Genomic DNA, 56045 nt, shown 5'->3' on the forward strand with positions numbered 1-56045 from the left:
GCAGGCTGCCGTCGGCGGCCTTGATCGAGGAGAGCGGAAAGTTCTCCCGCACCTCGTCCCGCGCCGTGAGGTGGTAGACGGTTTGCGCGGCGTGCGGGTTCAGATCGAGTATCACCGGCCCCGGAAAGCCGATGCGCGAGAGGATGTTGTTGTTGCGGTTGTTGCCGGGCCGGCCGACCGAGCCGACGGTGTCGAACAGGCCCACGAAGCGGATCACCACCGTCAGCCCGCCCCAATAATCGGGCTGGGTGCGGTTGATGCGATGGACGACGTTGACCAAAGCCCGGATCAAGGCCGCCCCGCGGCTGAAACCAAAGAGGTCCAGGTAGCCGTATTTTGCAAGCGGGAATTCTTTATAGAAAGTTTGCATGCGCTGCAAGATCGTGGCAATACGCCGGCCGAGACTGTGGGCAATACCGAGATCGAGCATATCGAAAAAGGTTCTGTCCTCGCTCTCTCGTGTTCCAACACCCGGCACGTAGAAGCGGGAAATCGCACCTGAATCGACTTGAGGATAAAGCTCATACAGCTTCGCCACATTCGTTGGCCGTTTCGTCTCGTGCTCGCGGTCGCGAAAGCGGTTGTTATCGGTGCCGTCGGAGAACACGCCGAACTGCGGCGCCTCCAGGCTCGCGCGCAGGATCGGGCGGTCACCACGCTTATGGTGGTCGAGGAGATGCAGCAGCGCGTCGTCATCCAGCGTATCCAGGTGTTCGTGCAGCTTGCCCGGCTCGGCCAGCACGGCGAAGGGAACGTGTTCGAACACCGCGCGCCGCTCGGCCCGGTGGACGGCCGTTAAGGTATAGCTATTGCCGGCTTCCAACTTGCCGAAACGCACCGACTCGTGCGCGCCTGCCGCCGGACCCTGGGTGTCGCGCTGGATGCGGTAGCCGGGGCCGTCGAGCACCAGGCGGCGTGCGTCGGTGTTCACGCCCGGCACGAGTTCGATATCGAGGCTGTGCTTGGCCACCTCGCCGGTGTCACGGCCGACGGGCAGCGTCACCACGTTGTCGTCCGGCGTGGCGGCCGAGGGGGAGCGGCGCCCGGCGGCTAAGGCCGCGACACCGACGGCGGCGGCCGCCTGCGCCACGCGCGCTAAGCGGTAGCGGCGCAGCGCGTACGCCCGCTCGCCGGGCAGGCGGCCGGTGGTGGCGCTGTCGGTTTCCTGCCATTGGCCGTGGCGTTGGATGAAAAAGCGGGTATCGCGGTCGCGGTGACGGTAGCGAGCGCTGTCGGGGCGGAGCACATACCACTGGCTCCAGTGGCCGGGGAGTTGGGCCAACACCGCCCGGGGCACGGTCTCGATGCGCTGCTCGGCGGCGGGCGGGTTGAGTCGTCGTAATCGCCGGCGGTGCACGGTCAGTGCGCGGTGGCGGGCTTCAAGCGTGGGGTAGTGCGGGTCCGTATCGGCGCTCGTCGCCAGCGCGGACTCCAGGGCGGCGATCTCGGCATCCAGTCGCCGAAGCTCCCTCTCCGGATGGGCCATTGTTGTTATTCCTGTGATTATGGATGCCGGTTATTGTTAGCGAAGATCGGCGCCTTTTCCAGGTTTTTTATCCGGTTTTTCGTGAGACTTACTCACGTTTTCAAAGCGATGCACCGTCTCGGCCGTGTAGCTTCCGCTTGCTGGAAAAGGAAAAGTATTGGCCGTGACGAGGTCGGCAGTTTCTCCATCCCTCTTGCGGCGTCATTCGGTTTCGTGAGTCCCGTCACGGTACTTTCCGCCTCGCCGCCTAGAATCCCGCCGCATACGCACAAGGAACGGCGGTCGCTTCATGGATACTCTTACCCATATCGCTTTTGGCGCCACGCTTGGCGGTCTCATGTTGAGGCGGCAGGCCGGGTGGAAGGCTTTTGCTTACGGCGCCGCGCTGGCGAATCTCCCCGACATCGATGCCGTTATGCACGGCGAAACGGTAGGCTACCTACTGATTCATCGGGGAATCACCCACTCGTTGTTTTTTCAGGCCCTCGCGGTTCCGATTATTGTGGCCTTGATTCTGGCGCTACATCGGGACCAGCGGCCTCATTGGCTGCGGTGGAGCCTTTTCGCCTGGCTTGCGATGGCCACGCATAGCTTGATGGATGCGATGAATCCGTACGGAGCGCAGTTGCTTGCACCGTTCAGCGATCAGGCCATCAGCTTTAACCTCTTATACGTGGTCGATCCGATCTTCACGATTCCTTTATTGCTCGGGCTATGGGCTGCGTGGCGCTGGCGGCCGAAACGGGCACAGACCATGTTGGCGGCGGGGTTGCTGGTCTCAATGACGTATCTGACCTTTGCCGCGACGGCAAAATGGCATGTGCAAGGCGTAGTGGAAGCGGAGCTGGCGCGGCAAAATAAGCCGGTCGATGCCGTACTTGTCATGCCCATGCCGTTTACGACGCTGTTATGGCGGGCTTTAGCCGTCGACGAGCAAGCCTATTACGAAGGTTACTACTCGTTAGTCGACGGCAGCGCCGAGGTTAGCTTTAGTCGGAACGACAATCAGCCGGATTTGCTAGAGCCGTTAATGGATCATTTGCCGGTTCAGCAGCTGAAACGGTTTGCGCAAGGCTTTTACCATGTCGAGGTCGCGGGCGAGAAGATTGTTATCCGCGACTTGCGTTTAGGGCAAGGCTCTTACTACCCGGTCAGCTTCGTGGTGGGGCAAGTGCAGGCGGATATGATCGAGCCGGTTCCGGACCGGCGCTTCCACGAGCCTTTGCCGAGCGGCGAACTGAGCTGGCTCTGGCAACGGATATGGCGGGAGCAACCTCCCGCCTAATCCGGCAGCAAGAGCTTAATCGAAAACGATCACACCGCGTGCGTTACTACCCGCCTTCAGGTCTTCGAAGGCCTGCGGCGCTTCGTCGATGCTGTAAGTGCGGGTAATCAACTCGTCAAGCTTGAGTTTACCGCCGCGATACAGCGCGAGCAGGCGCGGGAAATCGTGCTGCGGCCGCGCCGAACCAAACCAGCTCCCCTTCAGCTCGCGCTCGTCGGAGGGCAAGGTCAGGGTGCGAATGGTGGTCTCGTCTTTTGGCTTCGACACCCCTAGCACGACGGCGACCCCGGCTTTGCCTAACGAGTTATAAGCCTGGGCAACCACGTCGCCGACGCCAATGCATTCGAAGGCGTAATCCACGCCGCCTCCGGTAAGCTTTTTGATTGTCTTGGCGACGTTCTCTTCTTCCGCCGCATTGATCGTGTGGGTGGCGCCGAACTCACGCGCCATCTCCAGCTTCGCCGGATTCATGTCGACCGCGATGATTTTTCCGCTCCGGCAATCGCGCAACCTTGCACGGTGTTCAGACCGACGCCGCCGACGCCGAACACCGCGGCGGTCGAACCCGGCTCGACTTCCGCCGTGTTGAACACGGCACCGACACCGGTCATCACCCCGCAACTGACTAATGCCGCTTTATCGAGCGGCACATCCTTGTCGATCTTCACGACGTTATCGACGTGCAAGGTCGCGTACTCGGCCATCACTCCGCAGGCCATAAACACGTTGAGCGGGTTATCCGCCGCGTCATGCGTACGCACGCTACCGTCGGGCAGTTGATAGAAAGCCTTGTTGGCGTTGTCGCAGAGAACAGGACGGCCGCGGCTGCAATAGCGACACTTACCGCACATCGAAATAAACGAGGTGACAACGTGATCGCCCTCTGCGAAGGCCGTTACCCCCTCGCCCACCTCGACAACAACGCCGCCCCTTCGTGGCCGACGATTAGCGGAGGCGGTAACTGAATCGTGCCGTTAGTGGCCGATAAGTCGCTGTGGCAGACGCCGCAAGCGGCCAGTTTAATCGTGATTTCATTGCGTTTCGGCGGGTCGACGCGCACTTGCTCGACCTGAATGGTGCTATTCCACTCCCGGCAAACCGCGGCTTTAGCTGTTCTGCTCATCATCGCCTCCCGTCAGGGCTGGAACTCAGTTGGCCCGCCGCCGAGATCCAGCGGATACCGGCGGCGGCAGGGCTGTTTAAAGCTGCAAGGAGCGAACTTCGAGGAATTCTTCAAGCCCCCATTTACCCATTTCACGACCAAGACCGGAGTGGCCGAAGCCACCGAACGGGGCGAACGGGTTGAACTGACCGCCGTTGACGGCCACCTGGCCGGTGCGCATTTGGCTGGCGACGCGCTTGGCACGCTCCTGATCGCCCGACCAAACGCCGCCCGACAAGCCGTACTTGGTGCTGTTTGCGATCGCGACGGCTTCCTGCTCGTCGCGGTAAGGAATAATCGAGAGCACCGGGCCGAAGATTTCTTCCTGGGCGATACGCGCTTGCGGATCGACGTTGCCAAAGACCGTCGCCCGAACGAAATAACCGCCATCGAGCCCTTCCGGCGCTTCCGGCCCACCGGCAATAAGCTTGGCATCTTCTTGCATACCGGCGCGGATAAACTCTTGCACGATGTCGCGCTGCGAGGCCGAAGCCAGCGGCCCAAGCCGCGTCTTCTCATCGAGCGGGTTACCCGGGGTAAAGCGCTCGGCCACCGCGGCGGCGATCTCGCAGGCCTGGTCATGCAACTGTGCCGGAACCAGCATCCGGGTGTGGGCGGTGCAGGTCTGGCCGGAGTTGAGATAACAGTTGTTCACCGTGCCCTTAACCGCGGCCTCCAGGTCCGCATCCGGCAGGATAATGGAGGCTGACTTACCGCCCAGCTCCAAAGCCAGGCGCTTGAAATCTTCCGCCGCGGCATGGAAGAACTGACGGCCGGTGTTGGTGGAGCCGGTGAAGGAGAGCATGTCTACATCCGGGTGCTGAATCAGCGCATTGCCGACGACTCGGCCCGGCCCCGAAACCAGATTGAACACGCCCGGCGGCAAGTCGATGGCCTCGAAGATCTCCGCCAGGATAAACGCCGTGCAGGGGGCGACCTCGGCGGGTTTGAGCACGACGGTGCAACCTGCGCCGAGCGCCGGCACGACCTTCAGGATAATCTGGTGCAGTGGGTAGTTCCATGGTGTGACGGCACCGACTACGCCGACCGGCACTTGTTGGATTTCGGAGTTGCCCACCGTTTCGACGAAGGGAAACTCGGGCAGGATCTTCAGATAGCTGCCGGTGATGCCGATCGGTAAGCCGGCCTGGATGCTGCGCGCCAGCTTGATCGGGGTGCCCACTTCCTTGGCGACCGTGGTGGCGATCTCGTCGGAACGCGCCTTGAGCTGCTCGTAGAGCTTGTGGATGTACTTCATCCGCTCGTCAAGCGGGGTTTGCGACCACGTGGGGAAGGCTCGGCGGGCCGCTTCGACGGCTTGGTTCAGCTCTGCTTCGCCAGCGCGCGGAATCGTTGCCATGACCTCGCCGGTGGCCGCTTCGAATACCTCGGCGCGCTCATCCCCGCAAGCCTGCCAGCGGCCGTCGATGAAAACCTTATCGTATGTCTGCATGGGAACTCCTATTCTCCTGTCGATACCAAGTCAAAATCGGAAAGGGGTTTGGGCTTACGCTACGCTACCTTTATGATTAACTTGCCTTGGTTCCGGCCCTGCAACAGGCCTTGGAAGGCAGTCACGGTGTTTTCCAACCCCTGCACGATGTCTTCGCGGTACTTAATACGACCGTCGCGAATCCACTCGCTCATGTCATGCAGAAAATCGGCCTGACGGTCCAAATGATCGAATTGAATAAACCCGCGCACGGTCAGCCGGCGCGTCAAGATGGCTCGCATCAACGCAGGCATCTTGTCCGGCCCGGCCGGTAATTCCGTGAGGTTGTAATAGGCGATGGTGCCGCACACCGGCATTCTGGCGAAATCGTTAAACAGCGGCAGCACGGCCTCCAGCACCGGGCCGGCAACGTTCTCGAAGTAGACGTCGATGCCGTTGGGGCAAGCTTCGGCAAGCTGCTTGGTAAAATCGTCCGACTTGTAGTTGACGGCAGCGTCGAAGCCTAACTCGTCGACCACGTAACGACATTTATCGTCGGAACCGGCAATGCCGACCGCACGCGCGCCTTTTAACTTGGCGATCTGGCCGACAACTTGCCCAACCGCACCGCTAGCGGCGGACACGGCAACCGTGTCGCCCGGCTTCGGTCGACCGTGCTCCAGCAGGCCGACATAAGCGGTAAAGCCGGGCATTCCCAATACGCCCAGCGCAGTCGTTACCGGTGCGACAGCAGGATCGAGCTTGCGCACCGCCGTCCCGTCGGACAAGGCGTACTCCTGCCAACCGTTGGAACTCAAAACGATTTCGCCTGGGGCGAAGCCATCCACATTCGACTCGACCACCTCGCTAACGGTTCCGCCTACCATCGGCTCTCCCAATTCGACGGACGCGGCATAGGAGCGCGCTGCGCTCATCCGCCCCCGCATGTAGGGGTCGAGCGAGAGATAAAGGGTTTTTAACAGCATCTGGCCGTCGCCCGGAGTCGGACGCACTACCTCTTCCATGACCAGATGTTCGTCGGTGGGCATCCCGGCCGGCCGCTTAGCCAAAACAATGCGGCGATTTCGTGCCTTGGTCATCATTCCCCTCCTATGAGCGGTTATCCGCTTTCAATTCTTATAAACAGTGCGCTCGACTAACGCCATCGAGCCAACGCGCGCCTTACCACAGTTCAGCAGAAGTGGCCGATCAGCTTTCGTTTGCCGTCGCCTGCGGTTTACGCTGAAAACCAAAAAGGGCCGGCACGTCCGCGCTCTGCACGGCCGCCAAGGTCAGACGCTGCCCGCCATAATTCAAAAACACAGCGTCTGCATCGGCATTCGGCAGGCTGTCCAACGCGGCAAGCAACGCCGCTTCCGCCATCGGCTCGCCGCGGGCATCGGTCAGACGCTCGAAAGCCCAAGACAAGTCGCTATCGTCAAGCAAGCCGACGCCGCGCTTCCACTCCAACAAAAGACTACCGTTGTCATCGAGCCAGCACGCATTAATCGCTGTCACCGGCTCCCGCGTATGCGTCTCCAAATCGCCTTGACCGTTCGCTCGCAGCACCCACGGCGTGTAAGCCAGCTCGATGTAGGCTCGTTGCGGACCGTTTTGAAAGAACCACCTTCCAAGCTCATCGTGTTCGTAATTGCGCCCGATAAAATCGATCAGCGGCTCGCGCTCGACGACTTTACCCTGCAACAGCCAGCGGCCACGCCGGTCCAGCCCCAACCAGCCGTACAAGGCCGGTACTTGCGGCCACTTGGCCATCGCCTTGCGAACGATCTCATCCATCTCGCCTCCTCCAACGAGACCGAAAGAACAAGACTCCTAGCCTGCTCTGTAAAACAGAGTTTCGCAAGTACAAACCGATTATAAATGAGACATAAATCATTATAGCCTCACCGAAGCAGCGCCCGAAGGGCTGCCGGCCACCCCCTCCGGGCGACGGGCCCTAAGCTGCCTTAAGTACGCTTAGGACCCACCGTGCGGCGCTTTAGAACCACGCCTCCTCGGCTTCAAGGCAGGTGGTATCCAAGCTCGTCAGCAAGTCCGCATGCTGATACACCTTCGGCAACTCGTAGTGGAAGAAGTATTGGCAGGCTGCTAACTTGCCACGGTAGAACGCTTCATCCTGAGTTTCTCCGCTCCGCAGCCCGCGCTCTGCGGCCAACGCCTGCTGCAACCACAACCAGGCGACAACGAGTTGCCCCATCAGATCGAGGTAGATCGTCGCATTCGCCAGCGCCTTTGCTGCTTGCCCACCGTGCAAGGTTTGGCGCAGCACCTGTGTGGTATCGATAGCTTTCGCCAGCGCAGCGGCGAGCTGGGCCGCATAAGGTTGGACGGTGCTGTTGGCCTGCCCTTCCTCGATGCTCGCCTTAATACGCGCAACCAGAAGATCGAAACCGGCGCCGTTCTGCATCATCACCTTACGGCCGAGCAGATCGAGGCCTTGAATACCGTTGGTACCTTCGTGGATAGGGTTCAAGCGGTTGTCTCGGTACAACTGCTCAACCTGGTATTCTCGGGTATAGCCGTAGCCGCCGTGGACCTGAATCGCCAGATTATTCGCTTCCAAGCAGTACTGCGAAGGCCACGCCTTGACCATCGGCGTCATGACATCAAGCAGCAAATCGGCCTCGCTAGCGGCGGCCTCGTCGCTCGTCGTACGCTTTTCGTCGACCAGGCTGGCCGCAAACATGCATAGACTCAGGCCCCCTTCGACATAAGCCTTTTGCGCTAGAAGCATGCGCTTGATATCGGCATGTTCGATCAACGGCACGGGTTTCTGCGCCGGGTCTTTGCTATCGACCGGGCGGCCTTGGCGGCGGCCTTTGGCATACTCCAACGCTTGCAGGTAGCCGGCATAACCGAGCACCACCGCCCCCATGCCGACACCGATACGTGCCTCGTTCATCATGTGGAACATGTATTTGAGGCCCTTGCCCGGCTCGCCGATCAAGTAGGCCTTGGCACCGTCTTTCTCGCCGAAATTGAGCATAGTGGAAGTCGTGCCGCGCCAGCCCATTTTATGAATCAAGCCGGCCAAAGCGACATCGTTACGCTCGCCCAGGGAGCCGTCGTCGTTGACCAGATACTTCGGCACGATGAACAGCGAAATCCCCTTAACGCCGGCCGCGCGCCTTTCACACGCCCAAGCACCAGGTGCACGATGTTCTCCGACAGCTCGTGGTCGCCGCCGGAGATGAAGATCTTGTTGCCGGTAAGACGATAAGTACCATCGTCTTCCGGCACCGCCGTCGTCTTGATATCGGACAAAGAGGAGCCAGCTTGCGGCTCGGTTAAAGCCATGGTGCCGAAAAAACGCCCTTCCAGCATCGGGTAAGCGTAACGTTCCTTTTGCGCTTCCGTACCGTACGCCAGCAATAAATTGCTCGCCGCGACCGTTAAGCCGGCATAGGAGAACGTCGAGGTATTAGCGCCTTTGACTACCGCCGTGCAGCTTTGAGCTACCGTCGCGGGCAGTTGCATGCCGCCTAGCTCGTAGTCCTTACCGGCAACCATCAAACCGGTATCGATATACTGCCGCAATGCCTCTTTAACTTCGGGAATGATATGAACGCGTTCGCCGTCGAACTGCGGTTCTTCGAGATCGTTCTTACGGCAGTGGGGCAGGAAGTGGTCGTAAGCCACTTTATAGGCGGTTTCCAGCGCGGCATCGAAGGTTTCGCGCGAATGGTCGGCGTAGCGGGGATGGCTGGTAAAACGCTCGACATTCAGTAGCTCGTACAGCAGGAAGCTCAGATCCCGCCGATTGATGATCGTTTCCGTCATAGTAGACTCCTGCGAAGCCCCCATTACGGGGGGACCCGGTGGTCCACTGCACGGAACGGACGCAGAGCGTACTCTGCCGCTCCGTTATAGGGTTCCCACGAGTAATGCTCCGCCAAATATCCGGATGATAAAGGGGCCGGGTAGAAACCCGGCCCCAAACGGAAGAGGCAACCGCTTACGCGGCGGGCGTTTCCATTAGCTCGGAGAAACGCTCCAGATGATAGTCCGTGTCGCCCAGCACATGGTCGATCATGACCAGGCGCTTCGCGAAATGGGGCAGCGGCAGCTCCCACGTCATACCGATACCGCCGTGCAGCTGGATGGCGCTTTCGGCCACCTTGCGGCCGGCTTGGCCGATAATGACCTTAGCGGCATGAACGATGCGCTCTGCCTCCTCCGGCGACTCGGCCTGGTCGGCATTCGCTGCCATGATGGCCATGGAACGCGCTTCTTCCAGCGCGATCCGCATATCCACCATCTGGTGCTGCAAGGCCTGGAAGATACCGATCGGCACCCCGAACTGCTTACGCTGCTTGAGGTACTCGAGCGTCTGCTCGACCGCTTGCTCCATCGCACCCACCGCCTCGGCGCACAGCGCTGCGATGCCGCGACGGGCAACCTTAGCAATCGCCGGGAAGGCATTACCTTCCTCGCCAAGCAGTGCATCGGCACCGACGTCGACGTTATCCAGATAAACCTCGGCGGCATGGGTGCCGTCGATGTTCGGATAAGCCCGTACGGTAACACCCGGCGCGGTGCGATCCACGAGGAAGACGCTGATGCCTTCGGCATCGCGCGCTGCCCCGGAGGTACGGGCCGAGACCAACAACTTGTCGGCGCTGTCGCCGTTGAAGACGACGGCTTTACGGCCGTTCAGGCGATAGCCGCCGCCGTTTTTCTCGGCACGCGTTTCGACCTGCTGCAGGTTGTAACGAGAGTCCGGTTCGCCGTGAGCAAAGGCCAGCAGCAGGCTGCCTTCGATCACCTGCCCCAGGTATTCCTCGCGCTGGCCGTTGTTCCCGAGAGCCTCGATCAGGCCGCCGCCGAGCACCACGGTGGACAGGAAGGGCTCGACCACCAGCCCGCGGCCGAATTCCTGCATCACCACCATCAGCTCGACGCCACCGCCGCCGAAGCCGCCGGCTTCTTCGCTAAACGGCACGCCGAACAGGCCTAGGTCTGCCAGCTGGCTCCATACATCGCGCGAGAAACCTTCCTCGCTGGCGGCGTACCGATGCCGGGTCTCGATATCGTATTCGGAGCTCACGAGCCGGGAGACGGTCTCCTGGAGCATCCGCTGTTCGTCAGTCAGATTAAAATCCATGGCACGCCTCCTCTTACAGGCCCAGAATCATCTTGGAGATGATGTTCTTCTGAATCTCGTTGGAACCGCCGTAGATAGACAGCTTGCGACGGTTGAAATACTGCGAAGCCAACGGAGCGGCGTACTCCGGACCCACCGGCTCGACATCGCTGCCGGCCTCGAAAACATCGCTGATAAACGGCATGGCATACGGGCCTACCGCGCGGCGCAGCAGGTCGGTAATTGCCTGGCGTACCTGGGTGCCGCGAATCTTGAGGATGGAGCTTTCCGCGCCCGGCACACCGCCGCCGGCAACCGAAGCGACCACCCGCAGGTTGGTCATCTCAAGCGACATGACCTCGATCTCGACCTGTGCCACCTGAGCGCGGAAGCGCGGATCGTCAAGCAACGGTTTGCCGTCCTTCAATTGACGGCTGGCAACGTTTTTCAGATGCCGCAGCGCCGCTTTCGCATAGCCGACCCCGGCGATACCGGTCCGCTCATAGGTGAGCAGGTACTTGGCGCAGGTCCAGCCTTTGTTCTCTTCGCCGACCAGATTCTCCACCGGAACCTTCACGTCTTCGAAGAAGACTTCGTTGACCTCGTGCTCGCCGTCCAGGGTAATGATCGGCCGCACGGTGACACCCGGCGTGTCCATGTCGATCAACAGGAAGGAGATACCCTCCTGCTTCTTCACGTCCGGGTTGGTGCGCACCAGGCAGAAAATCATGTTGGCGTACTGACCGAGGGTGGTCCAGGTCTTCTGGCCATTGACGATGTAGTGGTCGCCCTCGCGCACCGCCCGGGTTTTGACCGCCGCCAGGTCGGAACCGGCGCCCGGCTCGGAATAACCTTGGCACCACCAGTCGTCCTGGTTAAGGATGCGCGGCAGGTAGTACTGCTTCTGCGCTTCGGTGCCGAACTTGATGATAACCGGGGCCACCATGCTCAGACCGAAGGGTACGATGCTCGGGGCGCCGGCGGCGGTCATTTCTTCTTCGAAGATATGCCGCTGAATCGGGCCCCAGCCAGTGCCGCCGTATTCTTTCGGCCAATGCACCGCTAACCAGCCCTTCTCGTTCAGCGCCTTGTGCCAACGGACGAAATCGTCCTTCTGCAGGCGTTTGCCGCCCCGGACCTTGGCTTGAATATCGGCCGGCAGTTTTTCCCGCATAAACGCGCGGACTTCTTCGCGAAACGCCTGCTCTTCAGGGGTATAGCTAAGATTCATGGTCGTTACCTCGCCTTAAGCGATTTCGAACAGGCCGGCAGCACCCTGGCCGCCGCCAATGCACATGGTCACCACTACGTACTTGGCACCGCGCCGCTTACCTTCGATCAGCGCGTGACCGGTCAGGCGCGAGCCGGTGACGCCGTAGGGGTGGCCCACACTAATGGAGCCGCCATTGACGTTCAGGCGATCCATCGGGATGCCCAACTTGTCGCGGCAGTAGAGCACCTGGGAAGCGAACGCTTCGTTTAGTTCCCACAGGTCGATGTCTTCCATCTTTAGGCCGGTGCGCTCCAGCAGACGCGGAATCGCATACACCGGGCCGATACCCATTTCGTCCGGCTCGCAACCGGCAATGGCAAATCCGCGGAAGATACCCAGCGGCTCAAGCCCGCGTTGTTCGGCCAGCTTGGAATCCATCACCAGGCAGACCGACGCGCCGTCGGAGAGCTGACTGGCGTTACCGGCAGTAACGAACTGGTCCGGACCCCGCACCGGCTCCAGCCCGGAAAGACCTTCCAGGGTGGTGTTGGGACGATTGCACTCGTCTTTGGTGAGGGTTACTGCTTCCTCGGAAACCTCGCCGGTTTCTTTGTTCTTCACCAGCTTGACGGTGGAGAACGGCACAATCTCGTCGTCGAACAAGCCCGCTTCCTGCGCCGCGGCGGTACGCTGCTGGCTAATCAGCGCATACTCGTCCTGCGCTTCGCGGCTAATGCCGTAGCGCTTAGCGACGATGTCGGCCGTTTCGATCATGGATAGATACAGTTCCGGCTTGTTCTTCATCAGCCATTCGTTGCTAGCACGGAACTGGTTGAGCTTGTCGTTCTGCACCAGGCTGATCGACTCGACGCCGCCGGCGACGATGGCCGGAGCTTTTTCCACCAATACCCGCTGTGCGGCGATAGCAATGGCTTGCAGGCCCGAGGAGCAGAAACGGTTGATCGACAAACCGGCAGTGGTCACGGGTAGACCGGCGCGGATCGCAGCCAGACGCGCCATGTTCTTGCCTTGGGCGCCTTCATGGAAGGTAGCGCCGAGGATAACGTCCTCGACTTCGCTGGGGTCGATGCCGGCGCGCTGCACAGCGTGCTCAATCACATGGCCGGCCAGATCGACGCTGTGGGTGTTGTTCAACGCGCCCCGGTAGGACTTGCCAAGGCCGGTACGGGCGGTGGATACGATGACTGCTTCAGACATAAACTTCTCCATAAAGTCGGGCGCGACGACTTAGGCCGCGCCTTCGTAATGTCGTGAGATGGGCGCCTTACAGGTCGCCGAACTTCTTGCCTTCGCGAACAAGGCGTTCGAGCAACGGAGCCGGTTTCCAAGCATCGCCGAAGCGCGCGTGGAACTCCTTGACGCGGTCGAGGATTTTGTCCAAGCCAACTTGATCGGCCCAGAACATCGGGCCACCGCGGTAAGCCGGGAAGCCGTAACCGTAGATCCACACCACATCGATGTCGGAGGCACGGATCGCGATCCCTTCTTCCAGAATCTTGGCGCCTTCGTTGATCATGATGTACATCTGCCGCTCGAGCAGCTCGTCTTTGGAGATCTCGCGCGGGGTAATACCCTGCTCTTTACGGAACTCCTCGATCAGCTTATCGACTTCCGGATCCGGAATCGGCTTGCGGCTGCCTTCCTCGTAGCGATAGACACCGGCCTGCGTCTTCTGCCCCAGACGGCCCGCTTCGTAGAGCTTGTCCATCCAACTCGCCGGTACATCCTCGCCCGCTTTACGGCGCTCCTGGCGAATTAGATAACCGACGTCGATGCCAGCCAGATCCGACATGGCGAACTGCCCCATCGGAAAGCCCAGGCCGGTAAGTACGCTATCGGCTTCGGCCGGGCTGGCGCCTTCGTTGACCAGCGTCATTGCTTCGGCGCCGCGCTTGTGCAGCATCCGATTGCCGACAAAGCCGTAGCAGTTGCCGACCAACACCGGCACTTTCTTGATCTTCTTGCCAACGCTCATCACCGTGGCGATAACCTCGTCGGAGGTCTTCTCGCCACGCACGTTCTCCAGCAGCTTCATAACGTTCGCCGGGCTGAAGAAGTGCATGCCGACCACGTCTTCCGGCCGCTTAGTAGCACTAGCGATTTCGTCGATGCTCAAGGTGGAAGTGTTGCTCGCCAGCACGGCGCCCGGTTTGCAGACTTCGTCCAGCTTGCCGAAGATCTGCTTTTGACGTCCATGTTCTCGAACACGGCCTCGATCACCAGGTCGACGTCAGCGAAGTCGCCGTAGTCCAGACTCGGGCGAATCAACTCCATCCGCTGCTCGACCTGCGCCTGGGTCAGGCGACCTTTCTTGGCGGAGTTCTCGTAGTTACGACGAATAACCGCCAAACCACGGTCCAGCGCTTCCTGCTTCACTTCTAGCAGGGTGACCGGAATACCGACGTTGACGAAGTTCATCGCAATGCCGCCGCCCATGGTACCGGCGCCGATAATGCCGACGTGTTTGATTTCGCGCGATTTCGCGTCGGCCGCCAGGCCCGGAATCTTGCCGATCTGGCGCTCGGCAAAAAACGCGTGCACCAGACCGGCGCGCTGCGGCGACTCCAGGCACTCGCGGAACAGCTCGCGTTCGCGCTGCATGCCTTCGTCGAAAGGCAGGTCGACAGCGGCCTTGACGGCATCGACGATTTTAAACGGCGAGAAGAGATTGCGGGCCTTTTTCTCAAGCCCTTTGCGGAACTCGTCGAACAGTGCCTCGTTGCCGCGATCGGCGGCGACCTTCTCTTCTTGATCGCGCACGCGCTTGAGCGGGCGCTTCTCGGAAGTAACTTTCTCCGCAAACTGCAAGCCGGCTTCCAACGGCGACTCGGCTTCGATCACCTCATCGACAATCCCGAGCTCCGCAGCCTTCGGTGCCGCAACAAACTCGCCGCTAACAATCAGTTCCAGGGCTTTCTGCGCGCCGACCAGACGCGGCAAACGCTGGGTGCCGCCGGCGCCGGGCAGCAAGCCGAGCTTCACTTCCGGCAGGCCCACTTTAGTGCCAGGTACCGCGACCCGGTAATGACAGCCGAGCGCGACTTCCAAGCCGCCGCCGAGGGCCGTGCCATGCAATGCAGCGACAACAGGCTTATCAGCCTCATCGTAACGCGTAATCACGTCCGGGAGAGAAGGCTCGGCAGGCGGCTTACCGAATTCCCGGATGTCCGCACCCGCAATAAAGGTTCGTCCGGCTCCGACCAACACAAGTGCTTTTGCACCGTCGTCGGCCAGACCTTGTTCTAAAGCAGCGACCAAACCGGCCCGCACGTCCTTGCCTAGTGCGTTCACCGGCGGGTTATCGACCGTAATAACGCCGATATTGCCTCGCAGCTCATACCCAACGACTTGACTCATTAGCTCCTCCTTAATGCGGGTCGCGCGTCCAGCAAACAGGCGGGTTTTGCGCGCCCCTCACTGGGTTAAACAGACCTTCTGCAATACGAAACAAAGCGAGCACTACGCTTGCGTTTGGCTTCAAGTATAAGATAAAACGACCGTGAAGCAATGTTTTTTGGAACACACTTCCGCATAGCGGAATTATAAAATACAAATAGTTGAGGAGAGTCTCATGCGCGAGGTCGCAAGCGTTACAGAGCTACAAGCGTTGGTAGGTCGTGAACTCGGCGTTAGCGATTGGGTAACGGTGGACCAAGAGCGGATCGATAAATTTGCCGATGCCACCGACGATCACCAATGGATTCATGTCGACGTCGAGCGGGCGAAGCGGGAATCTCCGATGGGCGGCCCCATCGCGCATGGTTTTCTAACGCTATCGCTGCTACCGATGTTGAATTCCAACGTTTTCCGAGTCGACGGCGTGAAAGCGCGCATCAACTACGGCCTAAACCGGGTCCGCTTTCCTGCGCCCGTCCCGGCTGGGGCTAGAGTGCGCTCCCGACTGCATTTGAAAGCGGTCGAAGACTTAGGCAGCGGGCGTTATCTCGCCTGTGTCGAATGCACTGTCGAAATCGAAGGTAATGACCGACCCGCCTGCATTGCCGAGTCCCTCGGCATGTACATTATCTAGTCGACGCTGCAAGGAGGGGCTATGCCCCTCTGCCTTACTCAGGCAAAAACCCAATGCGCTTTGCAAAACGAAGCGCAAACATGGACCTATCCACGATTTTGCGCCATAGTTGCCCCCTCCACTGAGAGAACAACGGCTCAAGCGGCCAGACGAGCGGCCGGTCAGACTGGGACTCGCGCGAAAACGCACGTAACTTCGCCAGAAAATTAGGGAACCGTGCCTAGCTATCGACTGAGACCAAGGCACGGCTGACGGATAATGGCCCAGTTTTTTCTGTAACTTCCGTACAAGGTGTGCCTCAGCTAACGCGACGGGCTCCGCAAAGCCGGGCAACGATAAGAATGGCATCCCCAAGAGGTGCGCCCGTCTACAGGACCGATAGCAGCTCCGAGGTCACACCGAAACAACAAGGAACCGCGAGACAACTCGCTGCTATGTAAGGGGATAGGATATGCTGCGAAAGATTTGCCTGGGGCTCACCGCGTTACTGCTTCCGCTATTACCTGCACAGGCACAAATCTCTGACGGCGAAGTGCGGATAGGGATTATTACCGACATGTCCAGCATTTATCGCGAAGTCGGCCGCGTCGCCGACATTGCTGCAGAGATGGCGGTTAACGATCATGGCGGTCGGGTGCTCGGCAAACCGGTACGGATTTTCATCCGCGATCACAAATCCGACCCGCAAGTTGCCCTAGAAGCTGCACGAGAACTGCACGAAGAGCATAACGTCGACGCTTTCCTGGAAATGGTCAGCACGGAAGTTGCCCTAGCGGTTCAACAGTACGCGAAAGACAACGACATTCTTGCCTTACACACCGGCGCCGGCGGCTCGATTTTAACCGGCGAAGCCTGTTCTCCCTTAGGCGTTCACTGGGTCTACGATACGCATGCCCTCGCGGCCGGTACGGCCGCCGCTGTCACCGAAAGCGGCGGCGATAGCTGGTTCTTCGTCACCGCCGACTCCAACTTCGGCCGTAGTTTGGAAGCAGACGCCAGTGCGGTGGTCAAACGTATGGGGGGAGAGGTGCTCGGGCGCGCCGTGCACCCGCCGCGGGCCAACGACTTCAGCCGCCAACTTGCCGAAGCACAAACCTCGGGCGCCAAGATCGTAGCTCTGGCAACTGCGGGCGACGACGCCACTAATGCCATCCGGCAAGCCTATGAGCTTGGCCTGATGCAGGGCGACCAAACCGTGGTTGGCCTCCTGATACCGGAGACCTTACCGCAACAGCTCGGGCTTTACGTATCCAGCGGCGTTAAGTTAACTACAGCCTTCTACTGGAACTACGACGACAAAACCCGCGATTGGACCGAGCGTTTTCGGGCGCGCACCGGCGCAACCGGCACCATGTTCAGCGCAGGCATTTACTCAGTCGTTGGCCACTATCTAAAAGCCATCGAGGCAGCGGGCACCGACGACCCAAGTGCGGTTATCGCAAAGATGCGGGAATTGCCGGTTGAAGATGTCTTTGCCCGTAACGGTCGTCTCAGGGAAGACGGTCGGATGGTACACGATATGTATCTAGCGGAGATCAAACGCCCTGCGGAATCCACCGCGACCGGCGACTACTTCACAATCTTGCAAACGATTCCCGGCGATGTCGCCTTCCGGTCTATGGAAGACGGCAACTGTCCGTATGTAGAATAGTCCGCTTATTCAGAACCTCCGAAAGAGGGCGCCTCCTGAGCTGCGCCCTCTTTAACTGCTAATGAGCGACGACCATGGAATCGAACAGTCAACCCGCACAGCATCCCGACAGCAAGCGCTTGTTCATTTTGGTCTGGGTCATGGGCTCCGCCGCCACGGTGGCCCTTTTACTGGCCGCACTTTTTCTTGGCATCAGTTGGGGCTGGGCGCTTGGAGCCTTCATTCTCGCCACCATCGGCAAATGGGTGGCTCGCTGGCATCACCGAAAGCAATCCCGACAGTTGTATGTGCCCGCGTTAATGCAATATGGTTTTACCGAAACCGAAGCCGAGCAGGCCTGGGAACAAGCCTATTACGGCGGCTCCGACAAACTAGCCGAGATGCGGAGCAAGCAAGGCCACCCCGACTCATGAAACGGTTTCTCCGGTCGATATCAATAAGATAGACCCGCCTATTCTAGTCAGGCGACGCTTTCTGAATCTAGTATCGACTGTTCGAGGCTTTATCGATGGGGCAGATCCGCTTCCTCACCTTTCTACTCGGTCTCTTTTTCACGGCCGGCGCGGCAGCAACCGGATTTCGTGGATTCGAATGGGGCACGACAGAAGACGAGATTCTGGAAGAGATGGGAGAACCGCTCCAGCGGCGCGGCGACTGTTTGATCTACCAAGACCGCATCATCGAACGACAAGTACGCGTACTCTACTGCCTGGACGACGGCAACGCGCTTTACCGAGGGGCGTATGTCTTTCAGGACACACACCCTATGCCTTACAACAAGCATGTCGAAGACTACGAGCAGCTGCTACCCATGCTCAGCGAGCGCCACGGCGAAGCGACCCGAAACGAAGTGATCTGGCGCTTACCGGCATTGCGGATCAACAAGCCCTATTGGGGTCACCGCATCGCCTCGCGGGACTTGGAGCTAAGAGCCACTTGGGCCCCACCCGCCACGCAGGTCGAAATGGTTTTACAAGGCGGTGATTTCAACAAGATCACCCACTACATTGAATATAAGAGCCTGGAGAGCATGGAACAGCGCCGACAGCAAGACCGAGAGCTGCTATAACGCCCGTTCTGACTCCGCCGCATAGCGCCGTGGGAAAAGGAGGAAGATCCTCGACATGCGCATTTTGCTAACGCTCTGCGTCCTCGCAGTCCTCAGCGGCTGCGCCACGACTCAAACGGGCATTCCACATCCGGCGCCAGCACGGCACTTCCCAACACGCACGAAACCCGAGCAGCCCTCTACGATCAACACGCCCAATGGCAAGGAACGCCCTACTTACTCGGCGGCCTCAGCCAGAACGGCATCGACTGCTCCGGCTTCGTCCTAACCACGTTTCGGCAGCAATTCGGCATCGACTTGCCTCGCACCACCCAAGTCCAGGCATCGCTCGGCAAGCCGGTTCGACAGAACGACCTGCAAGCCGGCGACCTCGTGTTCTTTCGAACCGGCAAGCGGACTCAGCACGTCGGGATCTACGTCGAAAACCGCACCTTCTGCATGCCTCCACCAGTCAAGGCGTCACCCTGTCGCAGCTCGACAACCCCTATTGGCAGTCCAGTTTCTGGCGCGCGCGGCGCATCGATTAGGGGAAACGCCAGCCGATACCGGCACTGACCTGCGGGCCTCCGTAGCGATACTGCTCAAGGCTTGAATCGTTTTCCACCCACTCGAGACGCAGAAAACTCCGCCAGCCGCCAGGCAATAGCCGGTAATCGATTTCGGCGTTAACACGCCAGAAAACATCTTCGCGACGCCGACTAAAGCCGTCCACCATCCGGTGGCGATCTCGATAGCGACTGAACCGGGCCTCACTTCCAAAGTCCAGCACGATGCGTTCGCGAATCCGATAGCGAATATAGGCCCCCACCCCATGGCGAACGGGCGAGACACTCGCAACCCCATACTCATCGGCAAGATCGCGCCGGTCGTTATACAGTAAATCGTAGTTGCCCCCCCAGCTAAGCGCCGGGGTCGATAGGCTATCCAGGCCGAGACGCAGACGATGCGACAGGCCGTCGAAGTACCGATAGCGGGAACCGCCATCGATCGCGCTCAAGCTGTACTCAGCGCGCAGACGGCGGCGCGAATCGAGATCCCGAGAAGTCGCCGCAGAAAGAACAAGCGCCCGCTCCAGCGTATCGCCGCCGAACGCACTGTGATACGCCGCCAGCGATAAGACGTGATCCCAGGCGGCGTGAGGCAAAACGAGCTCGGCACCCATATCGACATAGGTAAAATCGGCTTCGGCGGCCGCCGGATAATCAAGCGCAGTTGCCGTGAGATATACCGTATATTCGTGGGCATCGCCTAACGGCATCGTATGATCGGCGTACCCCCAGAGACTATAGAAACCGGCTCCGCGGCGCTGTCGCACAGACTCGACGGCGTCATAAACCTCAAAGCTACGGTCGTAGCGCCCGCTAGCTCCCATTCGAGCAATGGCTGACGCGCGGGCACCGCTGCCAACGCCTCGGCCGCCAGCCGGCGCAGCTCTTCGGTTTGCGCATAATCGCGAGCCAGCGAAAAATGATATAAGGTTCTCGACCGCTCGCCCCGCGCCCTTGCCAGCAAACCAAGATTGTAATGACTCAGTGCGGCGAGATCCGGGTCTCGACTAGCACGCAGAAAAGCCTGTCGAGCCGCATGCAGATTGCCCAATTGGTAATGGCTAACAGCGAGATTGTAGAAAAGGCGAGAATGCGTCAGGCCGGCAGCCTTCGCTTGCTCAAAACCGGCTATCGCTACCGGGTAGTCACCCGCTCGGGCAGCGTCCAGAGCGGAGCGATACACCTGCTCGCTCGTCTGCCCAGAAGCGGCCCCGGCCAGAGCGAGCAGCAATCCGCCCGTAGCAGCACGCCAGAAACTCCCCCGGCTCACAAATCCCCTCATAAGGCCTGCAACCGCACCCGTGCGGCCGAACAAGTATAAGGGAATACTCAAGCAGGGCTAAATACCCCTTCGCGGTTAAGGTGGCTCAATGAGCTAATGCGGCCGCTGACCGCCAGGGTGGTCCGGCCGCCCGGCGCCGGAGTGATCCGGCTTGCTATCGCTTGTCCCCGGCTGGCCAGGCGGACGCCCCTGACGTTCGCGCGCCTCGTCACGCCGCTCGCGCGCACTGTCCCGTGCGCTGCCGGAAGCGCTATGAACGCCAACGCCACGCTGCTCGGATTTCCGCCCGTACCCGCTGCCGCCATCGTTCGGGTGCCTTTGCCCTGCTCGCTCGCGACCAGGGTTTTCGGAAGCAGCGGGCAACCGTAGCTCTCGCATGACCTCCGCCTCGCCAGCGTGATCGTCCAACACCCGAATAGTGACACCTAAACCGTCCGCCCAAGCCGGAAACACCGCCAGTAAGGCCGACAAACCGATAACACGCGTTATTCTTGTCATTACGTACCGCCCCCTATTCAGCGAGCTTCTTCGCCGAGCCCGATCCGAAATTCGCGGCGACGACCGTCGTGCTCGACCGAGGCCACCAACTCGCCCTTGGCCCCCTGCTCCAACATTAAAGGGATACTCAAACGGTTGGCACCGGCATCCAGGTCATCCTGCCAAGCCAATACCCTTTCGCCGGGGCGCCCTTCGACTTCCACACCCAGCGGCAACTCCAAACGAATATGTACGCCCGGCAGTGCCTTCTCGCTATCCAAAGCCAAGTCGATGGTCTTCCGCGTCCAATCCTCGACGAAGGAGGGGCTCTGCGCTACGCCCACCAGGTCGGTACGCAGCACAAAACCGCCAACCAGCAAGAGGAGCATCGCCGCGACAGCGACTCGCTGCGGCAGGCGATAACGGCGCTTTACGCGCTCCGATAACCGGCGCGGCAGCGGTGGCACCGGCTCCGCAAGCGCGCTACGCAGGTGGCTAACGTCTTGGTAGAAGGCGCGGCAGGCGGCACAGCGCTGGAGGTGGCGGCGCACATGTGCCGCCTGCCCGGGCCGGATGGTACCGGCCCGCAGGTCGTCGAAACTTTGTTGTACGGTGTGACAGTCCGTCATTGTTTCTCTCCTGGGCCTTCCATCTCTATACACGCAGCCGGTGGCGATTTGGTTCCCTCGGCAACATGATGCCGCACCCCGGCACGAGCCCGATGCAAGCGCGATTTAACCGTACCGACCGGCACGTCGACAATCGTGGCAACCTCCTCTACCGTGTAACCTTCGCCGTCGTGGAGCAACAACGCGGCACGCTGAGCTTCGGGCAAACGGTCCACGGCCGCCAAAACCTCGCTTGCCGCGATGGCTGTCAGCACTGCCTGCTCCTCGCTCACCGCAGGCATAAGGTCTGAAGTCTCCTCAAGCTCCTCCCAATTGACCAGCTGGCTATGAACGCCCTGACGACGCCAACGGTCGATGTGCAACCGGTAAAGCACTTTCGCCAACCACGGCCCCGGTGCATCTAACTGCTGGATCTCTTCTCTACGCTGCCAAGCCCGCTCCAGCAGATCCTGCATCAGATCTTCGGCATCGCTAGGATTGCCCTGAAAACGCACCGCGAGTCGCCATAATCGCTCGATATGAGGCTGAACACAGGCATCGAAGGCTGCGGCAGGCGATAGTCGCTGCCATAATCGGATCAACCGGCTCATAGCTGTTTTACACGTTGCCAGTAAGAAAAAGTTCCCGCACGCATTACGCAGCGCATTCTGTTCTGAACCATACGCCCATAAGACCTGACAGATAAACAGCGATTTAGTGATGCAGTTCACGCGTAGGAGGCAAGGATGGCGCAACGACCGCATTGGGAGCATTTCGAGGCCACAGCCGGTGTGGGCATACGCGGCATCGCGGCAGACCCGGAAGCGGCCATCGAGCAGGCCGGGCTGGCCCTGGGCGCCCTCGTCACCGACCCTGAGAATATTCAACTCGGAGAAACGCTAGAGATCGAGATCGATGCGGGGACCGGGCCCGAGTTACTGGAACACTGGGTCGACGCCATTTTGGAGAGCATGCGAGACCACCAACTTGTGCTTGGCGACTTTCACATCAAGGTGGACGCGGACCATTTGCACGCGAAAGCGCGCGGCGAGCGCTTAAACCCCGAACGGCATGGCCACGCGCACTATCCGGCAGGCAAAGCCACCCAAGCTCGCATCGTTGAAGCCTCCCCCGGCGAGTGGGTAGCCGAATGCGTGCTCAGTCAGCTGCATTGAGCCCCGCTTTCGAGCGATAGCGCCTCACGCACCTTTGAGACAGGCGCTCAGGCGATCGGCCAGTGCCTGCCATTCGCCCTCAGGCGCACGTTCGAAGCGCAACGGATTAACCGATACGCAGCGGCTGCGCAAAGCCGCGACATCGGTGTCCTCGCCGGTTACTTGCTCAGGGCTCCGAGAAAAGCCCAGCCAATAGTATGGAAGGCCGCGCGTATCGAAACGCTCCTCAACCTGTACGCCGCTGATGGAGCCTCTACCCTGACGCGTAATCTGCAACCCTTCGATCGCATCGGCAGGTTCGTCCGGAAAATTGATGTTCAAGCACACTTCCGTCGGCCAACCGTTGGTCACCAGATCGCGCACCAACGGCGGCCCCAGCCGAGCAGCAGTATCCCAGCGTACTTGGTCGCGATTCCGAAATGTTTGACTCAAAGCGATTGCCGGCAGACCCAACAACAGCGCCGTCATAGCCGCACCGACGGTACCCGAGTACGGAACTGCGTCGGCAACGTTACCGCCACAATTCACGCCGGATAGAATCAGCGACGGCGGCCGATCTTTCATCAGCTGCTCGACACCGAGTAAAACGCAATCGCTGGGCGTACCCGCTACGCTGTGGTGGCGCTCGCTCCAAGAGTAAACCCTGAGCGGCTGATGTAGGCTAATGCTGTGCGACGTTCCGCTCTGATCGTGCTCCGGAGCAATAACCCACACATCGTCCGACAACTCGTTCGCAATCTGCTCCATGACCTTCAGGCCTTCAGCACGATAACCGTCGTCGTTAGTGATCAGAATCCGCTCGACCGGCTTGCTGCTCACGATTAGGCTCTCCTCTACCACGGCCGGAACCCGAAGGCCGCCCGCAAGGACCGATCTGGCCCTTACGGGCCCGACTCTTAGTTACGCTGCGCCAAATCCCAGCCGACCTGTGCAAGCAAGCCCGCACGCTTGCCTACCTGTAGGGCATCGGCATTGCTGGCATTGCCCGCCAAGGCGCGTGCGTATACGCCTTGCAAAATAGCCGCAAGGCGGAACAGGGAGAAGGCGAGGAAAAAGTTCCAGTTAGGGATGCCGTCACGCCCGCTGCGTTTGCAGTAAGCGGCCAACACATCTTCCTCGCTAGGAATGTTTTCCGCGGCAAAATCGAGCCCGACCAAGCCTTTAGCACCCTTCTCGCTGGCCGGCAGATGATAAGGCAGGCAGAAGTAAGCCAGGTCGGCGAGCGGATGACCTAAGGTGGATAACTCCCAATCGAGGACAGCCACCACCTCCGTGCGCTCGGGATGCAGCATGAGATTGCCATGGCGGAAGTCACCGTGGGCGATGCCGGTCTCGTCTTGGTCGGGAATATTATCCGGCAACCAACGCATCAGGCTTTCCATAGCCGGCATTTCTTCGGTCTTCGACGCCTCGTACTGCTGACTCCAGCGTTTAATCTGACGGGCGACGTAGTTTTCCGGCTTCCCGAAATCGGCAAGGCCGACCGCCTGCCAGTCCACATTGTGTAAGCGGGCCAAGGTATCGACCATGGACTCGAAAATTGCCGGCCGTTCTTCTCGCGGCGCACTCCGCAGGTGCGGTTCGGCATAAACCCGCCCATCAACGAAGTCCATAACGTAGAACGGCGTACCAATGATATCCGCGTCTTCGCACAACAAGTGGGCAGTGGGAACCGGCACATCGGTCCCGTTAAGCGCCGCGATTACCTTATACTCGCGCTCGATCATATGCGCCGACGGCAATAGCTTACCCGGCGGCTTTTTTCGCAATACGTAGCGTTTACTGCCGGCCTCAAGCAGAAAGGTGGGGTTAGATTGCCCACCCTGGAACTGCATGACCCGCATGCCCGCAGAAAAGCCTTCCAGCTTGGGACCGAGATATTCCTGCAGTGCGTTCTCGTCGAAACGGTGAGCCTCAAGCGGCGGCACCAGACTGTCGTTTACACTCATGCTGTTCTCCAACCGATGACGGGGCCGCGCGTACGTCGACCCGTCGTGGGCGCTTTAAGCAGCTTACGAAATCATTTCCCCGCCGTCAGCAACCAATACCTGCCCCGTCACGTAGGCGCTTGCCTCGGACGCCAAGAACATCGCGACGCCGGCGATATCTTTCGGCTCGCCCACGCGGCGTAGCGGCGTACGCTCCTCGGCCCGCTGCCGCCGTACCGGATCGTCCAGCAACGCTTTTGCAAAATCCGTTCGGATCAGGCCAGGAGCGATCGCATTAACGCGGATATTCTTCGGCCCCCACTCGATCGCGAGGTTACGCGCCAGCGAGGCTTCGGCGGCCTTGGACATCCCGTAACAACCGATCACCCCATTGCCGCGCAAGGCAGCGATACTGGAGAGCAGGATCACCGACCCGCCGCCGAGCTTCTCCATCTGCGGCAACACCTTATTGCACAGCCAAAAAGTACCGCGCACGTTGGTGTTCATAATCTTATCGTACGCCTCGTCGGTCAGCTCGCTAAGCGGACCGTAGACGGGGTTCGTCGCCGCATTGGCAACCAGAATATCGATCCTACCCCATTTCTCCAGCGCCGTGTCCACTAGCTTGTAAAGTTCTTCCTTCTCGGCGACATGGCAAGGGATTGCCAGGGTCTCGTAGCCCTTCGCGGCCAGCTCGTCGGCAACCTTCTCGCATGCCGCCGGCTTCCGACTGGAAATAACGACCTTGGCACCGGCCTTCGCCATTTCCTCAGCAATGGCCAACCCAATTCCCCGGGTAGACCCGGTAATCAATGCTACTTTTCCCGTCAAATCGAACATGAGTACATTCTCCAACGACCTGCACCGCACTGCACGGCCTTCCCCAGCACCAACGGTACCGATAGCGACAGCACTACGCCCTGGCTATACGCTAAGGGAGATAAAGCGGGGCAGCCCACCATGGTGCGGCAAAAACAAAGCACCCCCGACTATGCGGGGGCGCCGGCGCTGGGAGCTTATTTGTCCCGGCGGTAAGGCTTGAGTTCCAACTTCGCGATGGTTTCGCGGTGAACCTCGTCCGGGCCGTCGGCCAAACGAAGCGTACGCGCTTTAGCGTAGGCAGCGGCAAGGAAGCTATCCTGGCAAACGCCCAAGGCACCGTGAACTTGAATAGCCCGATCGATAACATTGCAGGCCATGTTCGGAGCGACGACCTTGATCATTGCGATCTCCCGCCGGGCCACCTTGTTACCCACGGTATCCATCATATAAGCCGCCTTCAGGGTCAGCAGGCGAGCCTGCTCGATCTCGATCCGAGAACGTGCCAGATCCTGACGAACAGCCCCTTGCGCGGCAAGCGGCTTACCGAAAGCGACGCGCTCGCTGACACGCTCGCAGGCAGCTTCCAGCGCACGCTCGGCAACGCCGATTAAACGCATGCAGTGGTGGATACGCCCCGGGCCAAGACGACCTTGAGCGATTTCAAAGCCGCGACCCTCGCCCAGCAATACGTTCGTCACCGGCACGCGTACGTTGTCGTAAGTAACTTCGGCATGGCCGTGCGGCGCATGATCGTAACCGAATACCTTTAGATGACGCTCGATCGTCACGCCCGGCGTGTCCAACGGCACCAGAATCTGGCTCTGTTGCTTATGCAGTTCGGCGTTCGGATCGGTTTTACCCATCACAATCGCCAGCTTGCAGCGTTTGTCCATCGCACCGGACGACCACCACTTGCGACCGTTAATCACATATTCGTCGCCTTCGCGACGGATCGAGGTTTGGATGTTTGTTGCGTCGCTGGAGGCGACTTCCGGCTCGGTCATCCCGAAGCAGGAGCGAATCTCGCCGGCCAACAGCGGCTTTAACCAACGCTCTTTTTGCTCTTCGGTGCCATAGCGGGCCAGAATTTCCATATTGCCCGTATCCGGCGCGGCACAGTTGAAGACTTCCGGCGCAATCGACGAGCGCCCCATGATTTCGCACAGAGGCGCATACTCAAAGTTGCTCAACCCCGCCCCGTATTCGCTATCGGGCAAGAACAAGTTCCACAAGCCCTGCTCTTTCGCCTTCGTCTTCAACTCTTCGAGGATGGGCGGATTATCCCAAGGATCGTCGAGCGCCGCATGCTGCTCCTTAAAGACTTTCTCGTTCGGATAAATATAGTCGTCCATGAAGCGCAGCAGTTTTTCCTGCAACTGTTTGGTCCGCTCGGTGTACTCGAACATGGTCTGAGGGCTCCCTAAAAGACTTGGACTCAATCCAAGGATGGAACTGCGTCCGGCAAGAAACAGCCGAACACCCAAGATTCTTGCTGTATGGCGATGAGCGGGAAAACCGGCTAGCAGGCTTTCGGAAACCCAAAGCCTGCTAGCTTGATCGAGCCTAACTTTGGCTCACCAGAGGCGGCCCTACCGCCTGCCGTCGATTGACGATGGCCGCGACACTGCCGAGTATGGCGATGATCACCGACAGAACGAGAGCCATCAGCCCCAGCGGCGCTGCCAGCAACAGTCCGCTGACCGCCCAAGCACCGCGGGCAATCCAAGCCAGGGGGCCGCTACCCGGGTTACCGATTCCCAGCAGATAGCCTTGCAAACCGGCCGACAGCAGCACAATGCCGATAAGCGCGGTCATCAGCAACAGCACCGTTTCCAGCGGCTCGCCCTGCATCACCAAGGCCGGGTTGAATACGAAGAAGAACGGAATGAAGTAGATAATCGTACCCAACCGCATCGCTTCGAAACCGGCGCGCATCGCCGAAACCCGGGCAACCGAGGCAGCAACGAAGGCGGCCAACGCAACCGGGGGAGTGATGAAGCTCAGCATACCCCAGTACATAATGAACATGTGCGAGGCAACCGGGTCGAGGCCCGCTCTAATCAAAGCCGGCGCCAAGATGATCGCCAGGAAGATATAGGCGGCCGTAACGGTCATACCGATACCCAGAACGAAGCTGGTTACCGCGCCCATGATCAGCAACAAGAGCACCTTATCGCCGGCTAGGAAGACCAGGTCGTTGGTCAAGGTACCCGCCATACCGGTGACCTGCAGCGAACCGACGATTAAGCCGATAGCTGCAAGAATCCCACCCAGCTCCGCCAGTACCTGCCCGACACTCTTCAACAGCTCCAGGAAGCCTTTCACGCTCAGTCTGTGCTGGGTCAGCTGGTTGATGACGAGCAGCGCCACGGTGGCATAGAAAGGCGCGGTCGCCTCGCGTTGCAAGTAGATCAGCATCCAGATGAGGAGAACGAAGACGGCGATGAAATACCAACCTTCTTTGAACACCTTGCCGACTGCCGGCAATTCTTCGCGCGGTAGGCCCTTTAGATTATGGCGTGCGGCATAGGCGTCGATCTGCATGAACAGACCGAAGAAATACAGCAGGGACGGAATAATCGCCGCAATGATAATGTCCGTGTAGCTAACGCCGAGGAAGTTCGCCATTACGAAGGCGGTCGCACCCATAATCGGCGGCATAAGAACCCCGCCGGTCGAGGCGCAAGCCTCCACACCCGCAGCATAACCGCGCGAGAAACCCACGCGCCGCATGGCCGGAATGGAAAGCGGGCCAGTGGTCAAGACGTTACTAACCGGGCCCCCGCTCATCGAGCCCATCAGGCCGGAGGAGAAAATAGCCACTTTAGCCGGGCCGCCACGGAAGCGGCCGAGCAACGCGAACGCCAGCTGAATAAAGAACCGGCCGGCACCGGTATGCTGCAAGGAGACGCCGAACAACAAGAAGCCGAACAAGAGAACCGCGGCCACCTGCATCGGAATGCCGAACACACTTTCCGCACTCAGCAAGTGGAACGTCGCGGCATCGGTAAAGCTCATGCCGACGCCGGCAATCACCTGCGGCATCTTATCCGCGTACAGCGGATACAGCGAAAGAATAAAGGTAACAACAAAGATCGGCATCCCGCCGGCACGACGGCCCGCTTCCAGCACTAAGGCCCAGCCGACGACGGCAAGATAAATCCCGATATCGGGCGCGGCGTACTCCCAGGCCTGCAATACGATGCGCTCAGCGTTATACGCGAAATAGCCGAACACGCCGATAATGGCCAATATAATTAGGAGGTCGTACCAAACCACTCTGTCTTTGGGCGCGCCTTTCCATGCCGGAAAAGTAATGAACACCATCGTCAAAATGGCGCCCGTGTAGATGTATAGATAGCGTTCGTCGAGAATGATCTTGCCGACGAAGAAACCCAGGTTAAAAATCTGGTTGGTGGCAAGAACGATCATCCCAACGGTGATCGCCATCAGCACAACGCGCCAATGCAGTGGAAGCACACGGTAGCGTAGTGCGAACTGTTCCTCCGCCAACCTTTCGGCGTCGTCGTCCGGGCGGATATTCAAAGTGCTGTCCTGTTTATCGGTCATGGCTGCGCGAACCTGCTGTCACTCTTTTCGATCCGTGGTCGGACCGCCGAGGAATCCTCGGAAACGCTTCAAGGGAGTTTAAGGAACTAGCAGGGGCGGGGTCGATTTGACCCCGCCCCTGGAAGGGATTACCACCGACGAGACAGCGGAATCATGTCGTTTTCAACCAAAGTGTTATAACGTACTTCCATCCAGCCTTCCGCGAACGCTTGCTCGTCGCGCGGGGCATCGGCAACGTAGTTTTCCCAGGCTTCCATCAGGAGTTGCTGACGGCGAACTTGCTGCTCGTGATTGCGCTGGGCTTCTTCGGTCCACACGCCGATTTCTTTAAAGTACCGGATGGCACCGTCATGAAACGGCACGAAGGAGGTTTCGATGGCCTGACGCTCCATCGCCCAACCTTCTTGCCCCGGAGCACTGTCGATATACTCGTCGTGATGTTGGTGCATGGCACGGACGAGACCGTACACGGTGTCTTCCGGCTCGGTGACCAAGGTGGTCATCAACGGATACGGGGAGCTGAACACTTCGATACCGTCGCCGACATCGACGCCGACCGCCTTCGTAGCCACGTGCGGTACGAACCACGGCGCTTCTTCGGATACACGAGCTACCGCTTCTTCGTTGTCGTGCGGGAACTCGATGAAACGGAAACCGCGCGGCGCGTTAGCAACGCGGTGCAGAACCGCGGCGTCGCAAGAGTTCCATTTCACGTCGAGGCGATTATCGATAAAGGCCTCAACCATACCCATGTAGCCGCCGATCTCGACGACCTGGACATCGTCCCAGGTGAGATTGCCGTAACGCATCAAATATTCGAAGCCGGCGTTCGGGGCGGCGGCGCCCTGTACGAACGGCACCCGTTTACCTTTGATGTCCTCGATCGTATGCATATCGCTGTCAGCGTGAACCTGTAGCGCAAAAGAGCACGCATCGGACAAGTTCCAAAGGCCAACCCGAATCGGTTGCGGCCCCCAACCACGAACGCCGAAGTCGCGCAGACCTTCCTGCACGCTCATCGCCTCGGAACCGCCGAACACAAAGTTGGCGCGGCCCCGGCGCAACGGCTCCATACGGGAAACGTCGTTCCGGCCCGGAACAACGCGTAAGTTAACGCCATAACGATTCTGCAACACGTTACCGATACCGACCGCTTGGCCATAACCGGTGGTGCCCGTGGGATAGGCACTCCAAATCAACGTGCTGGGCAGATTAATCTCGTCCGCTTGCACGGACGAAGCCAAACCCAGTGCGGCGACCGCACCCGCTACCAAGCCGATACCTTTACCCATCTTATTGGTCATACTGCTGACTCTCCTCCGTTGCTGTCGGTTCAGCATTATCGTTTTCCTAATCGCCGGGTTCGTTAGTTAGCTAGCACCACCCGGTCTTTTGGACTCAGTGTTCATCACGCTCATCATTAGACTTACGTGATAAAAACACTATAGCGGGAAAAGCGGCGTCGGATAATCCATATCCGATTGTCTCCGACGCTGCTGCACTCTGCTTTCCGCAGCGCAACATTCCGCTGTCTTGAGTACAAGTGCACTCTTACATGCACCTGCGACGCCGTCAAGTTTTTTGAAACGCTGTTCCGTCTTGCGGAACCCTGTAATTTAACCAAGCGATTTATTACCGAGTAGCCGCGTAACAGCTTCGGTATCAGGCAGTTAACCATCCCGGCTTACAGCCGTCACTCCTGCGCCATATTCTTAAGACACGTCATGTGAAAGCCATTGCGAGACGATGGCCAAAGTGCAACATAACCGGCGCCGGAAAAACTCCCGGCGCGGCATTTGCTTTACCAACGGTCGGCGATGAGCACCATATCGTGCGCCTTAAGCGCTTCGGCACGAGCCTTCATCCACCCTTCGGCGAAAGCATCGGCATCACGCGGCGCATTGGCGACATAAGCTTCCCAAGTCGCCATCAAGAGCTCCTGCCGTTTCAAGTTCAGTTGCTGACGCTCTTCGGCTGCATCGCTCCAAACGCCGATTTCCTTAAAGTAGCGAACCGCGCCATCGTGGTAGGGCACGAAAGCATTCTCGAATTGCTGACGATCCATCGCCCAACCCACGGCACCCGGCGCGTTGTCCTTATAATCGTCGTAGTGCTGATGCAACGCCTTAACCATGTTGTAAACCACGTCCTCGTCCTGGTCGTGCATGGTGACCAGCATCGGATACGGCGAGGTGAAGACTTCGATGCCCTCGTTCTCGTCGATGGTCGGGCCGTCGATCGCTACGTGCGGGACATACCACGGCAGATGGGCACGAACACGCTCGATCGCTTCTTCGTTAGCGTGCGCGAATTCGGGAAAGTGCAATCCGCGTGGCGAAGACTCCAGCCGCAGGAAGGGTGCCGAGTTGCAGGATCCGCCGACCACATCGGCGCGGCCGTCGATAACGGCGTCGATGGAAGCACCGTAACCGCCGACTTCCACTTTGCGCACATCGTCCCAAGTCAGCTCCGCATACGAAAGCAGCGCTGCCATAGCGTTATTCAAGGAAGGCGCGCCTTGTACATAGGTCACCCGTTTACCGGCAATGTCTTCCGGCGTGCGGATGTTGGCGTCCTTCGCGGTCACGAAGGTAAACGAGCAGCCATCGGAGATGTTGTACATGGCGGTACGAATAGGCAACGGCCCCCATTCGCGGCTGCCGAAGTTCAGCATCGCTTCTTGGGCATAAACCGCTTCGGAACCGCCTGCCGAGAAATGCGACCGGTTGCTACGCAGCGGAGAAAGGCGCGAAACGTCATTACGGCCAGGAACAACCCGAAGATTCACGTTGTAGTTATTCTGCAGCACGTTACCCACGGCAACCGCTTGGCTATAGCCACTGGTACCCGTCGGGTAAGCCGACCAAATAATCGTGCCTGGCAGCTCAATATCGCCGGCTTGGACCTGTCCGGCAAGGCCTAGGGCAGCCATCGCACCCGCCAAAATGCTCGCTTTTTTGCTAAAGTTTTCGCCATCGTCGTGACACTCCTCCAAACTTTTCGTTCTGGGATTCGGCTGCTTAACCGTTTTTCTAACCTTCCGAGCTACTCGTCGCACTTACGTCGCAAGTAAACGCGAGCGGCCACACCGTTACGATACCCTGCTTCCACAGTATTTCTGTGACGTCAGTCCACGGTATCGTCACGACCTTTATGGTAAGCCCGTCCTTTTAGCCGTAAGACAACTAAATAAGACGGCCTGCGCATTCCTCCTTATACGCAACATGACAAAGCCGTCATGCCTACTTAGCAACTTTGCATACTCGAAGGACGGCGTCAACACCTGCGAAACACGGTTTCGCAGTGCGGAATCACAAAACAGATGTGTAGGTTGGGAAGAGTCGCCGGCATGCCAATGCATGCCGGCAAAAAAGACGGGCAAAGCGGCTTAAATACGGCAAGCACCCCGAGGCGCTAATGCATCGGGAAGCGCTTTAGCCGTGAAAGCCTGCCACTTATTGTAACGACAGGTTGCAGCTTCGCTTTAGCAGGGGATTGAGGCCTAATGCTCAGCTTTCTACCAGAGCGAGACAGCTCTGCCCTTAATGACCCGGCTGAGCACCAATCTGGACGCTTACCCGCTCTACCAAGTCGACTAATCGCGGCCCCAAATTTTGCTTCAGGACTTCTTCCGATAAGCGTAGCGAGGAGCCTCCGCAATTGAACGCTAAAACCTCGGCACCGCCATCCAACACTAACGGAACGCCTACCCCACTCACTTCTCGGTCCCATTCGCCCACCGAGTAGCAAAAGCCGAGCTGCTGGTAAGATTCGAAGGCCTGCTGCAATTCCTCTTCGATACGCGGCCACTCGACCCCGTAGATGGCCCTAAGGCGCTCCAGATAAGGTGCCCGCAAATCCGGTTTCAGGCCTGCCAAATAAGCACGCCCCATTGCCGAGGTAGCGACGGGAATACGCGCCCCTACCTCTAAGCGTAAGACGAGCGGCCCGCTGCCTTGACAGGTTTCCAGGTAGGTCATTTCCTGTCGGTCTTCGGCTCCTAAAGCGACCATGCAATCGGTGGCATCGGCCAGCTCCTGCATCAAGGGCCGCGCCAGATTGCGAACGCCCATACTCGCTAAGTATCGAAACCCTAAAGCGAGGACACCGGCCCCCAACTGGTATTTCTCCAAGCGGTCCGAATATTTTAGATACCCCAAGGTCGTTAGCGTCGATGTCAGACGGGATACGGTAGGCCTGGGAATCCCCGTCCGCCTGGCCAACTCGGCATTCCCCAGGTATTCGTCACCAGGGCCAAAGGCACGTAATAGCTCCAACCCACGCGCGAGCGCCGTTACGAAATTACGGTCCTTACTAAAATCCCGACCCTGATCAGAGCCACCTGGAAGCTTCGGCGTCGCACTCATTGTTTAGTCACTCCCCACTCATAAACTTGTCCCTGTTCATTACCCAAACGACCGGAGCGTACGCCTCGCCCTAGGTCTCGCTTCGGCACCGGAGCCTAACGACGCCGGGCAAGGCACAGACACGGAAGAATACCTTAGTCTTGGTGCAAGACTAAATTTTCCTTGCCGCAACATAACGGGAACGCCTCACGCTTCCGCCATCCGCGCTCGCTCCTCTTCCTGCAATTGCCGCCATTGCAACTTACCTGTCCCCGATTTAGGCAGTGCATCTACGAACGACACAAGGCGCGGCGCCTTGTACGCCGCCATATTCTCGCGGCACCAGTCGATAATATCCCGCTCCGACAACGTGTCGGCATACTCGTCGGTCGGCACAATCACGGCCTTCACCGTTTCGCCGCGCCGCGGGTCCGGTACTGCAATAACGCAAACTTCCCGAATAGCAGGGTGCTTGTACATAATCGACTCGACTTCCGACGGCCACACCTTGTACCCGGAAGCGTTGATCATCCGCTTGACACGGTCGACCAAGAAGAAATACCCGTCTTCGTCGTAGTAACCAAGATCGCCGGTACGGAAAAACCGCTTACCGTCGAACTCGATAAACGCCGACGCCGTCTCTTCCGGTCGGCTCCAGTAACCCTGGAAGACCTGCGGCGCATTAACGATAATCTCGCCCACCTCGCCCGGCGGCAGCTCTTCCAGGCTGACCACATCGATCACGCGCGAATCGACATCGAACACCGGGATGCCCAGACACTGGGCTTTCGGTCTATCCGGCGGGTTCACGTGGGTCGCCGCTAGAGTCTCGGATAAGCCATAACCTTCCAGATAATGTAGCCCGGTTAGATCATGCAGACGCTCGGCAATAGCCTCCGGCATCGCAGCCCCGCCACCGCCCACGGCAATCAGACTGGACAGGTCGTACTCGGCAATTGCAGGGTCCGATAAGAAATCGATCGCCATGGTAACGATGTTGCGCCAGTGGGTCACGCGGTAACGCTGGATAAGCTCGGCAGCCGTTCGCCGATCCCAGCGCGTCATAACGATCATTGTCGCACCCGAGAAAATCGGGCCATTCATCGACGCTTGCATACCCGTGACATGAAAAAGCGGCAAGGTCACCAACTGCACGGCATCGGCACTTGACGGGTTCCAGATAACGCTACCGATCAGGGTTGCCATGGCGCTGCGATGAGTATGTACGCAACCCTTTGGGGCACCGGTTGTCCCCGACGTGTAGGGAAACACGCAATAGTCGTCCGGCCCGACCTCTAGGGAGCCGGGCGCATGCTTCGCCGCCAACGCAACGTGCCAGGCGACAGCCCCCGCCTCCTCCAACGTACGACGCGGCGCATCCACGCCTTCCGGAATCGCCAGGTCGGTGTGCGCCGGCAAATAGTCGGAATAGGTAGCGACCACTGCATGCCGCAACGTGCCGGAGCGCAGCAAACCCTGGGCATGCGGGTAAAGATCCTGCGCCACTAAGATAACCGAGGCGCCCGTATCGTCCGCGTAATGCTCAAGCTCCCCGGCCAAATTCATGGGGTTAACTGGGATTACTACCGCGTTGGCGCGCAAGATTGCGTAAAAACCGATCATGAATTGAGGGCTGTTCTGCATATACAGCAGCACTCGATCGCCCTTGCCGACGCCCAGTTCGGCTTGCAAGTAACCGGCTAGCGCATCGACTTCCTGTTTAAATCGGCCATAGGTCAGCGCCTCGCCGTAATAGATAATGCCCGGCTTATGAGGATAACGCTCGGCAGTAACCTGCAAGTTGTAATATAAGCTTGTCTCGGGCAAGGTCAGGTTCCGGACAATATTCTTTGGCCAGACCTTGAAGTGACGGTCGAACATTTTTAAATTCTCCTCCTCTACTAACCCGCTTTTTATTGAAACGCCGCACGCTTTCCTACAGGAAACATTGGTTTGTTTCCCGGGTTCTCCGACCAGGTAGCGCGTTATTGGCAGCCTTCTTCGGCGTAGGCTGCCACAGCCACTCGTTCCAAGCTTTCTTATCGCGGTCGCTTAAACCTTCATCCCCGGCATATTCAGCGAAGCGGTATTGCCGCCGTCGACCGGCAATGCTTGCCCGGTGACATAGCTGGCATCGTCGCTAGCCAAGAATAAAATGGCGGCGGCAATCTCCTCCGGCTTACCGTAACGACGCAGCTCGCAACGGGCGCCGAGCTTATACTCTTTATTCAATTCGCGCGCGTAATCGAACACGGGTTTGGTCATCCCCGTTTCGACTAAGCCGGGGCAAACCGCATTGACACGGATATTAAACTCACCCAGATCGCAAGCTGAGGTCTGGGTAAAATTAATCACCCCGGCTTTGGAAGCGCTGTAAGCGTTGCCACCGGCCCCGGAGCGGATACCGGCCACCGATGCCGTATTCACGATCGCCCCGCCCCCCTGCGCTTGCATGTGGCGTGCGGCATATTTCGTGGCATAAACGGCGCCCATCAGATTGACGTTAAGCACCTTCATCCACTCCGCAGCATCCTGCTCGGTGGCAATGTTGCGGCTACAAGCAATACCGGCGTTATTACAGAGTATGTCGATACGGCCGTAGTACTGCACCGTAGCCTCGACCAGGGACTCGACTTGATCTTCCCGAGAGACATCGACTATCCGTGTCAGCACCTCGGCTGAAGCGGAAATACCGGCTTTGGTTGTAGCCAAGCCCTCTTCCGACAAATCGGCCAGCATCAGCCGCGCGCCTTCGCGCGCGAACCGCTGCGCGGTCGCCCGGCCGATACCACTGCCCGCACCGGTAATCAGCGCCACCTTGTTTTCCAAACGTCCCGAAACGCCCATGGCTGTGCAATTCCTCCGACTTTTTTCCGCGCATGCTGCGCCGTGTTGTATCCCAATCTGGCACGGAGTATTCTGACCGTCAAGAAAACGAAATGCAGTTTCGCTGTGCAGAATAAATTCGTCGTTAAGTCACCACGATTACGGCATTAAAGGCGAGGAGGAGTCGTGACTGCTACCACACAAATGCAATCCGTGGCCCCGGTCTACCCCGAGGAGCAATTCGAAGACCTTTCAAGTATGGCCGCCGCAGCGGCAAATGCCCGTCCGCAACATCCAGCGTTGATATTCGAAGGCCAGGTCGTCACTTGGGGAGAGCTGGACAAACGCGCCAACCAGGTTGCACAAAAGCTGATAGAGCTCGGCATCCGCCCCACCGAGAAGATCGCTATTTTGTCGCACACCTGCCCGGAGTATGTGGCGCTCTACCTCGGAACTCTTCGCGCCGGGGCATGCGTCGTGCCGCTCTCGAGTATGGCCAGCGGCGAAGCCTTGGAATGATGATTAACGACTCCGATGCCCGGGTACTGATGCTGTCGGAAGGCATGCGCCCGGCTATCGCAGACTTTAGCGAACGCTTGCACAATATCTTGCCCGCAGGTCGTATCGCGGTAGATTTCGACGCCGCCGGCTGGAGCCGGTTCGACGACTGGTTGGAAGGCGCCGGCGATACCGCCCCCGGCGTCGAGATCGAACCAGACTATCCGTTCAATATCATCTATAGCTCCGGCACCACCGGAACGCCGAAGGGAATTCTGCACGATCATCGCATGCGGTTTCGGCAAGTCCAGCGGATGGTGAACTACGGGTTAGGCCCCGACTGTATCGCACTGGTATCGACGCCCTTCTACTCCAACACCACCCTGGTCACGGCCCTGACCGTGCTCGCCAAAGGTGGTACTCAAGTGCTGATGCGCAAGTTCGACGTCGAGCAATTCTTGCAGCTCGCCGAACAATACCGCGTAACCCACGCCATGCTGGTGCCGGTGCAGTACCAACGGATCCTGGCTCACCGGGACTTCGACCGTTACGACTTATCCAGTTTCCAGGCCAAACTCTCGACCAGCGCCCCGCTACGCGGCAAAGTCATTCGCGAGGCGCTGGACCGCTGGCCCGGTAAAGTCTTCGAAATCTACGGACTTACCGAAGGCGGCGTCAGCACGGTCCTCGATGCCGCGAGCTTTCCCGACAAGCTGGACTCCGTCGGCCGCCCGGCGACTAACGCCGACGTCCGCATCATCGATGAAGACGGCAAAGAGCTTCCGAACGGCAGTACCGGAGAGATCGTCGGCCGCGCCGGCACCATGATGACTGGTTACTACAAGCGGCAGGACCTGACCGAAGCCATGTTCTGGGAAAGCCCGGAAGGCGACATTTTCTTCCGTACCGGCGATATGGGTCGGCTCGACGAGGACGGCTTCCTCTACATCCTCGACCGCAAGAAAGACATGATCATCTCCGGTGGGTTCAATGTCTACGCCTCCGATCTGGAGCAAGTGCTCTTGCGGCACGATGCGATTGCCGACGTTGCCGTAATCGGCGTTCCCAGCGAGCGCTGGGGCGAAACGCCGCTCGCCTTGGTCGTCCCCGCGAGCGGCAGCGAGCTAACCGAGCAAGCACTACTGGATTGGGCTAACGAACAACTCGGCAAAGGGCAACGGCTAAGCGGGGTCGAATTCCGCGACAACCTACCGCGCAGCTCGATCGGCAAAGTCCTTAAACGCGAGCTGCGGGAGCCGTACTGGAAGGATCGAACCAGTAAGGTCTAACCATGTCGGCACGGCAGGTTTTTATCCGTCAGCCCAGCGTCCGGCCAATGCGGCCGGACGCTGTCAAGTTTGCGCTAGTCACCAACGGTGAGAACGATCTTACCGACCGCTTCCCGATTGAGCAGAGCATACAAAGCATCGCTTGCCTGCTCCAACGGCATCGTCTTACCGATATACGGTTTGAGCTTACCCTGCTCGACCCAATCGAACATCTGCCGGAAGTTCTCCCGGTTCGCCTCCGGTTCTTTGTTACGGAAAGCGCCCCAAAAGACGCCGACGATCTGACAGCCTTTCAGCAATGCCAGATTAACCGGCACTTTCGGAATACGGCCACTAGCAAAACCGACCACCAGCAAACGACCGTTCCAGTTGATCGCTCGCATGCAGGCATCGAAGGCATCGCCGCCGACCGGGTCATAAATCACATCCGCGCCCTTGCCGCCGGTGAGTTCTTTGACCCGCTCTTTCAAATCCTCGCGGTTGTAGTTGATCAGCGCTTCGGCGCCGTATTCCTTCGCGATCTTAAGCTTCTCGTCGGAACCGCCGGCAGCGATGACCCGCGCGCCCAGCAGGCGACCCAGCTCTACCGCGGCCAACCCGACACCGCCGCTGGCGCCAAGCACCAGCAAGGTTTCCCCCGGCTTCAAGTTCGCACGCTGCTTCAGCGCATGCATGGAAGTACCATACGTCATGGCGAACCCTGCCGCCGTCGTAAAATCCATCGATGGCGACATCGGCAAAACCCGATCGGGGGGCGTCACCACCTGCTCGGCGTAACCGCCCCAGCCCGTCATCGCGATCACCGGCTGGCCGACCTCGACGCCACTCACACCCTCGCCCAGCTCAAGCACCGTACCGGCCACCTCGCCACCGGGCGAAAAAGGCATGTCGGGCTTGAATTGGTATTTGCCCTCGATGATCAAGGTATCGGGAAAGTTCACCCCGCAGGCGCGCACACCAACCCGCACCTCGCCGGGTTGCAAGGGTTTCGGCTCGACCTCTTCCAGCACCAAGCTCTCAGGGGGCCCGTATTGTTTGCACAGAACAGCTTTCATGGCTCCTCCATAGGTTTTTGGGATATGCCGAATCATTGTCTTGCGTTTCCGCCGCCTTACGGCACCGGAGACACAAAACAGCCATTCGGCGACGCCTTCGTGAAACGCGGGTCGAAGACTTCCCGGCAAATAAACGAAGAACCACGTAAAATGTAGCAAAAGAATCCGGATTTCAACGAAAATTTTGAATGTTATCAACAGCTTAAAGCTGTCGGCGCGGTATGCGCGAAATTTGGAGGATACATGACCGACATCTATCTGTTTCGCCACGGACAAGCCTCGTTCGGCGCAGAGAACTATGACAAGCTCTCTCCAATGGGAGAGCATCAATGCGCACTGCTCGGCAAGCATTTAGCGAATCAGCGCTTGAGCTTCGATGCCATCTACTGCGGCCCGCTACAGCGACAGCAGGAATCGGCCCGCATCTGCTGCGAGCAGCACGGCGTCGATAGCGACACCGTTACCGTCATGTCGGCATTCAAAGAGTACGACGCGAAGGACATCTTCAATGCCTACTTACCCGGCGTCTTAGAAGACAACGCCGAACTCCGCGCGGCGGGAGAGGGCCTCTACAAGGATCGCAACCTGTTCCAGCGTGCCTTGATGGCCGTTATGGCAGCCTGGATCGAAGACCGCCCGTGCACCGAAAAAATCGAACGCTGGTCGGAATTCGTCGGCCGTATCACCGAAGCGCTGCACCAGCTCGTCAGCCAACACGGAAAGAACGATAAAATCGCCGTGCATACCTCCGGCGGCGTCATCGCCGTCGCAGTCGGCCACGCCCTTGGGGTGAGCGACGAGCAAAAGGTCGCGCTGAACTGGCAAGTCATCAATAGCGCAGTCAGCCGCATTCGCTACGGCCGCCGCTCGGGTTATATGCTGGCGGGCTTCAACGGCATTGCGCATCTGGAAAAAGAATACGACAAGAAACTGATCACCTATCGCTAAGGAGAGAGTATGAGCCAGAACGAACACATTCAGGTCAGCACCGAAAAAGGCGTGATGACTATCCGCATCAACCGACCGGACAAGAAAAACGCCCTCACCGGCGCCATGTACGGGGCCATGACCGACGCCATCCATGCCGCCGGCAAAGACAGCGACGTTAAGGTGGTCGTCATCGCCGGAGCCGAAGGCTGCTTTACCGCAGGCAACGACCTGGCCGATTTCCAAAGCCGGGCTTTGAGCGGCAACGTCGGCGCCAGCCCCGGACTGACCTTCATCCGTGCGCTTGCGGGCCTGGACAAACCCATCATCGCCGCCGTCCAAGGACTGGCAATCGGCATTGGGGTTACCATGCTGCTGCATTGCGACTTCGTTTACGCCGGCGAATCGGCGCGGTTCAAAACCCCGTTCGTCGATCTTGGCTTATGCCCGGAAGCCGGTTCCAGCTTACTGCTGCCGTTGCTGATCGGCTCGCGCCGGGCAAACGAGATGCTGTTACTCGGCGCCACGCTCGACAGTAAAGAAGCCGGCGACTGCGGGCTGGCAACGCGCGTTTATGCCGACAACGTGCTTGAACAACAGGCACAGGAACATGCCAAAACGCTCGCCGCCAAGCCGGCCAAGGCGCTCCGAATCAGCAAAACCTCATCAAGCAGGCCTGGAATCAGCAAGTTGCGCACGCCATTGATATCGAAGGCACGCGCTTTGGCGAACTGCTTCAGTCGGACGAGTGCCAGGCCATCCTGGCAAGCTTCTTTAATAAGAGCTAGTCCGCGGTCGGTGGTGGTGAAACGCCAGTTTCACCACCACCCGCTAGCCGTGTCGAGGCCAACTGGCCGCCGCATCGGTACGTTCGCATCGCGCCGATGGGTCAAAGAGCAGAGCACCGCTTATGTATATAGATTTCGCTACCCTCAACCAGTCCGAGGCCTACCACGCCTTGGTGCAGACCGTCATCCCCCGCCCTATTGCCTGGGTGCTGACGGAGAACGAAAACGGCAGCCATAACCTGGCCCCGTTCTCCTTTTTCAACGTCGTCTCCAGCCGCCCACCGCTGCTGTCGATCGCCATCGGCCCGAAAGCCGAGGGAATGCCGAAAGACACCTTGGCCAATATCGAACGGGACGGGCGCCTGGTCATTCACATCGCGCAGCGCGCATTGGCGGAAGCCGTTAACGAAAGTGCGCGCGTGCTGGAGGCCGGCGAGAGCGAGGTCGAACGCATCGGCTTAGCAACCCGTCCGTTTGCCGATTTTGGGTTGCCGCGGGTTAGCGACGCGCATATAGCCTTCGCCTGCGAGCGGTTCGAAGTCCACCGCATTGTCGGCGGTACGCAAACCCTCGTGCTGGCTCGCATTCAGCAACTCTATGTCGCCGACGCCCTTGCCGAACGCGATGCCAAAGACCGTTTGCGGTTGGACCCGAAGGCTATCGACCCCTTGTGTCGTCTAGGCGGCACCGAATACGCCGAACTCGGCAAAATCTTTTCCCTCGCCCGGCCACGCTGACATTAGCTGTTCGACAAGCAGGCCGCTGTCTCTCACCTCTATATTCAACTAAACTCTAATATTCTGTTCTAGCGTCACGAAAAAGGACAACTATGGCTCCTGCCGAGGTCACCATTCGCAAAGCCGCACACAATGACGTACCCACTTTACGCATGCTCGCGGAGCAGTTCGTGCTGGCCAACCTGAGTCAAGAAGCTATCGATCGGCACGGTTTTCTGGTGTCCAACTTCAGCGAAACGGCGTACCGCGAGTTTATCGATCGCGCCGACCACTTCTATGTAATCGACGGCGACAAAGGCGTGGAAGCGTTCATCCTCGCCTACAGCAGCGAGTGCATCAAAACGGATGCCAAAGTCGACATGGCTGCCAAAGCGCACCACCCCACCGGGTTTATCCTGATCAAACAGATCTGCGTTTCGCCGAGTGCGGGCGGCAAGGGCTACGGTCGGACACTTTACGATTGGGTTCGCGAGCAAAGCGGCGGGCGCGCCCAATACGCCGCGATTGTGTTGGAGCCGTATAACGCACCGTCGATTCGCTTTCACGAAAAGCTTGGCTTTCATAAAGTGCTGGAAGTAGTCGCGGCCGACGGCATGCCGCGTGGCGTATGGGCACGCCCGGCCGCAAAGGGGGAGTAATTAGCGATGCACCCAACCGAACTCGCCCCGCAGCTACCGCCGGAGTATCCGGCCGAGCCTAGCGTCAAAGCACATATTCTAGTAAACCAATATTTCGCTGCGGTCGACCTTTATAAGCACGAAGACAGCCTGAACTGGCAAAAGGTCAACCACCTGCTCTACATCAACGCCGCGCTCGGCGCCATTTTGGGTTTTGTAGTCGACCGTCAAAGCGGCGAACTGCTCGCCTTTACCGCCTCGCAAGCAATCCTTATCGTCTCGCTTGTGGGCTTGGCCGTCTCAACCGGATTCGCCATTGCCGTATGGTTCGGCACCCACTACCTAAACAACCGCAAGCTAGCGGTCCGAGCGGTGGAAAAGCAGCTGATGGCCATGGGCGGGGTTCGCGTGGTTAACGCGCTGCCCGGAGTCGTGCACTCGAAGTTTCAGCGAGTCTCGCCGACCGTCTGGGTGCTGCGGCTGATCCCCGTCGGCTTCGTCAGTTTATGGAGCCTGTTGGCGTTGACGACGCTATTGCGTTTGGGGCAGTAAACTCAGTAATTCCACCGCCCAAGCCGGGCGCGGCTCAATCTTCCAACGCACCACACCGTCCTGCACCGCAGCGATGCTCACATGCGTGCGGCCGTGGTGGCCGTTGTCGTAGACCAATACCCGGTCGGCTTGTTTAACCGCTTCGGCCAAGTGTCGCAATGCGCGCGCATGACGGGCGCGGATTTTTTCCTCCGGCACCGCATGACCGCCGCAACGCACACGATAGTTAACCCTACGCACGGCCACCTCGACCGGGACGTAGACGCAAACCAATAGTACAACGAACCCATGCCCCCGCGCCCGCTCGATCAATTCCAGCTTCGAGGGGTGGGAGAATACCGTTTCGGTAACGAACGAGGTGCGTCGTTGCAGGCACTCCTCGCGTTGCTCCATAGCCTTTTCCGAGGCCTGATAGCCATGCTGCAACTCCTCGCCAGGCCAGAGTTGCTGTGCGATCAAATCGGCATTGATAAATGAGAGGTCGGGAAAACGAGGTTGAATTTGGTAGGTGTAAAAAGTCGACTTGCCGGCCCCGTTAGGGCCCGCCAAAAGCCACATGACCGGCTTCGCGCCTGCGCTCACAGGCTCTTATCGATCAACTCGCCACTGCTATCGACACCGCTGACCGGCTCGCCGCGAGCTTTCAAATCGGCCAACAGGGTTTCGTTCTGCGGCAGATCTTCCAACTCCTCAAAAGCAGCATCAAGCCGTGCTCTCTGTACTTCCGGCGGCAACAGGTCGTACGGCAACTCGGCCAGAAGCTCGCCGATCTTCTCTTTCGATAACAGCCCCTTACGCTCGACTTGGTAACCGAGCAACGCCAAATACTCCAACTGAGAAGGCATGGAGCGTCGCATCGTCTGCGCTTCGCGCCGAATAAACCCGTAGAACGGACCTTGGAGTTTTACAGCATTGGACATGGCAGCCTCCTACGAGGACTTCACAAACCTACTATCAGTATAACCTACCTAACCGCTGCGCACACCTTTTGCAACCCTAGGTTGCAAAAGGTTGCACCCGTTCAATCCGGCGCAACGGCCACATCCGGCCGTCGCCGCCCCCAAAATCGAGTGCGGCGGAAAGTTGCCTCGCATAGAGCCACACCGCTGATGGTCACCAGTCCACCCAAAACCAACGGCAGGGTCAACGGTTCGCCCAGAATCACCGCCGCTGCCAAAATCCCGAACACGGGCGCCAATAGCGTAAACGGCACCACCTGACTCACCGGATTCTTGTTAATCAACGAATACCACAGGGTGTAAGCAACGACGCTAGAACCAATCGCCGTGTAGATAACTGCCGCCCAGCCTACGCTCGTGGCCGTCAACAGACTCTGTAACTGCCCCTGCTCCACCGCAAAAGAAAGCAATAACAGCTGCGGCACAGCCAGCAAGGCCATCCAACCGGTCAACATGAAGGGGTCCAGCGGCCCGAGATATTTAATAAGCGTATTCGCAACGGCCCAGGCGAATGCCGCCGCGACAATAATTAGCAAGCCGCCCCAGGCTCCCGACACCTGCGGCGAGCCAGCAAGAATTGCGACACCGCTAAACGCCACCAGAATGCCGAGAATACGCCGCCACCCCAACACGTCCCGAAAGAAAATCACGGCCAATACGGTACTAAAAGGCACACCGAGCTGGGTCGCGATCGCCGCCGTAGACGCATCCACTCTGGCAATGCCCATAAACATTAAGCCGAAGTGGAAGACACCCAGCGCCACCGAGACGAGCACTACCGCTTTCCAACAATGCCGAGGCGGGCGCCGCACGAACGGCACCATCACCGCCGCTACAATCGTAAAGCGCAACGCCAGCAAAAAGATCGGCGGAAACGTCTCCGTACCGAGCTTGACCGCCACAAAATTGCCGCCCCAAAGCAAAGCGACCAAGGTCGCCAAGGCGTACTCGCGTAACCCCATTGTGCCTCCCAGCCCGAACCGCCCTTACCTGTATGGAGAGATATCGGGCTGGCACCGCCGCCGCTACAAGCACCGCTTGCGGCCGATCAATGCTGATGACCACCTTCTCCATGCGCGTGGCCGTGAGCGATTTCATCGCTACGCGCTGCGCGCACCGCCACCACCTCGACATCGAAGGTAAGCTCCTGGCCGGCTAATGGATGATTAAAATCCACCTCGGCCATGAAACGTCCTACTTTCACCACGCGAACGGCACGCGGCCCCTTATCGGTACTAACTTGCGCCACCATTCCCGGCCGCCATCGCTTTGCGCCCTGCAAATGTTTCACCGGCACCCGTTGCAGCATCCCCTCGCGGAACTCGCCATAGCCTTTCTCCGGCGGTACGGTAACCGAGAAAGTATCGCCAGCGTTACGACCGGCCATTGCCTCTTCCAAACCCGGAATAACATTGTTGTGGCCGTGCAAATAAGCCATCGGCGAGCCGCCGTGCGAAGTTTCCAGCTCAACCCCGTTGCTGTTCTTCAAGCTATAGTGGAACTGAACAACGCAATCTTTTGCGATCTCCATCAGCACATCCCCAATCTTTTTTCGGTCCTTGTACCTTCGGCCAAGGCGGTCCAATATGAAGAGCATGAGTCAAAGAAAACGTCTGCTTATCGTTGCTCATGCGCCCTCGCCAAACACCGAGCAGCTCGTAAATGCCGTGCTGCGCGGTGCTCGCCACCCTGATATAGACAACGTTGAAGCCCTTCACATTCCCCCACTGGAAGCCAATGCCGACGATGTCTTAAACGCCGACGGCATTATACTCGGCACGACCGAGAACCTCGGTTACATGAGCGGCGCGCTGAAAGACTTTTTCGATCGCATCTATTATCCCTGTTTGGAGCACACCGAGGGCCTGCCTTACGCTCTTTACGTACGTGCGGGACACGACGGCACCGGCACACGACGCGCGGTAGACACCATCGTCACCGGCCTGCGCTGGCGCGCCGCACAAGACCCGCTCATTTTACGCGGTAAGTTTGAGAATAGCTTTATCGAGCAGTGTGAAGAGCTTGGGATGTATTTGGCGGCGGGGTTAGATGCGGGGATTTTGTGATTTTTTTACGATCTTCCGAGGTACAGGTCGGTGGTTAAGGGTGGTGCGCTGCGCGCGACCACTAACCACCACCGTATAAATCCACCCCCATTCCGTGAACCACAACACAGAACCTCCCCCACCCCCATCAACAAGGTGTTAAGCCAAGCAAAATAAGCGTATTGTTTTCTTCGACACAGCGTATGACAGACCGCAGGTACGATTAACCATGGCCCGGATAACACTGAATAGAAAATGGATTACCGCCGGTTCGCTCGTCAGCTTAGCCCTGACGTTCTACATCATCTTCGGCAATCACACGTGGTTCCAAACGCGGGCGCCGTTGGAGATGGATCTCGCCGAGTTGAATGAAACCAACACCGGCGAGGCCGTTCTGGAGCGGTATCGGGCATTGGAATTACGCTGCGATGTCCAGCAAACGGCACTCGGCGCGCAGGTTTGCGGCGCATTCATCGAGTCTTTCAACGGCATCCCCGCCCGTCATGTGGCGTTCTACTTCGATGCCGTGCAAGACCTCACCGCCTGGAAACTCACCGTACCGGGCGAAAGCTATCCGACCCTGCTGGATCACCTGGAAGAACGCTTCGGACCTCCCGAACCAGGCAACCCCAACGACAGCGCCAAGGTGCAGCATATCAACGGCGGCGTGCTGGCATTGGAAGACCCGGCATTACGCCGCGAAGAGAGCGTCGTTATCTGGATTCGCGATCAGGAATAAGCTCATCGCCATAAACGCTCGGCAAGCCCGGAGCCGCGCTCGGCCGCGGCTTCGATGCCTTGCCGCAAAACACTCGCCCCACCCCACAGCTCTACATAGCTACGCGCGCGGGTGATCCCGGTGTAAATCAGATTACGATTAAGCACACGCGAGGCCTCTTCCGGCAGCACCATTAGCACGCGGGTAAATTCCGAACCCTGCGTTTTGTGCACCGTCATCGCGTACACGGTTTCATGAGCCGGCAGCCGCCCTGGGTGAAAGCGCCGGAGCGAGCCGTCGGCGCCCTGAAAAATACTCGCTTCGCGCCGCCCGCTTCCGGGTCCGGCAAGACCAAACCGATATCGCCGTTGAATAGCCGCAGGCTGTAGTCGTTCTCCGCGATCATCAACGGCCGGCCCGCGTACCAAGGCCCTTCACGTTGAATAAAGCCGCACTCGGCCAACGCGGTTTCGATCAAGGTATTCAGCCCTTCTACGCCACTACGCCCGCTACGGTGGGCGCATAGCACGCGAAACCCGGCAAAGGCTGCAAACACTTCGGCCGGCTCTCGCCCCTCCCGCACCGCTTGTAGGTAAGGGCGGTATTCGGTCACTGCGCGCGCAGGCAACGCAGCCGCCAGGGCTTTGTAATCCGGCACTCGATGCCAACCTAGCTCCGGATCGCCATCGCCCTCCAACAACGCCAGTGCGGCTTCGGCCTCGCCGTCGTTGATCAGGCGCGCCAACCGCCCGATACCGCCATCGCCCTGAAAACGCCGGCTGTGGCGCAGCAAAACAATGGCATCGGCAATCGGCGGACGCTTGTCGGCCAAAGCCGGTACCGCTTCGCCGGTTAATGCCGCCAGCGTCTCCGCCGCCGGTGCGGAAAACCCGGCTCGGCAGCGCAAATATCGCCCAGCACCGAACCCGCTCCCACCGAGGCCAACTGGTCCTTATCGCCCAGCAGAATAAGGCGCGCCCCTTGCGGCAGGGCACTAACCAGCTTTGCCATGAGCGCCAGGTCGACCATGGAGGCCTCATCGACCACCAGCACGTCTAAAGGCAGCGGATTATCCGGCCCATGCCGAAAGTGCACCGAGCCCGGACGCACGCCAAGCAAACGGTGGACGGTGGCTGCCTGCTCCGGAATCGCCGCCAAGCTAGCTTCCGGGAGCGGCAGGTGAGCTTTCGCCGCCCGAATCGACTCCTCAAGCCGTACCGCAGCCTTGCCGGTCGGGGCCGCTAGGCCGATGGCTAACGGTTTGGCCGGATTTGCCCCACCAACAAGGCAAGAATCCGCACCACCGTGTGCGTTTTACCGGTACCGGGGCCGCCGGAGACCACGCAAAACTGACGCAGCACCGCCGCGGCGGCGGCCAGTTTTTGCCAATCGACCTCCGCCCCCGGCGGCGGAAACAAGGTAGCGACATCGGCCTTTAACCGCTCTTGGTCGACCGGCATTCGCGCCTGTACGCGCGCGTTCAAGGCCTCCGCCAAGCGGCATTCGTACGCCCAGTAGCGATACAAATAAAGCCGGTTACCATCGAGAATCAACGGCGCCCACTGGCCTGGCTCGGCAACCACAGGAGACGCCAGCAGAGCCTCCCGCCACGTTGCTAACGGCGGGGTTTCGATGCCCAGTTCAGACAACGTTGTGCCGGCAACTGCGTTTAGGTCGAGGCAGGTATGGCCGTCGCGCGTCCAGCGGCTGACAAGCATCGCCGCCCATTTCACCCACTCCGACGATGCGCCGGCGAATTGGTCGAGGAGTTCGCCAAAGTGACGATCCAAAGGCAGCAGGCCATCGTCGGCTTCGGCTATTGGCAACTCAAGCGACATCGAACGCGCCCTCCCACTCGCCCGTCGCGAGATACTGATCCAGCGCTTCTATAAGCGCTTGCGGCGGCCGGTCGGCAAACACGCCGTAAGCCGGACCGTGCTCGGGCGATAAGCCCCGTAAGAACAAATAAAACACGCCGCCGATATGCGTTTCGTAGCGATAGTCCGGCAAGCGCGTACGCAGGTAGCGGTGCAAGGCAACGAGGTACACCAAGTATTGGAGGTGATAACCGTGCTCAGCCATGGCGATGCCGAGCCGTTCGCGCGCGTAATCCTCCAACCGAGCGCCTAACCAGTTGGATTTATAATCGACCAGGTAGTAACGCCCCTCCTGCTCGAAAATAAGATCGATAAATCCCTTCATGTAGCCGCGCCGGACGGCGAACTCCAAACGCCCGATTCGCTCTGGCAGACCCCATTCCGTCCCGAAGCCGAACTCATCGAGCAAACGGCGCAACATCTCAGCGCGTAATCCCGCCAGCGGATAGTAGAACTCCAACTCGTCCAGGCGCTGGTGCCGCTCGATCTGCCGCAAGCGGATGCGTCCTTCGTCGTCCAGAGCCGTATTCCGCACACCCGCCAGCATCGTCGCGACAACCGGCTCGCGCTCCGCCTCAAAGCCGTGGCGCAGCAAGGTCTCGCGAATCAACTCGGCATGCTCGGACTCCGTGAACGAGCAATGCTCCAAAATGTCGTGCAGACACGTACCGGCTCGCCCCCGCGGGGAAAACCGAAAACCCCTTCCGCGTCGGCGAACTCGATCGGCGGCTTCTCGCTCGGGGCCGGATCGTAGTCCGGCAATTCGGCTTGACTGCTATGGCGTGCCAGCGCGGAGAAGCTGGTAATCTCCCAACTGCGTCGCAGCGAGCCGGTAAAACGCCGCGCCACCAAAACCTCCCCTACCTCGGCCGCAGCGAGCAACTGCCCCGTATGCTCCGGCAACGGATCGACAGCAACCGCTCCCTCGGCCACCGCCTCCAAGGCCGCCAAGTCGGCACGCAACTCGTCGCTGGAACGGGCATTAACGTGGGCACGCAAGCGTGCCAGCGGCCCGCCCTCGCCGGCGGGCGGCGAATGCAGTAGCCACGCCATGCCCGACTCACCAACCCCGTTGCACTTGCCCCAGGCGATATAACAGCGGTGCTTGGCGCGGGTCAGAGCCACATAAGCCAAACGCAAATCCTCCGCCAGGCCTTCCTCGGCGGCAAGCTCAAGCGCCCGCTCTCGACGCGGCGAACCGAAATCGAGCACCGTCTGCCGATCCCGCTCCGGCTCGTGGTAACTCACGACCAGCTCTTCCTGAGCCTTGCCGCCGCTCCAGAGAAACGGGCAGAAGACGACCGGATACTCCAGGCCCTTCGAGGCATGAATCGTAACGATCTTCACCAGCTTATCGTCGCTTTCCAGGCGCAGCTCGGCCGCTTCGTCGGCCGCCGGCCGCGCCGGCGCTCGGCAAACCAATTCAACAAGCCTTCGATACCGTCGCCGGTAGCCGTTGCGCGGCTTTGCAGCAATTCGGCCAGATGCTGAACATTGGTCAGGCGCCGTTCGCCGTCGCGATAGCTCAATAAGCGCTCGGCAACGCCTTCCCGCCGCAGAAACAAGCGGAAGAAGCGCATAAAGCCCTGATCGCGCCACAACTGGTGGTAGTCGTGAAACCGCTCTACCCAGGCGTTCCAAGCCGTTTCGTCCTCGCCTAACGCGAGCAGCTGCGGGCCGTTTATCCCAAGCATGTCGGTCGTCATCGCCGCGCGTAGCAGCGACTCCCGCCCAGGCTCGGCAACCGCGAGTAACAACCGCTCCAGCTCGTCGGCTTCCAAGGAAAGATAAACCGTCGCTTTCGACTGCTGTACGCTGGCAACGCCGCGCCGCTGCAGCGCTAACCGCACCGCTTCCGCCTGATAATGCTTCCGCACCAAGACGGCGATGTCCCCACCTTCCAGCGCTCGCTCGCCGATACAGGCCTTGCCTTGCTGCGCAAGCTGTAACAAGCGAGCTATCTCACCGGCTACCGCCTCGACGATCTCGGCTTCGGCGCGCCCTTTGGCCCGCGCTTTCTCCCCTTTCTTGGCAGGCTCTCCGGGCAGAAACCAAAACTGTAGCGGCGGTTTAACGTTCCCGTTTTCGGTCAACGTAGGCCGTGCGCCCGGCGGGCTGTCGACCGCCTCGTAGTCAATCGCATCCAGCAAAAACGGCTGGGCGGGCCGTTGAAACACCGCATTCACCGCGGCGATCAACGGCGCGTCCGAGCGGCGGTTAGTGCTCAAGGTATAGCGTTCGGGCGCATCGTGCTTAGCCGCCAGATAGGCGAAAACATCGGCGCCACGAAAGCTATAGATCGCCTGTTTGGGGTCGCCGACAAGAAACACCGGCGCCCCGGCTTCGCGAAAAACCGTACGGAAAATCTCATATTGAACGGGGTCGGTATCCTGAAACTCGTCGATCAACGCTGCGCGGTAGCGGCGCCTTAAGCTCTCGGTTAGCGTTGCCGCCGCCGGCCCTCGCAACGCGCCGTATAGGTTTGCCAGCAAATCGTCGAAAGCCTGCACCCGTTGACGGCGTTTACGCACCGGCAGCTCGTGGCGCAAATACGCCAAGCCTTCCATAACGAAAGCGGCCAGGCGCTTGTCGTTGATCTGCTCAAAATCCCGCTGCGCCTCGTGCAGGCGCTCGCAGAGGGCGAAAAACGGATGCTGCGGCGGCTGATGACCTTTTTTCACCGAATCCGCAAGATAGCTAGTCGTAAACCGCTCGAACTCGTCGAAACAGCTGTGATCTTCCGGCGCCTCGGTAAGATAGGCCGCCATCGACTCAAGCCAGCTCGGTATTCGCTCCAAAGCATAGCGGCGCCGATTCAAGCCAGGGTCGGTCAGCAGCAGTTCCTCGACTTCGGCGCGCATCGTCTGCCAGGCTTCCCGCACATTTTCCCAGGCAACCCGCAGTTGCTCGCCGGCCACCACCGGATCGACGGGGCCTACCGGCCCGTCCAGTTCGGCATAGCTACGGCTTAAGTGCGGCGCGAGCTTGTCGGCCAGTTTCTCCGGCGTCCACTGTTTCTTTAGCAGATAGGCGATAAAAGGCGGCTCGGCCTGCGCTAGCTGTCGTCGCCAATAATCGTCGACGACTTGTTGCACCAAATCGCTTTGATCGGCCTCCAGTTCGGCTTCGAACGGCATACCGCTCTCGAATGCATGCTCGGACAAGGCCTGCTGGCAAAGCTGTGAATGGTAAAAACCGCCGCCTGATCGAATTCGACCACCGCGCGCTCCAAACGCCGGACAGCCTGCTCCGGGTCGGGGCAGCGTTCGATCAGCTCGGCGAGGAATTCTTCTTTGCTGTCGCCGGCCAGAAAGTCATTCCGTGCAGCTACTAATCGTTGGCGTATCCGCTCGCGCAATTCGGCGGTGGCCGCTTTGGTGAACGTCACCACCAGAATCTGTTCGACCGGCAAGCCGGTTTCTACCACCAGGCGCAGATACAAACCGGCGATGGTATACGTCTTACCGGTACCGGCACTGGCTTCGATTAACTTGATGCCGGCTCGAAGAATATCCGGATCATGCAGCGGATGAACGGCTTCAGACATCGTTCACCTCCTCCAACGCGGCCACCAGCGGCGCGAACACCCGTCGCCCCCACTGTTCGAACGCTTCATCGATAGGATCGCGATCCAGGAAGGCGAGCCGGCAGTAGGCTTCCTCGCACTCGCCCGCTTGATTGTGATTGCCGAACCAAGGTTTGGCCGCCGCTTTCAGTAAATCGGTTTTCTCGGCGCGCAGCGCTAAGAACAGCTCGAAACTGGAACGCGGGAAAAACGGCAGCGGCCGCTGCAACCCTTCCCAGTATCCGGTCAGCAAGTCAACCAGCAGTGCCTCCGCCTTCGCCACCGGCCGCAGTTTTAAACCGCCTTCCTCGCTCCACCAGTAGCTGACAGGCGCCACGCCTTGCGGCTGCACGACGCACAAGGCCAAATGGTTAAGCCACCAGTCCAGCAGGAATTTCGTTCGCAAGGCCCCGTAGCGATAGGAGTACCGACCTTGCGGGCTGAGATGATTAAGCGCTCCGCTGAGCCGGAACTCGCCAAGTGCCAACCGAAACGGTTGCGGCGCTAACAGCTCGCTCGGCAGAAAACGCGCCAGGCTACTAGCAAAACGCTGAGCCTTGCCCGCCTCGCGGCGCAATAAAACCTCTCCCGCTTCGCCATGCGGCAAATAGCCGGTGGCGCGGCCGAGCTCTAGCAAATCCGTTTCGCCGTGGCGCGCCGCCGCCAATAAATCCTGCCCTAGCGCCCAACGACTTAAACCGTCGAGCGCGAAAGGCTCGCGGGTATCCAAGAGCCCGTCTTTGTGATCGAAGCTCACCCCCAGCCGTTGCTTCAATAGATATTCGCAGGGATGGGCCCAGAAACGGCTCAATTGCTCCAGGCTCACATCGCGCCATTCCGCGCTCGGCTCGGGCAGAGGCTCCGGCACGAAGCTTTGCGGCTCCTGCGTACCGCGCCCGCTGACCGCGCTGGCACCGCAAAGATGCTCGGCGTAACTGAACAAGCGCACCGATTCTTCCTGCGCGGCTTGCTGGAAGTAGGCTTGACTAAACGGCTGCAGACGGTGCTGTGTCACCAAGCGGGAACGCAAAGCCCCGCCATCCTCGGCCGTCCAGCCGAGTTCGATCATATCCAGCAGTTCATCGACCAGTACCGATGGCGGTAAGGGGCTATTGTCGCGAACGCTTTGCCCGATATAGCTCAGATAAAAACACCGGCGGGCCGACAGCAGCGCTTCTAGGAACAGATAGCGGTCTTCGCCGCGCGGCGAGCGATCCCCTCGGCGAGGCTTCTGAGCCACCAGATCGAACCGGCCGGCCGGTGCTGACGCGGATACTCGCCGTCGTTCACGCCGATCAAGCAAACCACTTCGAAGGGAATGCTGCGCATCGGCACCATCGCGCAGAAGGTCACTCCGCCGCCAAGAAAACTTCCCGCCCGCCCGGCGGCCGACAACGCTCCCCGCAGATGACTCAACACGACCGCCAGCGACAACGCTTCGTCGCAACCGCCCGCCTCGACCTCGGCCCGCAGGTCCGCTAATGCTTCGCGAATAGCCTGTAGCGCGGTTTCCTCCCCCTCATCGCCGAGGAAAAAGCGCTCCAGCACCTGATTTAATGCCAACTGCCAGTCGGCGGCGCTGCGTTTGCCGGCCAGGCTGGCCGGCAAACGAAACAAGTTCTCCAGAAACTCGGCCAGGCGGCCGGCCAACTCGGCAACGCCGCCTTCGACTTCATCGAAGGGTAATGTCCCCGCAAACAAGCGCCGTTCATCGCCCGGCAACGCATAGCCGAGCAACATCCGCCGCAAGCCCGCACGCCAGCTATTCGCTTCCTCCGCCGGCAACTCCAGCTCCGCCCGGTGCGCGGCATCGACGCCCCAACGGATACCATTACGCCGGATCCAGTCATGCAAGCGCGGCAGCTCATGCTCGTCTATATCGAAGCGCCGCTGCACGGCGGGCAGCGCCAGGAGGCTGGTGACCTGATCGGCATCGAAGCGGCTTTCCACCAGTTCGAGCAGTTGCAGAAACGCCTCCGCGACCGGCTCTTCGGCCCGTAGACTACGGTCGGCGATCGTATACGGAATCCGATGCGGTTCGGCTGTCCCGAACACCGCTTCGATGTAAGGCACGTAAGCTTCGATGTCGGGCGTCATCACCACGACATCGGCCGGGGTCAAATCGGGATAACCGTCAAACAACGCCAAAAGCTGGTCGTGCAGGACTTCCAACTCCCGCATCCGGCTATGGCAATTATGTACTTGCACCGAGTTGTCGGCAGCTGCCAGCATCGTCCGCTCGCCATCCTCGCCCCGGTTGCGCAGCTCAAGTATATCCAGCTGTAAACCGCCGAGCAGGCTATCGCCGGCCGGTGGCTCGTACAAAGCCTCTTCTTCCGGCCCCTGGTCGAGCAGCAACTCGTGAAAATCGCGCCCCTGCCTCCCTAGGGAAGCCAGCAATTTATTCCCCGTCGCCAGATAAAGCGCCTCAGGGTCGGCATCGGCGGCTTGACGGTAGATCTCCCGTTCCGAGCGCAAATCGCCCCAGTAGTCCTCGGTCGGGCTGAGTAAAAAGAGATGAATCGGAATGTGGCGACCAAGCTCGGTCAACAAGGTCAGGAGCGGCGGCGGCAAATTGCTCAGGCCGAACACGGAAAGCCGCGCGGGTAGTTTATCCGCCGCCACCTCGCCGCTGCGTAATGCCGTCAAACACCGCTCCAGCAAGGCGGCGCGATGCGCACCGCCCGCTTCGGTCAAGCGCCGCCACAAGCGGGCCTGCCAGTGGTCTTCTTCACCCTGCTCCCAGGCCAAGATCCAATCCGGCCGGTAAACCAGATATTGGTCGAAAACGTCGGCTAAGCGGCGTGCCAATTCATAGCGGGCCAGCTCGTCGCCACCGTGGAGATAATGCGCTAATGGCTCGAAGCCGGGCTCTTCCTTTAGCTGCGGCAACACACTCATCAGCCGCCAGGTTAGAATATCCGGGTTGTAGACGGAGCGCTCCGGCACTTCCGCTAGCAGCGTACAGAAGAGCTCCCAGGTATAAGCCGCCGGGTAAGGAAAACGTAAGTTCGCACAGACGCCGTTGCGCTCGGCCAGACGCAGGGCCAGCCAGCGCGCCATTCCGTTGCTTTGTACCAACACGGTTTCCGGTGCTAGCGGCGAGCCGGCCGGCATTTGCGTCAGCAGGGCCAACCCGTCAGCCAGACTTTCCAGACGGTTGCTATGGTAGAGCTGGAGCATATGCGGACTACTCAAACCTGCTGCATACAGCAAAAAAACGGTTTACGGTCGATGTCGTGACTCAAGAATGCCTAGGACGCGCCCGCCGAAGGCGAGGTCTTCTACTTCTTGTACCGATGATACGCTGTGAACCGAGTTTTTTCAGCGAACCAAGAGACACGTTTATGAGCCTGGTTCCGGCACACAACCTGGAAAGGGAAATCGAGATCAAAAAGAGCCGCTTTATCGCACGTGCGGTTCCCGTCGCCGACCGCGAGCAAGCGATGGCGGCGGTGGCGCAAGCGCGCCGCGACCACCCGACCGCTCGCCACCACTGCTGGGCATACCTACTCGGGAAGCCGGAATCGGCCAGTGCCGCCATGAGCGACGACGGCGAGCCAAGCGGTACGGCCGGCAAACCGATACTGAACGTTATTCAGCACAAACGAATCGGGGACGTTATCGTGGTCGTGATTCGTTACTTCGGCGGCATCAAACTCGGTGCCGGAGGGTTGGTGCGCGCCTACGCCGGTGCCACGGAAGCCGTTTTGGCCGACCTCCCGCTGGTCGAGCACCAACCGCGCATCAGTATGCAGCTGGCGCTCGACTTTGCCCAGGAACAGGCGGTGCGTCACTGGGCAAGCGCTCACGAAGCCAGCGTCGGTGCTGTCGACTACGGCCAGCGCGTCGGCCTTTGGCTGACGCTACCGGAAACCGCCGCATCCGAACTGACGGCTTTTGCCAAGCGAACGGCATCGAGATCGTCGCCGGCGGATAAAGGTCTTTTGCCCGGCGGGCCCCTACACTATAGTTAGGCCCATCAATTGCTCAATGACGAAACAACGCCCATGGCTGCCCGACTACTGAACTTGGCCCATCTCCCCGAGGACGAGATCGCGGAGATTCGCGAGCTGCTCGAACAACACAACATCGACTTCTATGAAACCCCACCCAACCGCTGGGGCTTCAACCAAGGCGCCATCTGGCTGCACGATGCCAACCAAAAACCGGAAGCCAAGCGCTTACTGGATGAGTACCAGCGCGAACGTTTGCGCAAAGCGCGCGCCGATTACGAAGAGCGCAAACGCGCCGGTGCGGTAGAAACCATCGGCGACCGTTTTCGGCAAAACCCACTGCGCTTTGTGCTCTATATCGCCATCATCGGCGCCATTCTCTATTTAACCCTAATGCCCTTTATCCACCTGATCACCGGCTAGCAAG

The 56045-nt window shown here is 59.5% G+C and carries 58 protein-coding genes and 3 pseudogenes; 18 read left to right on the forward strand and 43 right to left on the reverse strand.

Features of this window, described 5'->3' with window-relative positions; genetic code table 11:
- Nucleotides 1-1486, reverse strand: a 1486-nt coding sequence (locus tag CAI21_RS14540; protein WP_147305128.1) for a T6SS phospholipase effector Tle1-like catalytic domain-containing protein, incomplete at its 3' end; no start/stop codon positions are given.
- A gap of 289 nt (nt 1487-1775) precedes the next feature.
- On the opposite strand from CAI21_RS14540, the gene CAI21_RS14545 reads away from it, so the two are divergent.
- Nucleotides 1776-2771 (forward strand): metal-dependent hydrolase, encoded by a 996-nt coding sequence (locus CAI21_RS14545; protein ID WP_116302954.1) that lies wholly within the window; start codon nt 1776-1778, stop codon nt 2769-2771.
- Between the two features lie 15 nt (nt 2772-2786).
- Here CAI21_RS14545 and CAI21_RS24025 read toward each other — a convergent pair whose 3' ends face one another.
- The 12 genes and pseudogenes from CAI21_RS24025 to CAI21_RS25040 form a co-directional block, all read right to left on the reverse strand.
- Entirely contained in the window at nt 2787-3242 is a 456-nt protein-coding gene (locus tag CAI21_RS24025) for a zinc-binding dehydrogenase (RefSeq protein WP_220348359.1), read from the reverse strand.
- A pseudogene (locus CAI21_RS24030) lies at nt 3239-3897 on the reverse strand (alcohol dehydrogenase catalytic domain-containing protein). The gene CAI21_RS24025 and the pseudogene CAI21_RS24030 overlap by 4 nt, the downstream one beginning before the upstream one ends.
- A 73-nt stretch (nt 3898-3970) precedes the next feature.
- The gene (locus tag CAI21_RS14555; protein ID WP_116302955.1) at nt 3971-5386 is read right to left on the reverse strand and encodes an aldehyde dehydrogenase family protein; all 1416 of its coding nucleotides are present in this window, start codon (nt 5384-5386) and stop codon (nt 3971-3973) included.
- Nucleotides 5387-5445: 59 nt separating this feature from the next.
- Nucleotides 5446-6465 carry an NADP-dependent oxidoreductase gene (locus CAI21_RS14560; RefSeq protein ID WP_116302956.1) on the reverse strand — a complete coding sequence of 340 codons (1020 nt, stop codon included), beginning with the start codon at nt 6463-6465 and terminating at the stop codon, nt 5446-5448.
- A 109-nt stretch (nt 6466-6574) separates the two neighbouring features.
- Nucleotides 6575-7162: a DUF2946 family protein gene (locus CAI21_RS14565; protein ID WP_116302957.1), complete on the reverse strand. Its 588-nt coding sequence runs from the start codon at nt 7160-7162 to the stop codon at nt 6575-6577.
- A 202-nt stretch (nt 7163-7364) separates the two neighbouring features.
- A complete protein-coding gene (locus CAI21_RS24040) occupies nt 7365-8477 on the reverse strand; it encodes an acyl-CoA dehydrogenase family protein (protein WP_220348395.1) in 1113 nt (370 codons plus the stop codon).
- Nucleotides 8408-9166, reverse strand: coding sequence for an acyl-CoA dehydrogenase family protein (locus CAI21_RS24045; protein ID WP_220348397.1), 759 nt, complete (start codon nt 9164-9166; stop codon nt 8408-8410). Before CAI21_RS24045 ends, CAI21_RS24040 begins: the two co-directional genes overlap by 70 nt.
- Before the next feature lie 175 nt (nt 9167-9341).
- Nucleotides 9342-10490 carry an acyl-CoA dehydrogenase family protein gene (locus tag CAI21_RS14575; protein ID WP_116302958.1) on the reverse strand — a complete coding sequence of 383 codons (1149 nt, stop codon included), beginning with the start codon at nt 10488-10490 and terminating at the stop codon, nt 9342-9344.
- 13 nt (nt 10491-10503) lie between these two features.
- Nucleotides 10504-11700: an acyl-CoA dehydrogenase family protein gene (locus CAI21_RS14580; protein ID WP_116302959.1), complete on the reverse strand. Its 1197-nt coding sequence runs from the start codon at nt 11698-11700 to the stop codon at nt 10504-10506.
- A 15-nt stretch (nt 11701-11715) separates the two neighbouring features.
- A complete protein-coding gene (locus tag CAI21_RS14585) occupies nt 11716-12900 on the reverse strand; it encodes an acetyl-CoA C-acyltransferase (protein WP_116303050.1) in 1185 nt (394 codons plus the stop codon).
- Nucleotides 12901-12967: 67 nt separating this feature from the next.
- Nucleotides 12968-13228, reverse strand: coding sequence for a 3-hydroxyacyl-CoA dehydrogenase family protein (locus CAI21_RS26045; protein WP_404840880.1), 261 nt, complete (start codon nt 13226-13228; stop codon nt 12968-12970).
- 74 nt (nt 13229-13302) lie between these two features.
- Nucleotides 13303-15060: pseudogene (locus CAI21_RS25040) on the reverse strand (3-hydroxyacyl-CoA dehydrogenase family protein); the annotation flags it as partial.
- A gap of 214 nt (nt 15061-15274) precedes the next feature.
- Between CAI21_RS25040 and CAI21_RS14595 the strand changes: the two are divergent.
- The 5 genes from CAI21_RS14595 to CAI21_RS26050 all read left to right on the forward strand — a co-directional run bounded on the left by CAI21_RS14595 (nt 15275) and on the right by CAI21_RS26050 (nt 19008).
- Nucleotides 15275-15733, forward strand: a complete 459-nt coding sequence (locus CAI21_RS14595; protein ID WP_116302960.1) for a MaoC family dehydratase — start codon at nt 15275-15277, stop codon at nt 15731-15733.
- Between the two features lie 451 nt (nt 15734-16184).
- The gene (locus CAI21_RS14600) at nt 16185-17384 is read left to right on the forward strand and encodes an ABC transporter substrate-binding protein (protein ID WP_116302961.1); all 1200 of its coding nucleotides are present in this window, start codon (nt 16185-16187) and stop codon (nt 17382-17384) included.
- A gap of 74 nt (nt 17385-17458) precedes the next feature.
- Nucleotides 17459-17797 (forward strand): hypothetical protein, encoded by a 339-nt coding sequence (locus CAI21_RS14605; protein WP_116302962.1) that lies wholly within the window; start codon nt 17459-17461, stop codon nt 17795-17797.
- 95 nt (nt 17798-17892) lie between these two features.
- Entirely contained in the window at nt 17893-18453 is a 561-nt protein-coding gene (locus tag CAI21_RS14610; protein ID WP_116302963.1) for a hypothetical protein, read from the forward strand.
- A gap of 99 nt (nt 18454-18552) precedes the next feature.
- Nucleotides 18553-19008, forward strand: a complete 456-nt coding sequence (locus tag CAI21_RS26050; RefSeq protein ID WP_404840881.1) for an NlpC/P60 family protein — start codon at nt 18553-18555, stop codon at nt 19006-19008.
- Here CAI21_RS26050 and CAI21_RS14620 read toward each other — a convergent pair.
- From CAI21_RS14620 to CAI21_RS14640, 5 genes are all read right to left on the reverse strand, one after another.
- Nucleotides 18977-19711, reverse strand: a complete 735-nt coding sequence (locus CAI21_RS14620) for a hypothetical protein (protein WP_116302964.1) — start codon at nt 19709-19711, stop codon at nt 18977-18979. The two genes, CAI21_RS26050 and CAI21_RS14620, sit on opposite strands and share 32 nt — an antisense overlap.
- Nucleotides 19702-20271, reverse strand: coding sequence for a tetratricopeptide repeat protein (locus CAI21_RS14625; protein WP_147305129.1), 570 nt, complete (start codon nt 20269-20271; stop codon nt 19702-19704). The genes CAI21_RS14620 and CAI21_RS14625 overlap by 10 nt, the downstream gene beginning before the upstream one ends.
- 105 nt (nt 20272-20376) lie before the next feature.
- Complete coding sequence (locus CAI21_RS14630) at nt 20377-20781, reverse strand: hypothetical protein (protein ID WP_116302966.1); 405 nt, start codon at nt 20779-20781, stop codon at nt 20377-20379.
- Nucleotides 20782-20798: 17 nt separating this feature from the next.
- On the reverse strand, nt 20799-21389 hold the full coding sequence (locus tag CAI21_RS14635; RefSeq protein ID WP_116302967.1) for an anti-sigma factor family protein: 591 nt from the start codon (nt 21387-21389) through the stop codon (nt 20799-20801).
- Nucleotides 21386-21979, reverse strand: a complete 594-nt coding sequence (locus CAI21_RS14640) for an RNA polymerase sigma factor (RefSeq protein WP_181919447.1) — start codon at nt 21977-21979, stop codon at nt 21386-21388. The genes CAI21_RS14635 and CAI21_RS14640 overlap by 4 nt, the downstream gene beginning before the upstream one ends.
- Nucleotides 21980-22114: 135 nt before the next feature.
- On the opposite strand from CAI21_RS14640, the gene CAI21_RS14645 reads away from it, so the two are divergent.
- Nucleotides 22115-22543 (forward strand): archease, encoded by a 429-nt coding sequence (locus CAI21_RS14645; RefSeq protein ID WP_116302969.1) that lies wholly within the window; start codon nt 22115-22117, stop codon nt 22541-22543.
- Between the two features lie 24 nt (nt 22544-22567).
- Here CAI21_RS14645 and surE read toward each other — a convergent pair whose 3' ends face one another.
- The 10 genes from surE to CAI21_RS14695 form a co-directional block, all read right to left on the reverse strand.
- Complete coding sequence (gene surE, locus CAI21_RS14650) at nt 22568-23362, reverse strand: 5'/3'-nucleotidase SurE (RefSeq protein ID WP_220348400.1); 795 nt, start codon at nt 23360-23362, stop codon at nt 22568-22570.
- A 77-nt stretch (nt 23363-23439) separates the two neighbouring features.
- Nucleotides 23440-24492 carry a phosphotransferase gene (locus CAI21_RS14655; protein ID WP_116302970.1) on the reverse strand — a complete coding sequence of 351 codons (1053 nt, stop codon included), beginning with the start codon at nt 24490-24492 and terminating at the stop codon, nt 23440-23442.
- A 63-nt stretch (nt 24493-24555) separates the two neighbouring features.
- The gene (locus CAI21_RS14660; RefSeq protein WP_116302971.1) at nt 24556-25311 is read right to left on the reverse strand and encodes an SDR family NAD(P)-dependent oxidoreductase; all 756 of its coding nucleotides are present in this window, start codon (nt 25309-25311) and stop codon (nt 24556-24558) included.
- Nucleotides 25312-25487: 176 nt separating this feature from the next.
- Nucleotides 25488-26699 (reverse strand): acyl-CoA dehydrogenase family protein, encoded by a 1212-nt coding sequence (locus tag CAI21_RS14665; RefSeq protein WP_116302972.1) that lies wholly within the window; start codon nt 26697-26699, stop codon nt 25488-25490.
- 157 nt (nt 26700-26856) lie between these two features.
- On the reverse strand, nt 26857-28863 hold the full coding sequence (locus CAI21_RS14670) for a TRAP transporter permease (RefSeq protein WP_220348402.1): 2007 nt from the start codon (nt 28861-28863) through the stop codon (nt 26857-26859).
- 128 nt (nt 28864-28991) lie between these two features.
- Nucleotides 28992-30167 (reverse strand): TAXI family TRAP transporter solute-binding subunit, encoded by a 1176-nt coding sequence (locus CAI21_RS14675; RefSeq protein WP_181919448.1) that lies wholly within the window; start codon nt 30165-30167, stop codon nt 28992-28994.
- 497 nt (nt 30168-30664) lie between these two features.
- A complete protein-coding gene (locus tag CAI21_RS14680; RefSeq protein WP_258868129.1) occupies nt 30665-31921 on the reverse strand; it encodes a TAXI family TRAP transporter solute-binding subunit in 1257 nt (418 codons plus the stop codon).
- Between the two features lie 484 nt (nt 31922-32405).
- Nucleotides 32406-33230: an IclR family transcriptional regulator gene (locus tag CAI21_RS14685; RefSeq protein WP_116302975.1), complete on the reverse strand. Its 825-nt coding sequence runs from the start codon at nt 33228-33230 to the stop codon at nt 32406-32408.
- A gap of 186 nt (nt 33231-33416) precedes the next feature.
- Nucleotides 33417-35090, reverse strand: a complete 1674-nt coding sequence (locus CAI21_RS14690; RefSeq protein WP_116302976.1) for a long-chain fatty acid--CoA ligase — start codon at nt 35088-35090, stop codon at nt 33417-33419.
- Nucleotides 35091-35261: 171 nt separating this feature from the next.
- Nucleotides 35262-36056 carry an SDR family NAD(P)-dependent oxidoreductase gene (locus tag CAI21_RS14695; RefSeq protein ID WP_116302977.1) on the reverse strand — a complete coding sequence of 265 codons (795 nt, stop codon included), beginning with the start codon at nt 36054-36056 and terminating at the stop codon, nt 35262-35264.
- Nucleotides 36057-36293: 237 nt separating this feature from the next.
- Here CAI21_RS14695 and CAI21_RS25045 point away from each other — a divergent pair.
- Together CAI21_RS25045 and CAI21_RS25050 are read left to right on the forward strand one after the other, a co-directional pair.
- Nucleotides 36294-37315: pseudogene (locus tag CAI21_RS25045) on the forward strand (class I adenylate-forming enzyme family protein); the annotation flags it as partial.
- 186 nt (nt 37316-37501) lie between these two features.
- On the forward strand, nt 37502-37822 hold the full coding sequence (locus CAI21_RS25050; RefSeq protein WP_258868140.1) for an AMP-binding enzyme: 321 nt from the start codon (nt 37502-37504) through the stop codon (nt 37820-37822).
- A 74-nt stretch (nt 37823-37896) separates the two neighbouring features.
- On the opposite strand, the gene CAI21_RS14705 is transcribed toward CAI21_RS25050, so the two are convergent.
- Nucleotides 37897-38877, reverse strand: coding sequence for an NADPH:quinone oxidoreductase family protein (locus CAI21_RS14705; protein WP_116302978.1), 981 nt, complete (start codon nt 38875-38877; stop codon nt 37897-37899).
- 243 nt (nt 38878-39120) lie between these two features.
- Here CAI21_RS14705 and CAI21_RS14710 point away from each other — a divergent pair, with 243 nt between their 5' ends.
- The 5 genes from CAI21_RS14710 (at nt 39121) to CAI21_RS14730 (ending at nt 42498) form a co-directional block, all read left to right on the forward strand.
- Nucleotides 39121-39825 carry a histidine phosphatase family protein gene (locus CAI21_RS14710; RefSeq protein WP_116302979.1) on the forward strand — a complete coding sequence of 235 codons (705 nt, stop codon included), beginning with the start codon at nt 39121-39123 and terminating at the stop codon, nt 39823-39825.
- Between the two features lie 9 nt (nt 39826-39834).
- Nucleotides 39835-40830: an enoyl-CoA hydratase gene (locus CAI21_RS14715; RefSeq protein WP_116302980.1), complete on the forward strand. Its 996-nt coding sequence runs from the start codon at nt 39835-39837 to the stop codon at nt 40828-40830.
- A complete protein-coding gene (locus tag CAI21_RS14720; RefSeq protein ID WP_220348408.1) occupies nt 40766-41329 on the forward strand; it encodes a flavin reductase family protein in 564 nt (187 codons plus the stop codon). The genes CAI21_RS14715 and CAI21_RS14720 overlap by 65 nt, the downstream gene beginning before the upstream one ends.
- Nucleotides 41330-41421: 92 nt before the next feature.
- Nucleotides 41422-41967, forward strand: a complete 546-nt coding sequence (locus CAI21_RS14725) for a GNAT family N-acetyltransferase (RefSeq protein WP_116302982.1) — start codon at nt 41422-41424, stop codon at nt 41965-41967.
- 6 nt (nt 41968-41973) lie between these two features.
- Nucleotides 41974-42498 (forward strand): RipA family octameric membrane protein, encoded by a 525-nt coding sequence (locus CAI21_RS14730; protein WP_116302983.1) that lies wholly within the window; start codon nt 41974-41976, stop codon nt 42496-42498.
- Here CAI21_RS14730 and CAI21_RS14735 read toward each other — a convergent pair.
- The 4 genes from CAI21_RS14735 to CAI21_RS14750 all read right to left on the reverse strand — a co-directional run bounded on the left by CAI21_RS14735 (nt 42478) and on the right by CAI21_RS14750 (nt 44988).
- Entirely contained in the window at nt 42478-43056 is a 579-nt protein-coding gene (locus CAI21_RS14735) for an ATPase (RefSeq protein WP_116302984.1), read from the reverse strand. The genes CAI21_RS14730 and CAI21_RS14735 overlap by 21 nt on opposite strands.
- A gap of 20 nt (nt 43057-43076) precedes the next feature.
- Nucleotides 43077-43418 carry a TA system antitoxin ParD family protein gene (locus tag CAI21_RS14740; RefSeq protein WP_116302985.1) on the reverse strand — a complete coding sequence of 114 codons (342 nt, stop codon included), beginning with the start codon at nt 43416-43418 and terminating at the stop codon, nt 43077-43079.
- A gap of 101 nt (nt 43419-43519) precedes the next feature.
- Nucleotides 43520-44419, reverse strand: coding sequence for a DMT family transporter (locus tag CAI21_RS14745; protein WP_116302986.1), 900 nt, complete (start codon nt 44417-44419; stop codon nt 43520-43522).
- Between the two features lie 86 nt (nt 44420-44505).
- Entirely contained in the window at nt 44506-44988 is a 483-nt protein-coding gene (locus CAI21_RS14750; protein WP_116303053.1) for an FKBP-type peptidyl-prolyl cis-trans isomerase, read from the reverse strand.
- 55 nt (nt 44989-45043) lie between these two features.
- Here CAI21_RS14750 and CAI21_RS14755 point away from each other — a divergent pair, with 55 nt between their 5' ends.
- Entirely contained in the window at nt 45044-45523 is a 480-nt protein-coding gene (locus CAI21_RS14755) for a flavodoxin family protein (RefSeq protein ID WP_258868130.1), read from the forward strand.
- 208 nt (nt 45524-45731) lie between these two features.
- Nucleotides 45732-46241 carry a hypothetical protein gene (locus CAI21_RS14760; protein WP_116302988.1) on the forward strand — a complete coding sequence of 170 codons (510 nt, stop codon included), beginning with the start codon at nt 45732-45734 and terminating at the stop codon, nt 46239-46241.
- 2 nt (nt 46242-46243) lie between these two features.
- Here the strand turns inward: CAI21_RS14760 and CAI21_RS14765 are convergent, their stop codons facing one another.
- Genes CAI21_RS14765 through recC form a run of 10 tightly spaced genes read right to left on the reverse strand, consistent with a single transcriptional unit; the run spans nt 46244 to nt 54845 of the window.
- On the reverse strand, nt 46244-46459 hold the full coding sequence (locus tag CAI21_RS14765) for an ATP-binding domain-containing protein (protein ID WP_116302989.1): 216 nt from the start codon (nt 46457-46459) through the stop codon (nt 46244-46246).
- Entirely contained in the window at nt 46456-47127 is a 672-nt protein-coding gene (locus tag CAI21_RS14770; RefSeq protein WP_116302990.1) for an exodeoxyribonuclease V subunit alpha family protein, read from the reverse strand. Before CAI21_RS14770 ends, CAI21_RS14765 begins: the two co-directional genes overlap by 4 nt.
- The gene (locus CAI21_RS14775; protein WP_116302991.1) at nt 47073-47471 is read right to left on the reverse strand and encodes an AAA family ATPase; all 399 of its coding nucleotides are present in this window, start codon (nt 47469-47471) and stop codon (nt 47073-47075) included. The genes CAI21_RS14770 and CAI21_RS14775 overlap by 55 nt, the downstream gene beginning before the upstream one ends.
- Nucleotides 47472-47473: 2 nt before the next feature.
- The gene (locus tag CAI21_RS14780; RefSeq protein WP_116302992.1) at nt 47474-48058 is read right to left on the reverse strand and encodes an AAA family ATPase; all 585 of its coding nucleotides are present in this window, start codon (nt 48056-48058) and stop codon (nt 47474-47476) included.
- Nucleotides 48048-48758 carry a PD-(D/E)XK nuclease family protein gene (locus CAI21_RS14785; protein WP_309544711.1) on the reverse strand — a complete coding sequence of 237 codons (711 nt, stop codon included), beginning with the start codon at nt 48756-48758 and terminating at the stop codon, nt 48048-48050. The genes CAI21_RS14780 and CAI21_RS14785 overlap by 11 nt, the downstream gene beginning before the upstream one ends.
- Entirely contained in the window at nt 48704-49444 is a 741-nt protein-coding gene (locus tag CAI21_RS14790) for a 3'-5' exonuclease (RefSeq protein WP_181919450.1), read from the reverse strand. Before CAI21_RS14790 ends, CAI21_RS14785 begins: the two co-directional genes overlap by 55 nt.
- Nucleotides 49441-51234, reverse strand: coding sequence for a UvrD-helicase domain-containing protein (locus CAI21_RS14795; protein ID WP_116302995.1), 1794 nt, complete (start codon nt 51232-51234; stop codon nt 49441-49443). The genes CAI21_RS14790 and CAI21_RS14795 overlap by 4 nt, the downstream gene beginning before the upstream one ends.
- Nucleotides 51153-51644, reverse strand: a complete 492-nt coding sequence (locus CAI21_RS14800; protein WP_116302996.1) for a UvrD-helicase domain-containing protein — start codon at nt 51642-51644, stop codon at nt 51153-51155. Before CAI21_RS14800 ends, CAI21_RS14795 begins: the two co-directional genes overlap by 82 nt.
- Nucleotides 51637-52902: an exodeoxyribonuclease V subunit gamma gene (locus CAI21_RS14805; RefSeq protein ID WP_181919452.1), complete on the reverse strand. Its 1266-nt coding sequence runs from the start codon at nt 52900-52902 to the stop codon at nt 51637-51639. Before CAI21_RS14805 ends, CAI21_RS14800 begins: the two co-directional genes overlap by 8 nt.
- Nucleotides 52839-54845 (reverse strand): exodeoxyribonuclease V subunit gamma, encoded by a 2007-nt coding sequence (gene recC / locus CAI21_RS14810; RefSeq protein ID WP_116302998.1) that lies wholly within the window; start codon nt 54843-54845, stop codon nt 52839-52841. Before recC ends, CAI21_RS14805 begins: the two co-directional genes overlap by 64 nt.
- Nucleotides 54846-55009: 164 nt before the next feature.
- Between recC and CAI21_RS14815 the strand changes: the two genes are divergently transcribed.
- Nucleotides 55010-55639, forward strand: a complete 630-nt coding sequence (locus CAI21_RS14815; RefSeq protein ID WP_116302999.1) for a YigZ family protein — start codon at nt 55010-55012, stop codon at nt 55637-55639.
- 33 nt (nt 55640-55672) lie between these two features.
- Complete coding sequence (locus CAI21_RS14820; protein ID WP_116303000.1) at nt 55673-56041, forward strand: DUF6164 family protein; 369 nt, start codon at nt 55673-55675, stop codon at nt 56039-56041.
- Nucleotides 56042-56045: the final 4 nt, after the last annotated feature.

The sequence above is a fragment of the Alkalilimnicola ehrlichii genome, assembly GCF_003399765.1.
Taxonomy (GTDB): domain Bacteria; phylum Pseudomonadota; class Gammaproteobacteria; order Nitrococcales; family AK92; genus AK92.

Bases quoted from the DNA above. Each gene is read 5' to 3' on its own strand.
- CAI21_RS14545 (WP_116302954.1), top strand. From the start codon at position 1,776: ATGGATACTCTTACCCATATCGCTTTTGGCGCCACGCTTGGCGGTCTC.
- CAI21_RS24025 (WP_220348359.1), bottom strand. From the start codon at position 3,242: ATGAATCCGGCGAAGCTGGAGATGGCGCGTGAGTTCGGCGCCACCCAC.
- CAI21_RS14555 (WP_116302955.1), bottom strand. From the start codon at position 5,386: ATGCAGACATACGATAAGGTTTTCATCGACGGCCGCTGGCAGGCTTGC.
- CAI21_RS14560 (WP_116302956.1), bottom strand. From the start codon at position 6,465: ATGACCAAGGCACGAAATCGCCGCATTGTTTTGGCTAAGCGGCCGGCC.
- CAI21_RS14565 (WP_116302957.1), bottom strand. From the start codon at position 7,162: ATGGATGAGATCGTTCGCAAGGCGATGGCCAAGTGGCCGCAAGTACCG.
- CAI21_RS24045 (WP_220348397.1), bottom strand. From the start codon at position 9,166: ATGACGGAAACGATCATCAATCGGCGGGATCTGAGCTTCCTGCTGTAC.
- CAI21_RS14575 (WP_116302958.1), bottom strand. From the start codon at position 10,490: ATGGATTTTAATCTGACTGACGAACAGCGGATGCTCCAGGAGACCGTC.
- CAI21_RS14580 (WP_116302959.1), bottom strand. From the start codon at position 11,700: ATGAATCTTAGCTATACCCCTGAAGAGCAGGCGTTTCGCGAAGAAGTC.
- CAI21_RS14585 (WP_116303050.1), bottom strand. From the start codon at position 12,900: ATGTCTGAAGCAGTCATCGTATCCACCGCCCGTACCGGCCTTGGCAAG.
- CAI21_RS26045 (WP_404840880.1), bottom strand. From the start codon at position 13,228: ATGTACATCATGATCAACGAAGGCGCCAAGATTCTGGAAGAAGGGATC.
- CAI21_RS14595 (WP_116302960.1), top strand. From the start codon at position 15,275: ATGCGCGAGGTCGCAAGCGTTACAGAGCTACAAGCGTTGGTAGGTCGT.
- CAI21_RS14600 (WP_116302961.1), top strand. From the start codon at position 16,185: ATGCTGCGAAAGATTTGCCTGGGGCTCACCGCGTTACTGCTTCCGCTA.
- CAI21_RS14605 (WP_116302962.1), top strand. From the start codon at position 17,459: ATGGAATCGAACAGTCAACCCGCACAGCATCCCGACAGCAAGCGCTTG.
- CAI21_RS14610 (WP_116302963.1), top strand. From the start codon at position 17,893: ATGGGGCAGATCCGCTTCCTCACCTTTCTACTCGGTCTCTTTTTCACG.
- CAI21_RS14620 (WP_116302964.1), bottom strand. From the start codon at position 19,711: ATGCCGTTAGGCGATGCCCACGAATATACGGTATATCTCACGGCAACT.
- CAI21_RS14630 (WP_116302966.1), bottom strand. From the start codon at position 20,781: ATGACAAGAATAACGCGTGTTATCGGTTTGTCGGCCTTACTGGCGGTG.
- CAI21_RS14635 (WP_116302967.1), bottom strand. From the start codon at position 21,389: ATGACGGACTGTCACACCGTACAACAAAGTTTCGACGACCTGCGGGCC.
- CAI21_RS14640 (WP_181919447.1), bottom strand. From the start codon at position 21,979: ATGAGCCGGTTGATCCGATTATGGCAGCGACTATCGCCTGCCGCAGCC.
- CAI21_RS14645 (WP_116302969.1), top strand. From the start codon at position 22,115: ATGGCGCAACGACCGCATTGGGAGCATTTCGAGGCCACAGCCGGTGTG.
- CAI21_RS14655 (WP_116302970.1), bottom strand. From the start codon at position 24,492: ATGAGTGTAAACGACAGTCTGGTGCCGCCGCTTGAGGCTCACCGTTTC.
- CAI21_RS14660 (WP_116302971.1), bottom strand. From the start codon at position 25,311: ATGTTCGATTTGACGGGAAAAGTAGCATTGATTACCGGGTCTACCCGG.
- CAI21_RS14665 (WP_116302972.1), bottom strand. From the start codon at position 26,699: ATGTTCGAGTACACCGAGCGGACCAAACAGTTGCAGGAAAAACTGCTG.
- CAI21_RS14670 (WP_220348402.1), bottom strand. From the start codon at position 28,863: ATGACCGATAAACAGGACAGCACTTTGAATATCCGCCCGGACGACGAC.
- CAI21_RS14675 (WP_181919448.1), bottom strand. From the start codon at position 30,167: ATGACCAATAAGATGGGTAAAGGTATCGGCTTGGTAGCGGGTGCGGTC.
- CAI21_RS14685 (WP_116302975.1), bottom strand. From the start codon at position 33,230: ATGAGTGCGACGCCGAAGCTTCCAGGTGGCTCTGATCAGGGTCGGGAT.
- CAI21_RS14690 (WP_116302976.1), bottom strand. From the start codon at position 35,090: ATGTTCGACCGTCACTTCAAGGTCTGGCCAAAGAATATTGTCCGGAAC.
- CAI21_RS14695 (WP_116302977.1), bottom strand. From the start codon at position 36,056: ATGGGCGTTTCGGGACGTTTGGAAAACAAGGTGGCGCTGATTACCGGT.
- CAI21_RS25050 (WP_258868140.1), top strand. From the start codon at position 37,502: ATGATCATCTCCGGTGGGTTCAATGTCTACGCCTCCGATCTGGAGCAA.
- CAI21_RS14705 (WP_116302978.1), bottom strand. From the start codon at position 38,877: ATGAAAGCTGTTCTGTGCAAACAATACGGGCCCCCTGAGAGCTTGGTG.
- CAI21_RS14710 (WP_116302979.1), top strand. From the start codon at position 39,121: ATGACCGACATCTATCTGTTTCGCCACGGACAAGCCTCGTTCGGCGCA.
- CAI21_RS14715 (WP_116302980.1), top strand. From the start codon at position 39,835: ATGAGCCAGAACGAACACATTCAGGTCAGCACCGAAAAAGGCGTGATG.
- CAI21_RS14725 (WP_116302982.1), top strand. From the start codon at position 41,422: ATGGCTCCTGCCGAGGTCACCATTCGCAAAGCCGCACACAATGACGTA.
- CAI21_RS14730 (WP_116302983.1), top strand. From the start codon at position 41,974: ATGCACCCAACCGAACTCGCCCCGCAGCTACCGCCGGAGTATCCGGCC.
- CAI21_RS14735 (WP_116302984.1), bottom strand. From the start codon at position 43,056: ATGTGGCTTTTGGCGGGCCCTAACGGGGCCGGCAAGTCGACTTTTTAC.
- CAI21_RS14740 (WP_116302985.1), bottom strand. From the start codon at position 43,418: ATGTCCAATGCTGTAAAACTCCAAGGTCCGTTCTACGGGTTTATTCGG.
- CAI21_RS14745 (WP_116302986.1), bottom strand. From the start codon at position 44,419: ATGGGGTTACGCGAGTACGCCTTGGCGACCTTGGTCGCTTTGCTTTGG.
- CAI21_RS14750 (WP_116303053.1), bottom strand. From the start codon at position 44,988: ATGGAGATCGCAAAAGATTGCGTTGTTCAGTTCCACTATAGCTTGAAG.
- CAI21_RS14755 (WP_258868130.1), top strand. From the start codon at position 45,044: ATGAAGAGCATGAGTCAAAGAAAACGTCTGCTTATCGTTGCTCATGCG.
- CAI21_RS14760 (WP_116302988.1), top strand. From the start codon at position 45,732: ATGGCCCGGATAACACTGAATAGAAAATGGATTACCGCCGGTTCGCTC.
- CAI21_RS14765 (WP_116302989.1), bottom strand. From the start codon at position 46,459: ATGACGGTGCACAAAACGCAGGGTTCGGAATTTACCCGCGTGCTAATG.
- CAI21_RS14780 (WP_116302992.1), bottom strand. From the start codon at position 48,058: ATGTCGCTTGAGTTGCCAATAGCCGAAGCCGACGATGGCCTGCTGCCT.
- CAI21_RS14795 (WP_116302995.1), bottom strand. From the start codon at position 51,234: ATGCCGTTCGAAGCCGAACTGGAGGCCGATCAAAGCGATTTGGTGCAA.
- CAI21_RS14800 (WP_116302996.1), bottom strand. From the start codon at position 51,644: ATGTCTGAAGCCGTTCATCCGCTGCATGATCCGGATATTCTTCGAGCC.
- recC (WP_116302998.1), bottom strand. From the start codon at position 54,845: ATGCTCCAGCTCTACCATAGCAACCGTCTGGAAAGTCTGGCTGACGGG.
- CAI21_RS14815 (WP_116302999.1), top strand. From the start codon at position 55,010: ATGAGCCTGGTTCCGGCACACAACCTGGAAAGGGAAATCGAGATCAAA.
- CAI21_RS14820 (WP_116303000.1), top strand. From the start codon at position 55,673: ATGGCTGCCCGACTACTGAACTTGGCCCATCTCCCCGAGGACGAGATC.